The organism is Chryseobacterium carnipullorum (genome assembly GCF_900142785.1).
GTDB lineage: Bacteria > Bacteroidota > Bacteroidia > Flavobacteriales > Weeksellaceae > Chryseobacterium > Chryseobacterium carnipullorum.
The window spans coordinates 288,358-346,028 of the sequence record NZ_FRCD01000003.1; the positions used below are offsets into that span (position 1 = coordinate 288,358).

The following is a 57,671-nucleotide window of genomic DNA, read 5'->3' on the forward strand; positions in this document are numbered from 1 at the left end:
TATGGCCCGCTCTCTAGGGGAAGAATTTCCTTCTACGATTGATAAACTTAACGCTTTTGTTAATTTTTACCGTAAAAACTGGAAAGCGGTATTTGAAAACGGGGGGTGTCCTCTGATGAATGCTGCCACTGAAGCCGATGATACTTTTCCCAGCCTGAAAAAACAGGTCACCCGATCGTTTGAAATTTGGATAAAAAAAATAGCAAATGTGATTGCAGACGGTCAGCAAAACGGAGAAATACATCCAAAGATCAATGCTGATGAGTACGGATCTCTGTTTATTATGATGATTGAAGGCGGAATATTACTGTCCAAAACAACAGAAGAGGAAAAATATTTACATATGGCTTTGGACAGAATCGTATTCATGATCGATAAAGAATTAAAAATACTTCCCTCATAAATTTTTCACTATGGAAACAAAAAAAGTGGCTATCGTAGGATACAGCAGAATTCCTTTCGCAAGAATCAATACAGCCTATGCAGACCTGGATAATCAGGAACTTTTGGAAGCTGCACTGAACGGACTGATCAACAAATACCATCTACAGGGAAAACTTCTTGGTGAAGTAGCCGGTGGCGCGGTAATTAAACATATCTCTGAAAGCAACCTCATCAGGGAATCTGTGATGAATACGGCACTGGATCCTGCTACGCCTGCCTGTGATCTTCAACAAGCCTGTGATACTGGAATTGAAGCTGCAGTCTATATTGGAAATAAAATTGCATTGGGACAAATTGAAAGTGGTATTGCCTGTGGCGTGGAAGCCATGAGCAATATCCCTTTTGAGTCTGCGCCAAGATTAAGAAAAGCCCTGTTAAAAGCCAATAAGGAAAAATCAGTATTGGGAAAACTAAAACAGTTGCTGACTCCACAACTGAAAGACTGGATGCCTATTCCTTATAAAGGACAGGAACCGAAAACGGGTCTGGTCATGGGCGGACATACGGAAATCACGGCAAAATACTATCAGATATCGCGTGAAGAGCAGGATCAACTGGCGCTAAAAAGTCATCAGAATATGGCCAAAGCTTATGACGAAGGTTTTTTTGATGATATGATTATTCCTGCATTCGGTTTGGATAAAGACAATAATCTTCGCCGCGATACCAGTATTGAAAAGCTTTCGCAGCTAAAACCGGCTTTTGATAAAGAGAACGGAACTTTGACCGCTGGAAATTCTACCCCTTTTACCGATGGTGCGTCAGCAGTTTTGATGGGAAGTGAAGAATGGGCCAAAGCCAACGGACTTCCTATTCTGGCGTATGTCACCTTTTCAGAAGTAGCGGGAATTGAATATGTGGAAAATAAACATAACCTGCTTCTCGCCCCCGTTTTCGCCGCAGACAGAATGCTCAGAAAAGCAGGAATGAGCCTTGAAGATTTTGATTATTATGAAATTCATGAAGCATTTGCCGCTCAGGTTCTTGCCACCATCAAAATCTGGGAAAATGATGATCTGGCGAAAAAATTTGGTTTGGAAAAAGCACTGGGAAAAATCAACAGAGATAAGCTGAATGTAAAAGGCGGAAGTCTCGCAGTAGCCCACCCGTTTGCCGCAACAGGCGGTAGAATTATTGGCACGCTGGCGAAACTGCTCCATGAAAAAGGAAGCGGAAAAGGGTTCATTTCTATTTGTGCCGCCCGTGGACAGGGGGTAACGATGATTTTAGAAAAATAAAACAGAAAATATGGACAGATTAGCACAACTACAGCAATTCATCGGAAAGGAATTTGACCAGTCACCATCCCCTTTCATGAAATGGCTCAATCCGATTGTTCTTTCTGTAGAAGAAGGACATCTAGAGTTTCAATATACCGTAAGACCGGAATGGTTGAATCCTATTGGAAATCTTCATGGCGGGGTAACAGCAGCCATCGTTGACGATATCATAGGAGCCACCATGTTCTCACTGAACGAAAATTCTTTCATAACAACCATCAATAATGTGATCGATTATTTTTCAACTGCAAAAGAAAATGATAATATTGTAGCCGAAACGAAAATTATAAAAAGAGGGCGGCAGTTTGTCAATGCGCAATGCGAAATATGGAACGCAGACAAAACAAGACTGATTGCCAGAGGAACCTCTAATCTATTCAAAATTAATAACTAGATATGAAAAGAGTTGTCATTACAGGACTGGGCGCGGTGACGCCTTTGGGGAACAATGTCGAAGATTTTTGGCAAAATAGCATTAACGGTGTCAGCGGAGCAGGTTTAATTACCCATTTTGATTCAGAAAAATTTAAAGTGCACTTCGCCTGTGAAGTGAAAAACTTTGATTCGAAAGTTTATCTGACCCACAACGAAATAAAAAGAAGCGATCTGTTTTCACAATATGCAATGTATGCTTCTACTGAAGCTATTCAGGATTCTGGACTGGAGCTGGAAAAAATGGACCCGTTTGATACCGGCGTAATCTGGGGTACTGGTCAGGGAGGAATGCTCACCTTCGAAACTGAGGTGATGAATTTTTCACATGGTGACGGAACTCCCAAATTCAATCCATTCTTTGTCCCTAAATTTATCGCCAATATGGCTTCAGGAATGATTTCCATGAAGTTTGGGCTTCAGGGAATCAATTATACTACTATTTCAGCGTGTGCAACAGGAAATACAGCATTGATGGATGCCTTCAATTATATCCGCCTTGGAAAAGCAAAAGTCATTATCAGCGGTGGTTCTGAAGCAGCAATCACTCCGGCTTCTGTGGGTGGTTTCTCCATTATGAAAGCAATGTCTACGAGAAATGATGATTTTGCAACTGCAAGCCGTCCTTATGATGCAGACAGAGATGGTTTTGTAATGGGTGAAGGTGCCGGTGCTCTGATCCTTGAAGAGTATGAGCATGCCAAAGCAAGAGGTGCAAAAATTTATGCTGAACTTGGTGGCGCTGCAATGACTGCTGATGCCTATCATATGACAGCACCTCATCCGGACGGAGTGAGTGCCATTAAAGCCATGCAGCTGGCAATGAAAGAAGCAGGAGCCAATATGGAAGATATTGATTATCTAAATCCTCACGCCACCTCTACTCCACTTGGAGATCTGGTAGAATTAAAAGCCATCAGTTCAATATTCAGAGGAAGCAAGAACCTTGATATCAGTGCTACAAAATCTATGACAGGACATTTATTGGGGGCTGCCGGAGCTGCAGAAGCCATCCTTTCGATCAAAGCTATAGAAAAAGGAATTATTCCTCCAACGATCAATCTGCATAATATCGATGAAAACATCCCTAAAGATGTGAATATCATTTTTGGAGAAGCCAAAGAAAAGGAGATCAATTTCGCATTAAGTAATGCCTTTGGATTCGGAGGACATAATGCTACTTTGGTTTTTAAAAAGTTTAAATAATCTTTAATGATTCAATAATTCAATCCCTGTGCTCTCTGGCGCAGGGATCTTTTGTTTTTCCTCTTGCACGTTGTGCGTTAATCCGGCAGCTGGTCACGCTCTTTTTATTCTGTAAAATCTTTCGGAATGATGATTCGAGTTTTTTTGGTTAAAGCAAATAAAAAAGCAGCCAAAAAATGACTGCTTTCATATTGTAGCCTCTCAGTAAGAAGCTTTTTAAGTTCTTTAAAATAGTAATTCTCTATTCTGAATCCTGTATAAAAAAATCATCTGCACCGTCTGCAATCGGAATATATAATCTTTCCCATTCCTGACCATTTACAATTTCCCAGGAATGTCCCTCTCCTTCAACATCCTCCGCTAAAAGAATAATTCCCGGTTCAATTTGAAATGTAGAGCCATCGCTTACCTTAAACAGGATACTTCCTTTTAATGTCACCACATATTGTCTTCGAGGTGCAGCATGCTTCTTTTTCTCCCATTCTTCAGTGACCGTACTAGCCCAAAAAGTGGTTGTGTTCATAGGCTTCAAAGTTGGGATTTTCCCCGTTTCGAAGGTACTTGTCCCATCAGGATGACTGAACAATCTTATGGCAGAAATAAACGCACTCGTACTTTTCAAACTGATACTATCTTTTTATACAATGCTGAATCAAAACTAAGATCTTAACCATTCAGAGGAGGAGAGATACTTCTGATCGGGATAATAAATGAAAAGGCAGTTTCGTCCTTTTATGGTATTAATGATGGGTTGTGTCAATGCTCTCGGGACAGCGGGACATCCCCAGCTTCTTCCGATTCTTTTATGCACTGATGCAAATTCATCGCTTACATAATCGGCTCCGTGCATCACGATCGCTCTTCTGTACGCTGCATCATTAAAACCTTTGTCCATTCCTAACAATTTCAAAGAATATCCGTTGTCTCCCTGGTAAGTGGCATCCGTGATATAAAATCCCAGACTGCTCTGCAGCGAACTTTCCGTATTAGAAAAATTCGCAGCAAATTCTTCGCCTGTATTTTTTCCGTGTGCTACCAGTGAATTGAACAGTACCTTTTTCTCATTCGTATCAATCACCCAAAGTCTTTTGGTGTTTGAAGACATAGAAAAATCGCAAATAGTCAATAAGTGCGAGTCCTGATTCAGCAATCCTGCTTTTTTTAAATTTTCAAATCCTGTTAATGCTTTTGAGAAAACCTCATAATTTAATTCATGCTCAGGATCAAATGGAATTGATTTGTACAATTCTTCTGATGAAGATGCTTTAGCGGCAGTCTTCTCAGATTTCGTGTCAGCTACTTTTTCAATTTTTGCTGTATTTACATTCCCAGTCTTTACTGCCTTACCCGGCGAAAGATAGAATGAAGTCGTGACCATATACACCAGGCCTAATACACTATAAATTCCTCTCATTCAATAATATTAAATTCCAAATTAGTGAGGCAAAATTATAAAAACATAACTGTCAGACAGTTATAACTCTACAAAGTTTAACGCTATTTAAGAAACTTTAACGTCTTGATTACGTGAATTAAAGAGGTTTATTTTTCTGAATCTCCAACAAATTCCAGGCTCACAGAATTCATACAATACCGCAATCCTGTTGGCTTTGGACCGTCATCAAAGACGTGTCCCAGATGAGAATCGCATCTTTTGCAGAGCACTTCCACCCTTTCCATTCCATAGGCAGTATCTCTTTTGTAATAGACTCCTTCTTTATCGGCTTCAAAAAAACTTGGCCATCCGCAACTGCTGGAGAATTTTGAAGTGGACCGAAATAAATGATTGCCACAAACCGCACAATAATAGTCTCCGATTTCATCGAATTCGTTATACTTTCCTGTAAACGCTCTTTCCGTAGCAGCTTCTCTGGATATAGCATATAAGTCGGGCGCCAGAATTTTTTTCCACTCCTCATTGGAAATATCAAGTTTTGTCGTGTCGGTTCTGGAGTAGTATGGATTGTTTTTTGCTTCTTTATCTTCCATAGGATGAATTTTAAATATTTTTGAGATTAAGCTTAAAAAATTAAACCACAAAAGTCATAAAAGCTTTTTGAAACTTTAAAACGCTTAGTTTAAAAAGCTTACTACTTTGAACTTTTTTATAGTAAAATATTAATTTTCAATAGTTTAAGAATTTAAGACTTTTATGAGTTTTGTGGTTGGATATTAAATATCAGACTTCACAACCAAATTTACTAAATTTGAGAATATGAATGATGAAGCAAAAAGAAAACAACTGAGAAAATATAAAGCATTTGCCACCGGATTATTTGTTCTGATGGCTATCATCTTTATAGCCACAACCCTACTTCAGAAGTCTAACCATTCCCACTGGGTAGGCTACGTACGTGCGTTTTCCGAGGCAGCCATGGTTGGAGCTTTGGCAGACTGGTTTGCGGTGACGGCCTTATTCCGGCATCCGCTTGGACTTCCAATTCCCCACACCAACCTGATTGAAAACAGCAAACAAAGGCTGGGAGACAATCTTGGCAGTTTTGTGGTCAGTAATTTTCTTTCTCCGCAGAACATACGTCCCTACATTCAAAAGATTAAAATTTCAAACTTCGTTGGAGAATGGCTCTCCAAGGAAAAGAGTCAGGACATTCTGATCAGAAACCTGTCAGACATTGTTCTGGACATTCTTAATAAACTTGATGATACTTCTGTAAGCCAGTTTATCAGCAAAAAAGTGTCTGAAATGACAGATGACATCAAGCTTAATAAAGTGGTAGGAAACGGCATCAATTATATTTTGGAAAAGAATGATCATCAGAGAATTGTTACCAATCTTTCCAAACAGATCAAAGACTATATCATCGAAAATGATGATATGATCAAAGAGCGGGTCGAAAAAGGCAGTTATTCTTTTATCCCGTCTTTCGTTGACAATAAGATTGCCACTAAAATTGCCAGCGGACTGGCCGACTTTTTTAAAGAAATCGAGGAAGATCCGCAACATGAAATCCGAAATCTTATTACCCAGAAGATTTATGAATTTTCGACCGATCTGAAAGAAGATCCTAAATGGGATGATGAATTTAAAACCATCAAAAACGGCCTTCTTAAAAATGATAAACTGGACGAATATTCAAGTGACATCTGGATTTCTATCAAGAAAACATTGATGAAAGAACTTCAGGATGACCAATCTGCTTTAAAAGGTTATCTCACGAAAAATCTGAATGAATTTTCCCAAAATCTAAAAACAGACGAAAATCTCCAGAATAAGATCGATCACTGGGTAAGAGTGACCGCTTATAAGTACATTCTCAAAAATACCCATCAGTTTGGAAACCTCATCAGCTCTACCGTTGGAAACTGGCAGGGCAAAGAGCTGAGCGAAAAAATGGAACTGGAAGTAGGAAAAGATCTTCAGTTTATCCGGGTGAACGGAACACTCGTAGGAGGACTGGTAGGGTTAATTATCTACACCATTGCCACTTTCTTTCTCTAAAAACTATTCACCACCAACCATGAAAAAACTATTCATCACATTATTTCTTCCCCTGTTTATGCTCTGTTGCTGCCAGAAAGTAGAATTAAAAACAGTAACAGATTCTTCTCAGATTTTTAAAGGTGAAATTGCGGGAATGCCTGTCACCATGCAACTCTGTTATTCAGGAATTGCAGACTGTAGCTTGTATCAGTACTTTGTAGACGGTTGGTATTATTACGATAAATACCAGAAGAAAATACCTCTGACCGGTATTTATGATTACGGAAAATTAACTTTATATCATTTTGGAAATCAACAGAAACAAAACGCTAAACTGTTGAAAGATCGGATTACTTCGCCACAGCAGGTGGAAAAAACTGCTGAAATTGCAGAAAAATTGACACCCAAAGAATATATTATTTTTGAACCGGGGAATCTCAAAGGAAATTCTATTGAAGGAAATTTCTACTTAAATAAAAAAGTGCAATCTGCCCATCTGTTTACCGGCAATGACATGATTTACCGTTTTAATAATTATCTTACCTTACCCAATAACAAGAACATCAATACTTTTGATTTCATCAACAAACATGGAGGAAACCAATTGATTTCTTACGCTTCAGGAGAAAACGGGAATCGCATTTTATTATATTTTGAACATTCTTCCAACTTTAATGCCTGTGGAAGATGCGGTGCCAGTGAAGGCGAGAAAGGCTATAGAATTTTATATTTTACCAAAGACTGGAATTATAAAAATTACGAAGAATTTCTCACTGAAAGTTGTCTTGAAAACATTTACAACACGGTAGAGTCGAAATCTAAAGACCGAAAAACACTACAATTTAGAGTTAGTAAAACAGCCTCTTTCCCCGCTTATATCTTTACAGTTGATATTAAAAATGCAACGATTTTGAAGTCCAAATAATTAAAGTTTTTTCGAAAATAAAAGTTCACCAAGTATTGATATTTAAATATTATTTATATTTGTCTTTTACTATATTGGTAAAAATTTTAAGAATATGAAAAAAACATTAAGATTAAAAGGAGGTATCCCTTTATCAAGAAAGGATTTAAAAAACATTACAGGAGGATTAATTGATTTTGTCAACTATGACCCTAGCAATGAATGTCAAAATGCAACAGAAATTGTACCTATCGGTTGTCCTTGTAATTCAAAGAGTTACTGCTCTAGAAGATTTGGACCCGGAGCTATTGGTAATCAGGGAGGACCTTCTACAATAGAAGGCGCATGTATCGGAGGTGTATGTGCAGGATCAACTGGTGTATAATTTCAAAATGAATTGACACTTAAAAAAACGCTGTAGTTTTAAAAAATTACAGCGTTTTTTTTAATATACCTTTATCGTTATTATTTTGTAAGATGATAAATAAACTGAGAATCTTTATCTAGGCAATCTTCCGGCTCTCGTTAATAATTCCTTATTGATCTCATTGATCAGTTCCGGGCCTTCATAGATAAATCCGGTATAAAGCTGTACCAGGGTTGCTCCTGCATCCAGTTTCTCAATAGCATCTTTAGCGCTATGGATTCCCCCCACTCCGATGATCGGGAAAGCTCTGTTGCTTTTATCAGAAAGGTATCGGATCATTTTTGTACTTCTTTCACGGATTGGTTTTCCACTCAACCCTCCATTTCCTATCTGTTGTAAAACTTCAGGAGAGGTTTTAAGACCTTCCCGGTTCACAGAGGTATTGGAAACAATCACTCCATCTATTTTCGTTTCTGCAATCAGTTCAACAATTTCATCCAACTGAGCGTTGTTAAGATCCGGAGCAATTTTCAGTAATATGGGTTTCTGTACAGATTTTGACTGGTTAATTTTCTTTACTTCTGTAATCAGCTCACGCAGATACTCTACATCTTGCAATTTGGCGTGGCTCCCTACATTCGGACAGCTTACATTCAGTACAAAGTAATCTACATGAGGATGAAGACCTTCAAAACAATCCAGATAATCCTGGGTATAGTTTTCCGGGCTTGTATCGGTATTTTTCCCGATGTTGCCACCGATGATTATTTTTCCTTTATTTCCTTTGAGTTTTTCTATAGCAGCCTGAAGACCATCATTATTGAAACCCATCCTGTTGATGATTCCTCCATCTTCAATTAAACGGAAGAGTCTTTTCTTAGGATTTCCAACTTGTGCTTTTGGAGTTACAGTTCCAATTTCTACAAAGCCGAAACCAAGATCCCCCAACTCGTTGAACAAGACTGCATTTTTATCAAAACCGGCAGCCAACCCTACAGGATTTTTAAATTTCAATCCGAAAACTTCTCTTTCCAGACGTTTATCTACAATGGGCTTAGGGAAAAATAATTGAGTAAGAAATCCAAAATTCTTTAGCACCGAAAAAGTAAAGTGATGAACATCTTCGGGATCAAATTTGAAAAGAATAGGTCTGATGATACTTTTGTACATTGAAAAAAAGTTTTACAAAAATACTCATTTTAAAATAAATGAAATCTTGATGTAAGATAGTTTTAAACACAAATTGCACTAATGTTTTTCACGAATAACACAAACTGCTAATCTGTAAGTGTTTTTCACGCAAAGTTTCATACTATATCTCCTAGCTTCAAGGTGAGCAAAGAGGCATGGCTACGCCACTGAATAAGCGAAAGCTTTATCCACAAGCTTCATCGAATCAATTAAAAATTGATTCTTTCGTTTGCTTTCCTAAAATAAACGCAACATCATAGAAATCTTTGCGTAAAATTATTACAAATAGGAACTCAAGTCAAAATTCAAAATAGCTCCTACTCTTTTAAATTCATCATCTATAGTAGCATTTACCGTAATTCTTTCGTTAGAAATAGGATGATTAAAAATCAATTGATGTGCGTGGAGCGTCATTTTGTTGATGCCAAATGTTTGAAGCCACAACTTATTTTGCTTATTACAGCCGTGTTTTCTGCACCCTAAAATAGGATGCAGAATATGTTTGAAATGTTTTCTCAACTGATGAAATCTTCCCGTTTCAGGAATGGCTTCCACTAAGCAATATCTCGAAGTCTGATGTTTTAAAAAAGGTAAATCTATTTCCGAAGTCTGCAAACGACGATAGTAAGTAACAGCATTTTGTCTGACTTCATTTTCATTAATCAAATCATAATCGATGGTTTCTTCTTCTTTCGTCCAGCCTCGTAGAATAGCTATGTATTTCTTTTCGACTTCTCGTGATGCAAACTGATCACTCATGATTCTCAAGGTTTCTTTATCTAAAGTAAACAGCAAAACACCCGAAGTTTTCCGGTCTAACCGATGTACAGGAAACACTTTTTGCCCAATTTGGTTTCTTAATTCCTGGATAGCATAAGTATCTGCTTCTCCTGCATAAAAAGATTTATGGACCAGTAATCCGCTGGGTTTGTTGATGACAATAAGGTGCTCATCACGATAAAGAATTTCTAACATGGGACAAAAGTAGAAATTTCCGGATGATTTAGCCCTGATTGAACGGCATGTTTGAGCTCATTTTATTGTATTATGCGCGGCGGCTCCGCCGCCGCGCATAATACAATAAAATAGCGAGTAGAGAAAGCAGGTTCCCGGCTCCTGAAATAGTACAATGTTTTGCGGTTATTTGTTTTATTTTTCTATTTTCGCGGAAAAATTACCTTATGAAATTATTATTTTCGGCTTTATTCATGGCATTTTTCTTTATTTCGACCGCTGCACAGGTTTCAGATTCTCTTAAACTTGGGAAGAATAACCGTGAATTTTTCATCAAAGGAGATCAGAAATTCAAGTTCTCGGAATACAAAAAGGTATTCACCAATCCTGAAGCTTTAGGCTATATGAAAAAAGCGAATACCAACGGTACGGTAGCACAAATTTTTGGAGCTATAGGCGGAAGTTTTGTAGGTTTCGGACTGGGTAGAGAGATATTCCGAACGAAAACAACCTATCAAAATGGGGTTGCTTACAAGAAAAAAGATAAAGGTGGCTGGGGATTGGTAGGAATCGGTCTGGGAGCTATAGGAATCGGAATTCCTTTTGCTATAAGTTCAGGAAAAAATATGAAGAAGGCCATCAATACACAAAACCAAGCTGGCGGTACAGACGAAACCAAAACAACTTCGTACCAACTTGACCTTAGCGGAAACAGCATTGGTCTTACTTATAGTTTCTAAAATCCCTGGAATCTATTCAATCAGCGAAAGTATTTAACGTAACATCTATCATTTAAACTTAAATTTTAAGGTGGCTAAAAGGAATCAACAAGTTGAACTTTGAGTAATATTTCTTGGATGAACCCCTATTTTTCTGTTAATACACTCTTTTTTTATTGAATTTCATGAATTTGGAATCCAAATTCATATTTTTGCACATCAGACGTAAAAAAATTATGGCAAAGCAAGAAGATGTTTTCAAGAAAGTGATTTCTCACGCTAAAGAATATGGTTTTATTTTCCCTTCCAGTGAGATCTATGACGGTTTATCCGCTGTTTATGATTATGGACAGAATGGTGCCGAATTAAAAAACAATATCAAACAGTATTGGTGGAAAGCGATGGTACAGCTTAACGAAAATATTGTGGGTATTGATTCCGCGATCCTTATGCACCCTACCACATGGAAGGCATCAGGCCACGTAGACGCTTTCAACGATCCATTAATTGACAATAAAGATTCTAAGAAACGTTTCAGAGCAGACGTTTTAGTGGAAGATTACTGTTTGAAAATTGAAGAGAAAGAAAATAAAGAAATTGAAAAGGCAGCGAAAAGATTCGGTGATTCTTTTGACAAGGCTCAGTTTGTAGCAACGAATCCAAAAATTCTGGAATACCGTGCGAAAAGAGAAGCTATTCTTTCAAGATTGGCAAAATCTCTGGAAAATGAAGATCTTGCTGATGTAAAAGCATTAATTGAAGAATTAGAAATTGCTGATCCTGATACGGGTTCTAAGAACTGGACGGAGGTAAGACAATTCAACCTGATGTTCGGAACTAAACTTGGAGCTTCAGCAGACAGCGCGATGGATCTTTATTTGAGACCGGAAACAGCTCAGGGTATCTTCGTTAATTTCCTGAATGTACAGAAGACATCACGTCACAGACTTCCTTTCGGTATCGCACAGATCGGTAAGGCATTCCGAAATGAAATTGTTGCAAGACAGTTTATTTTCAGAATGCGTGAATTTGAGCAAATGGAAATGCAGTTTTTTGTAGCTCCGGGAACTGAACTTGAATTCTACGAACAGTGGAAAACAAAACGTCTGAACTGGCATCTGGCTTTAGGTTTAGGGAATGACAACTACAGATTCCATGATCATGAGAAATTGGCGCACTACGCGAATGCAGCGGCTGATATTGAATTTAACTTCCCATTCGGTTTCAAAGAGCTGGAAGGAATTCACTCGAGAACGGATTTCGATTTAAAAGCTCATGAAAAGCATTCAGGAAGAAAACTTCAGTTTTTCGATCCTGAAAGAAATGAAAACTATGTTCCGTATGTAGTGGAAACATCTGTAGGTTTAGACAGATTGTTCCTTTCGATCTTCTCACACTGTCTTAAAGATGAAGTCCTGGAAGATGGTTCCGAAAGAACCGTTCTATCTTTACCACCGGCATTGGCACCAGTAAAAGCAGCTATTCTTCCGTTAATGAAAAAAGATGGTCTTGCTGAGTATGCTGAAAACATCTTCAATGATCTGAAATATGACTTCAACTTATTCTATGAGGAAAAAGATGCGATCGGAAAACGTTACAGAAGACAGGATGCCATCGGTACTCCTTACTGTATCACCATCGACCACGATTCTCTAACAGATCATACGGTAACGATAAGAGACAGAGATACGATGCAGCAGGAAAGAGTTCCTGTTTCTGAATTAAGAAGAATCATCGACGAGAAAACGAACTTCAGAAATCTACTTTCTAAACTATAGATTAAAGCCCCAGATCATGGGGCTTTTTTATTGCTGTTTATTAGCCTAAATAGCAAAACTAAACGCTCGATGATTCTGCGGAAAAGACGATTGATTATAATCTTATCATTCTTCGAGACCTATAAAGCTTTTCATATTTAGAAGAACTCAGCATCGTATCGTTTCTTCATCAGTAAAATTTTCAAGTTCTCCGTTTTATTTAGAATATTAATAAAGAAAACGAAACTTTTCGTACGTATTCCTTAATTTACTATTTTTGGCAAAATTAATAATGATGAAAAAAATATATTTTCTGCTCTTCGGATTGTTCCAAACTTTATCTTATTCCCAGACCCAAGACCTTACAGCACTTGCCGCCGGCGACCATGTGGGAATGAATGCCCTGTTTGACGATAAAGACAACCTTTACGGCTATGTCTCTCTTTATTCTTACGGAAAAACAGGCGACAAGACCAAAAAATTCGAATATGTTATCCTGGATAAGAACCTTAACCCTGTTGCCAACAAAGAGTTTGAAGGAGATATTACAGCCGCTTCTTACCGTGGGTATGTTGACTTTAAGGGGCAGATCATCTTAAGACCTTCGATGATGGATTATTCTCTGGTCAAAACAAGAGAAATCTTTACGCCGGTGTCTATGGTGATTGATCCGAAAACCAATACCATCAAAAGAAAAGTATATTACGATTATCTTGAGGACGGAACCTTCAAGGAGATCAACGAGCCTAAAAACTGGAAAGCACAGCGTAAAGAAAACCGCGAAGAAAAAAAGGAAAAGGGGTACAACTATGTTTCGGCTGTAGGAGAAGTAAAGGAAGGGGGCTATTTTGCTGTGGAATATAAAGACTACGGAAAATATGTGAATAATAACAGTCTCATTAAATTTGATGATCAAAAAAAGGAGCTTTGGCGCTATAAATACAATACTGACGGTTCCAAAAAAGTTTTCTCCACCCTTTCTGTTCTGGAAAAAGACGAGAAATACATGTACTGCATCATGAAAAAGGCAGATGACGATAAAAAATCTTTCAGCCTGGTCGTGATTGATATGAAGACCGGAAAAGAAGTCGCCAATAAGCCAATCACAGGGCTATCTGATACAACTATTGACCTCATCGACAGTTTTTCTTCAGGCTATGACAGCAGCATTGACAATGATAAAACATTTGATGATAAAATTGTTCTGCTGGGACGAAATTTTGCCAAGTATGATTTTGTAGGCTATGCTAGAATGATGGTGAACAAATCTGACTTTACAGTAGATACCAAAGAAATTAATTTCAAACCGGATTTCGCCTCCTTTCTGCCAAAGATCAATGCCAATGGTATGGTAGAAAGCGGTTATATGCTTCAGACCAAAGATATGTACTTTATGAATGACGGAAGTGTGGGAATTCTTTCTGAAAAGTATAAACCAGCCGGTCAGTACAATGCTCCAAAAACCACTGACCTTGTGTATGTGTATACAGATAAAGATTTCAAGATCAAAAATATTAAGGTTTTCGAAAAAGAAAAAACAAAATGGGTCAACAGTGATTATCTTTTCTCTCAATACCTCAACGGTGGAAAAGATGTTGTTTTCTTCTACCGCGACTATCAGAAAGATGAAGTGACCAGGCAGAAAAAATGGAATCTTTTCATCAATACAGTTATTGACGGTAAATTCAAACAAGAAATCATTCCTATCTCTGAAAAAGATAATTATGCCGTAACGCCATACGTTGGAAAAGAAGGGTATATTCTTCTCCGTGAGTACAACGAAAAAGAAAAATTCAATAAAATCCGTTTAGAAAAACTGAACTATTAAGAAGAACAAGAAGAATCCTGATGTATCAGGATTCTTTTATTTGGTAGCTGCTCTGATAAAAGTCTGCGATATTTTTGATGTCATCCAGGCTCAGATTCCACATAAAATTCAGGAACTGCTGGTAGCTTTCACTTTGATTTTTAGGCTCTATCCTATCGAGATAGCGGTTCAGGTTGTAATTTTTACGGGCTTCATATATTTTCGTAAAGCATTTACCAAGCCAGCCTTTATAATACTTGTCTTCTTCCCCATCCTGCAGAAACTGCATTGATGCATAAATGCCCAGTCCATAATCTTCGGAATGAAAATAATTGGGAAGAATCTCCATTCTGGCCATTTTCTTTAAGCTTGTAAACGTCTCAGATGGTTTTTCAGACTCCACCGAAGTTTTAAGTTCCGGAAATGTTTTTTTCAGTTTTTCAATTCTCCTGGACATTTCGGGATGTGAGGCAAGGGAATCTTTATCCAGCTTTTCTTTATAAAAATTATAATTATACAGCGAAAAATCTTCCTTTTTCATCCACTTTTCATTAAAAGCCTGTTTGGGAAGGTCAAAAAGCTTTTTATATGTTTCTATCTTCAGTTGGCGGGGCGAGATCGTATCAAAATCCTGCAATCTCTGAAGTGCATTCACGTATTCATTTTTGTTGAAATCACTATTCTTGAAGAGGACATAGCCCAGTGAATCGGCCTGCATTTCCTGCTGCCTTCTTTCCACTCCTTTTTTATAAACGCGGTTTTTAAGGATGTCGAAAGCTTTCTTATTTTGAGCCTGGCTGCGGTTTGCCGTAGTTTCCTTCAGATTCTGTACGGCAATTTTATCCAGCTGATTCTGTTCGATAATGCTTAAAAAGGTTTTAAGGGAATGTTCATCAATTTTATGTCCCAATTCGTGAGTGATCACAGCCGCAATCTGATCTTCACTGTTAAACCAGTTGTATAAGCCCATATTGATCACAAAAGTCCCGTCAGCAAGGCAGTAGGCGTTGGGCGTATTATCTCTTGCCACTAAAATTTTCAGGTCCTGAGGAATCCTGGGATTGTTTTTTCTAAGACGCTGGATCAGGGTTTCTATTTCAGTTTCAAATTCGGATTTAAAAATAAAATCTTTATTTTTTACCTGCTTTTCAAAATCGTTTCCGAATTCCTTATAGATTTTGGACAGTTCTGAGCCTGTCTTTCCGGAATACTGTGATCTTATTTTTTTAATAAAACCTTCGTTGTTTCCGGCAAAATTTTTTAAAAATTCTTTTCTCTGCAAATAATCTGCAGTGTCAATCATTTTATAGGTCTGAGCATTTCCCATCACTATAAAAATGAAAAACACAAATACAATGAGTTTTCTGGTCATATTTTTCATCAATAATCGCAAAAATAGTTTATTTACCCTTCCATTCTTATTTTCTTACCGAAATTATTTTAAATTTGTTTGAGACTGATACTCATCATCATATGAAGGCATTAAAATATGTAATAGGCGGAGCAGCGGTGGGCGTAGCTGCGGTTTATCTTTTGGGATACGATTATTTATTCAGCGGAATTTCCAAAACGTATCTCAAGGGAAAATCAAGCGCATATATCGACGACGGGAAGCTCTTCCCAGGAAACCTCATCGCTACCGAAGAGCCTGAACTGTGGACGGAAGATCCCGACTACAATAAGAAGGAACTGCCTGAACATGTGATTGAAGACTTAAAACAATCCAAAACAGCAGCGTTTGTTGTCATAAAAAATGGGAAAATTCTGCATGAACAGTATTGGGATGGCTATAATCAGCTTTCGCAAACCAATTCTTTTTCCATGGCTAAAGCTGTAACCGTAATGCTGTTGGGGAAAGCTCTGGAAGAAGGAATCATTAACACTATTGATGAAAAACTCTCCGACTTCTATCCTGAATTCAAAGAAAAACAATTCGGGAATGCGGTGACGCTTAAAAATTTAGCCCAAATGGAAGCCGGACTGGACTGGGATGAAGATTACAATAATCCTTTTCTTCCCAATGCAAAAGCCTATTACGGAAGGAATCTTGTAAAAGCTGTATTCTCAAGAAGATTTAAAGAAGAACCCGGTACGCGGTATGAATATCAGAGCGGATCTACACAGCTGCTCGGATTTGCTCTAAAAAAAGCATTAAACCAAACATTAGCAAGCTATCTATCTGAAAAATTCTGGATTCCGATGGGCATGGAACAGAATGCGTCATGGAGCACAGACAACCACGGGATGGAGAAAACCTATTGCTGTATCCACTCCAATGCGAGAGATTACGCGAAACTGGGACAGCTGTTTTTAGATGATGGAAAAGTGGGAGAACAACAGATCCTGAATACCGGGTTTATTGAGCAGATGAGAACGCCTACTGAAAAATCTGAAGAAATCTATGGAATGGGCCTTTGGATCAATCATGACAATCCTATTCAACATTATTATTTCCTGGGATTGCAGGGACAGTATATCATTATGATTCCTGAGCATAATATGGTGATTGTAAGAACAGGGAGCTACAGTAATAATCCTAAAAATGACAGAGGAAGACCGGATCAGGTGAAATTCCTTGTTAATGAATCCGTTCAATTATTCCAGTAATTATATGGCAAAATCCCGTGATTTTTCCAAAACTTTTTTACACTATATCAGGCAAATGGTTCGCAAACTCTGTACGCATGCTGAAAATTGTTTTGTTGAAGCACCCTTAACTACTATAAAAATTCGACATTTAATAAATTTTGAGGGTCTCCATAAAAAGGACATATTTTAACCATTAAAACATGTCTAAAAGTATTTTTATATTCATATTAATCAGATCATTTTTAGTCGTTCTTCCTCCAGATCGATTTGATATAACTGCTGGCGAATCACGTCTTCATTAATGGTAACATCTTTATTCAGTTCTGAAAGATATTGTCTCTGGACTTCCAGCATTTCAACAAAAATGATTTTATTTTTTTCATTCATCCAGCCGTCTTCATTGGCTTTTGTTTTTTCCTCCCAATGTTTCAGCATTCTTTCTATTCCCGCATGACCCTGAAGTTCGTTTTCATGCTTTGCTTTAAGGAATTGGTAAACATGCTGTTTCAGTTCGTTTTTTATTTTCAGCCTTGTCGCCTCTTCTTTCTCTTCATTCATAAAATCCTGAAAGGCATGTCCTTTATTGATGATATAAGGCAGCGTAAGTCCCTGAACCAGTAACGTAAGCAGAATGACCACAAATGTGATGAACAGGATCAGATTTCTGTTTGGAAAAGGCAATCCATTTTGAAGCGTAATAGGAATAGCCAGCGCTGCAGCCAATGATACCACACCACGCATTCCTGTCCAACCCAGAAAAAGGGGCATCAGCAGGCTTCTTCTTCTGGTAGACGCTCTGGGAGCTACACTTGGCCGAAAGATGTAAGTAGCCAGCATCGCAGCATATGAACTTATGATCCTTGCTAATATAAGAACAATGGTGACGAGTATTCCATACTTAATCGCTGTAGCTAATGGAATTCCTTCAGAACGAAGTCCACCCACAATTTCAGGAAGTTCAAGTCCGATCAGTAAGAAGACAATCCCGTTCAGAATAAATACGAAACTTTCCCACACACTGTGCCCTTTTATTCTGCTCGCACTATTGAGAAAAATCAAACGTCTCGTTGACATGAACAGACCTCCGCATACTACAGCAAGTACTCCGGAACTGTGAAACTGTTCTGCAACCCAATACATGATGTAGGGTTCTATCAGGGTAAGCGCGATATCCGATGAGGCATCTGTAGGCAAACGCTTGTGGGCCTGCACAAATATCCACCCCAGCAGCAGACCTATTCCCGCACCTCCGATAACCATCCACAAAAAGCTCAGGGAAGCTTCCTGCCATACAAATTGTCCTGTCCCTACAGCTATGAGTGCGAAACGAAAAATAATAAGGGAGGAGGCATCATTTAATAAACTTTCTCCTTCCAGAATAGCAGAAGTCGTTTTGGGAATCTTTACAAATTTCATGATAGCCCCTGTGCTCACGGCATCCGGCGGAGAGACAATCCCTCCCAGCAAAAAACCTAAAGCTATTGTAAATCCCGGGATAAAATAATTAGCAGCAACAGCCACTGACAGCGCTGTAAAAAAGACAACCAAAAAAGCAAAACTGCCTATAATACGCCACCATCTTCTCATCTCCTTGAAAGAAATGGCCCATGAAGCTTCAAAAAGCAGGGGTGGTAAAAATATAAAGAAAATAAGATCGGGATCAACTTTTACAACGGGAAGTCCCGGCACAAAACTTACAAGTAAACCAAAAACAACCAATAGAATTGGATAAGCAATTTTCAGCTTGGCAGCCCACATATTCAGCAATACGATAGCCGCTATCATTGCCAGAAAAAAAGGTAAAATAGTATGCATTGAAATGTTGTGTTTTTTATCAGTTTCTCATTTAATTTTTCAATCTTAATGAGCAGGTTTTTTACAAATATACAGTCAATTGTCTTTTCTTGTATTAATTTTTCTGATCCTATATAAACTTAACTTGAAATAGTCACAAAATAATTTGCATTCATAAATAGGATTATTTACCGCCTGGTACATCATACAATCCATCTTATTTCATCCTATGACTAAACAATTCTATTCAATAGGAAAACTGCAATACATTCGCTAAAAACATTATTTATATTTAAAATTTATATTAAATACGTCAAGTTTCGTCGCCACTAACCTATACTTTTGTGTTATAACAATCAATCATGGATAAAGTAACAATACAAAGAATAGACAAGCTCCATCCTTCTGTGAGAGATGAAGTAAAACAGATTATTAAAGAATGTGATGAAGCGCTTACCGGCAGAGCAAAAATCAGAATTACTCAGGGATTAAGATCTTTTGAAGAGCAGGAAAAATTGTATGCCATCGGAAGAATCACTTCCGGAAAAAAAGTCACTAATGCTAAGGCTGGGCAAAGTATTCATAATTACGGTCTTGCGGTTGATATCTGCCTGATGATCGATGGAAAGACGGCAAGTTGGGATACGGTAAAAGACTGGGATAATGATAAAGTAGCGGATTGGTATGAATGTGTCAAGATTTTCGCAAGACACGGCTGGGATTGGGGCGGAAACTGGAAGACTTTCAAAGATCTTCCTCACTTTGAAAAAAAGAATGTTCAGACTAAAAACGGTTTGGTGAAAACGAGTTGGCGAACGTTGTCCAAGATGCCCAGGGATAAGCAGAATTATATTCTATTTTAATTCCCTTCTATTTGAAAATAATTATAATACGACGAGTTCTGTCGCTTCCCAGTCCTACCTTTGTTTTATAAGAAAAATGTTAGTTAACTGAGATCTCAATACTAAAACCAGCATCCGTATTCAAGGCGGAACGTTGGTTTTAGTTGTCTCAGGACCACAGCTTTTCTTTTAAAAACCAACAAAACATCACATGAAAAAGACAACCATTCTTTCTTTGGACGGGGGCGGAATAAGAGGTATTATCACCTGCATTATTCTCCGCTACATAGAGGAACAGCTTCAGTATCATGATAATCCGGGCGCTAAACTCGGTGATTATTTTGATATGGTAGCCGGAAGCAGTACAGGAGGACTGATCGCTTCCATTATTCTATGTCCCGATGAACACCGAAAAGCTAAATATTCTATCCAGAAAGGATTAGAATTATATGCTGAGAGGGGCGGCGACATCTTCCAAGTTTCTTTCTGGGAAAAGCTGGTCAATCCGTTTGGCCTGCTGAATGAAAAAATTCCTCAGGAATCACTTGAAAAAAATTTGAATGACTTTTTTGGACACTTAGAACTTAAAGAATTTATAAAACCATGTTTAATTACCAGTTATGATATTGAAAACAGAAAAGCCAAGCTTTTTAATTCCTGGGAGGCGAATCTGAGCACCGACAATTTTTATGTCAAAGATATTTGCAGAGCAACATCCGCAGCACCTACCTATTTTAGTCCGGTACAGATCAAATCGATGTACGGACAGATTTTCAGCCTGATCGATGGGGGTATGTTTGCCAATAACCCAACGCTTTGTGCTTACGCAGAAGCAAGAAAAATTCCATTTGCAGAAGTATTGAAAAATCACCAGAAAGCCAATCATCCCGGCGTGAATGATATGATCATCGTTTCTATCGGAACGGGTATTGAGGCCAGACCTTATTCTTTTAAAAAACTTCAAAAATCAGGAAAAATAGGCTGGGTAAATCCTATTATTGATATTCTGATGTCTGCCAATGCAGAAACCGTAGATTATCAGTTGGGCCAGATGTTTCAAACTTTAGGTCAGCGAAATCAGAAAAATTATTACCGTCTGAATCCATCGCTAAAAAATGCATCTCCCGGTATGGACAATGTCAGAAGATCAAATATTGAAAATCTGATCCAGGCAGGATTGAGTTATATTGATGATCACAGGGAAACGCTGAACCAGATTGTACAGAAACTGATCAGAAATAAAATATAAGCTTTTTACCTTATAAACACACAATATAAGCTTAAAAGATAATATTGAAAAAATAATCAAAAGTTTTTAAAACACGTCAAGTTTTGTCGCCTTCCGTCACTACTTTTGAAGTATAAACAAAGACACAAAAAAACAATCATTAAAATTTTAAAAAGCCTTTGAATTCAACATTTATTAATGCTGGACAGCCAGAAATATGTTTAAAACATAACCCAAATTCTACAACACAAAACATGGAAACACCAGATCACAATCCAGATATCCTTTTCGATGAAGATCTCTATACTATTGAATGGAGCGATATCGAACATGCAGAGATGGACTATGAGAACTATCTCAACGACATTGAAAACTTTTTCAGGGAAGATTTCGAAGATGGTATTCCTGAAGAAAATAGATACTAAATACATTATAACACGACGAGTTCTGACGCTGTCCGGAATTATCTTTGAAATACCAAATCAATACACCCGACATCATCCTATAATTATTCAAAAACACCTTTGAATCCATCATTCACAAAATGCCGGACAGCCAGAACTATGTCTAAAAAGATATAAAAACAACAACATATGAAAATGTAACGGTAGAGCGGAAATAGAGTCTACTACCGCCAAAAAAAGAGACTAAAAACATGAAGGTAATCTATTAAAAAGACCTTTCAAATCTAGACTTATTAATATAAACAAAATCACACAATTTATTATGAAAACAAAAGAAGATTTAAAACTCTTATTCGAAAACGGAGACAAACCTACACAAGAAGATTTCTGGGCTCTGCTGGATTCTTACTGGCACAAAGATGAAAAGCTGAAAAATAGCTCTCTCGATCTAATTGCTTACGATGACTTTATTTATTCTTCCACAGACAACACAGAAATTGTTGGTATTGGAAAAAAAATCATTTTTCATGAAGGCATAAAAATTATTGGCGGGACAGGATTCGCATTTTCACCAACCAGTAGAAATTATATTTCAGGCGTTACTTTTCCAAACTCCTTGGAAAGGATAAAAACGAATGCCTTCATATCACAATATCTAACTGATATTTTAAGAATTCCTGGATCATGTAAAGTTATTGAGTCAGGAGCATTTAGCGGATTAAACGCTCGAGTATCTGAACTAATATTAGACAATGGTATAGAAACTATAGAGACCGGAGCATTTCAACTTTCTGGAAGCAAAAACTTAACTGAACTATACATTCCTAAATCTGTTAAATCCGTAGGACAAAACGCATTTAATATTCCATCTCTTAAAAAAGTATCTGCACTTAGCGGGTTAGATTTAAGTAGTGCAGGAATTCCGGAAACAGCAACAATAATGCGCTATTTCGATTTATAACAACAATTCAACATGAAAACAAAAGAAGAACTAAGGCTTTTATTCGAAAACGGAGACAGGCCTGCACAGGAAGATTTCTGGACATGGCTGGACTCTTACTGGCATAAAGATGAGAAAATAGACATGACGAAAATCGCCGGTCTGGAAAACGGATTTCCGCGGGTCAATGACTTTTATGCAGAGATAATTGAAGGAGGAAATGCCTCTCTGGCTCATCTACAGGTCAGAAGGATATTTATAAAGCCAGGCACATTGCACATTCCCGATAGGTTTGGAGTTGCATTAGGCATATCCGAATTGACTCTTACCAGCAGTCTACTCACTGTCGGAGTGGATGCTTTCAGCAGCAATGCTTTAAAAACATTAACTATTCCGGAAAATGTATCCATCATCAGTGAACGTGCCTTTGCATTTAATCAGCTTAGCTCAGTAGTAATTCCTGACAGCGTCAAAGAAATTAAGGATTCTGCCTTTACTTCTAACAGAATTAGCGCATTATATATTCCGCCAGGTGTTTTAAAGATTGGCCCAAATGCCTTTAATTATAACCCTGATTTATCCAGCATAAGACTGGACAGAAATACTCAATATTATCCTGATTCATTTGATCCCAAAACAAGGGTTGTTGGCGGAACTCTAGTCAGCGACATGTAATTAAATTTAAAATACGACAAGATGAAAACAAAACAAGAACTAAAACAATATTTCGAAAACGGAGATATCCCAGTACAGGAAGAATTCTGGGAATGGCAGAACTCTTACTGGCACAAAGACGAAAAAATTCCATCAGAAAAATTAGAATATGATTTTTCAAAGAAGGCAGATCTTGTAAGCGGTAAAGTTCCCGCATCACAATTACCCAGTTATGTAGATGATGTACTGGAATTTCCATCATTATCCAATCTGCCACAGCAGGGTGAATCGGGAAAAATTTATATTACCGCAGACACCAATAAACTGTACAGATGGACCGGTACGAGATACATTGATATTACTCAGGGAGATGTAGGAAGCCTTCAGACTGTAACAGACAGGGGAAATGAAACCACCAAAAACATCAAAGTACAGGGAATAAGTTATGGCGGCTCTTCTCAGTTGGACAATATCATCATAGGTGAAGAGACGGATGACTTAAGCAGCCAGGCCAATTATACGATCTCGATTGGTAATAAATCAAAAACTTTGGGTAATGACAATGTAGCAATTGGACACAGGTCAGGCAATACAGATTTCAGTACTTTAGGAAATACCATCATTGGTAACTTCAGTATGGAAGACGGGTTTGGTTCGAATGAAAATACCGTGGTAGGGTACTCCAGTTTCAACAATGGTAAAGGTTCACAGGGCAATACCATACTTGGAGCCTATGCCGGAAACTCAGGAGGAGGTGATAACAGCCAGAATATTATTTTGGGTTATAGAGGAGGAACTGCTCTTGGTACCGGTTCTGCAAATAATGTCATTATCGGCGGGGATTCTAATTTTAATAATTTCCCCATTAAAAACAAACTCTATATCCAAAATTTTAATGGTGGCAGAAGTGCATCAATATCCAATGCCTTGATCTCCGGGGACTTTATAGACAAATACGTCAATATCAATGGTAAGTTTTCAGTAACTCCTGGTAAAATACCTTCCGCAGACAGCAGCTATACCAAAAATATTGTAGCTAATCCAGACGGAACTTTCGGATGGGAAGATAAAACTGACTCAATACCACTTTCCGGTACTGTTGACGGCAGACCTTTAACAGGCTCTATTCAATATAAAGGCAGCGATACAACAGGTTATAATTCCTTCGGGTTCTATAGCAAACTTCCCAATAATGAGAAATCTGGATTTGATATTCAGGATGATGGTACCCTAACCCCACTTATGTACTGGATGGGAGGTGACAATGTAGTATCCACATTAAGTGTTTATCATAGTGATGTCACGATAGGATCCAGTAATCCGGCTTTCTCAGGCTTACGGGGAACAAGTTACTATGGCGACTATTATGTGGATGAAAGTTATATCCAAAAGCAATATGCAGATAAGCAACATTCTTATACTACAAAAGAGGAAAAAACAGGCGGAACCTGGATCAATGGTAAACCTGTTTACAAAAAAACCGTGGTTTTCACTCAGATTCCAAGAACAGGTCTGGTTGAGTTCAAAACGGAGTTTCCGGATCTTGACACCATTATTTCCAACGAGATGTTTACAGAATGGTATGCAATAGATGCAGCATTCGCAGGTAACCAATGGCGAACAAAAGCTTACATCACTATAGAAAGAAAGCTGGCAATCATTGAACTTATGGGTGACCCTGACTATGATTACTCCGCCATTAACTCATTTACCCTAACTCTTGAATACACCAAAAAATAATTAATATAAAATGGAACTAAATAACACACCACCAGCAAAGTCCGCGTTTACCGTGGGGAAATCCTTAATAGGAGAAGGCATCATTAATTACAAAGAAACAAATAACATGAACACAACAAACAATGCGTCACAGACGCTTTTCAGATTCGTTAGTTTAAGAAACCCTCAATTAACAGAAACTAAAGATAAAAACCTGGGATTTATCCACAGACCCAAAGGGGCAACCGGTATTTTTGACACTGCAGTTGCCGGAAGGCCCGCCAAAACATCCAAGTTTGGAGAAATGAAGAGAGCAGCCAGCGGATTTAATAATGCAGGATTTGAAACCGAAAAGAAAATTGAAGAAGGAGTATATAAAGACCTTCTGGCTATTGGGCGAAAACTTTCTAAAAGAGAAACACTGGACAGTAATGACTGGACTTACGTTACAGATTATTACAAAAGTCTTATTGACACCAACAAAAATCTTAATCCTGAGGGAGTTAAAACGTTTACTCTTCTTTGGAATAACTTTATTTATCAGATCATTACTCAGGGAGACTTCTACATTAAAGAAGCGATCAGCCATATTCTGATGGCCATTCAGCTTGGTTTTGCCAACAATCAGGATCTTACTGACCCTGAAATCATCAAGGTAAATGGAGAAAAACCATTAGAGAAAGCATTGAATAGTCAGATTATATTACCAAAAACTCTATTTTCAGAGGACAGTTCAGAAACGGTTTCAGCTGGTTCAGCAAGAGCAACGGCAGGTGAAACAAGACCTGTTCTGAGCGCAAAAACCATTCAAAGATTAGAAGCCGAAGCAAGAGCCTCCCTGGTTGTAAACAAAGCAATTCACAGAAGAGACGCTTTGACTAAACTGAACACCGAACTGGAAAAAATTCAGAAAAAATATCATAAGTCCCGTCATCAATCATACCAGGAAGCTTATTCAAGGTATGTGGATGAAAATAGAGAACGTATGGAAATCTATGATAGAAAACTGGCTGAAGTGGAAAGCAAAATCACTCCGGAAACTCCAGAAGAAGAGAAAAAACGTCTATATGAAAGCTTAAAGGAATATGAAGTTCCCTCTTTTGAATTTTCTTTCAGAAATGAAATCGATCTGGAAGATCTAAAAGCAAAACTGTCTCCTGAATCCTTTGACCTTTTTGTTGATCTTTTTGGAGAATTCAATGCGGGAGAAATATCTAAAATGGCAGATACCGAAAGTCTTCAGATTCTTTCAGCAGATACCATGAAAATCGGAAATCAGACCATTATCATTGATGATGAAATACAAAGCTATTCCGATGCCTTGATCGTAGTACAAAACAACATTTCTTCATCCATGGAGACCGCATTACTGAACAGCCCTCTTCAGCAGCAGCAGTATGTGAACGTGGGAGGAGCTTCTATTCCGGTGAATCAAAGTACAGCCCGAAACCCAATGGCCTACAGTCTCTATGCGCACAATTCTTTCAGAATGTCGGGTACAGGAGGATTCGTTAATTTTTCTTTTGAGGTTGAAGATGTTTCATGGAGTGTTGCCAATGCCAAGGTCATTGCCACTACAGACCTTGCCGGATCTTTTGAAGAAAACTACAGCAATATTCAGGTTGTAGATAATAAAATCACTTTACCGACATGTTTAGTGAACAAACTCCGAAACACTTTTACCTTCAGAATTGAAATCATTTTTGATAACGGAAGCTTTGCCTATGGAGATATTAGCGAGCAATACATCAAGCAGGACCTAAGTCTTACAGGAATGCTTACCCTAAAACGTGCCGCCATTGAAAATCCGGGTGAACCTGAACCGGTAACGATCCAGAAACGTAAAAATTTCGGAATCAAAAGACTTGGAGTGGCAGATTATCTGAAAGTTGTACAAAGTGTTCATGCCTATGTTCCTGGAGAAGTTTCCAATATTGAGAATGTTATGGCCAGCGAACTGAGACATAAATCTTCTGTTTCAAGAGATTATTCTGAAATTACGGATACAACTTCCAAATCTCAGGAAACCGAGAAAATTTCCGATACTTCAAAAACGTCCAGAACGGATATGCAGACCGAAGTAGCCAAAGAAGTGGAAAAGCAGCAAAGTATTTCTGCCTATACAAGATTCAGCTATGGGAATGACAATGCTATGAAATTTGAAATTGGTGCAGACTATGCCAATAATACAGCACAGCATGACAGTACAAGACAAGCGGTGATGAAGTCTCAGGAAATTACGGAAAGAGCCATGGAAAGAGTTCTTACCAAAATTTCAGAAGAAAGAGTACAGAAAATCATCAAGGAATATACGGAAACCAATGTGCATGAGTTTGACAACAGAGGAAAGGTCACGAATACTGATAATCCTAATGCTGCACAACCTAAGCATATCACAGGAGTTTACCGATGGATCGATAAGAAAATGAAGAATCAGATCTATAACTATGGTAAACGTACGATGTTTGAATTTATGGTTCCTGAACCTTCAAGATTACACCGTCTTGCTCTTACCGTTGCCAAAGCCCAGGTACTTACCGCTCCTGTAGACCCAAGAAAAGCTCCTGAACCATGGTATATGCCGGATCCTAAATCTGCAAATATTGAACAGATACAGCATTGGGCACAGATTTACGGAGTACAGCTGGATGCTTTCCCGGCACCTACTAAACAGGTGATCCATACTGCGGCAAGTGTTCCTCAAACCAATGACGATTTTGGAGTAGATTATACTCAGTTTACAATTCCTGATAACTATGCCGGGAAAAATGCAAGCTTCCATTGTGAGGCAGGCCGAAACAGAGGCGGTGGATTACAGGGATCCCGTTATGCGGAAGTATACTGTTCCAATTTTAATGGGGATTTCGTTGGTCATAATGATCGTGGGGATATTATTTTTGACAGAGCCTCTTCCGGGTTCAATATAACCGGTAATGTAAGTTTTCAGGTGAAAGGACACAATATCAGACATTATACCGTTAAAGCAACAATAAACTGCGAACTGAGTGATGAATTCATCAGCAAATGGAAAACAGAGAGCTTCAATGCGATCATTAAAGCGTATGAAGATGCTTATACAAAATTCCAGGAAGAGCAGACAAGATTAGATGCAGAGCAGAAAGAAAAAGAGGCACAGCTTAAAGAAAGACAGGATAAATTCTACCGTTTTATGGAGCATGATGTCTTAAAGCACAACTGTATTGCATACCTGCTACAGGATTATCTTAATACAAATACATTAGGACTGGAAACAACAAACGGAGCTGCGGAAAAAACAACGATGGATAACTTCCAGGTATATCTGAGTGACAATCTGGATAGGTATACCGCCCTTGCCAAGTTTATGGAACAGGCCTTCGAATGGGAAATTATGGATTATACGTTCTATCCTTACTACTGGGCCAACCGTAAGAGCTGGCAGGAATTTTACCTGAGTGAGAGCATGGATCCATTGTTCAGAAGCTTCTTACAGGCAGGTATGGCAAGAATTATCGTTACCGTAAAACCAGGCTTTGAAAATGCTGTACAGTTCTTCATGGAAACAGGAATTATCTGGAATGGGGGCGCTGTTCCTGTTATCGGAGATCCAATGTACATGAGTATCGTGGATGAAATGAGACAGCCTACAGGAGTAGCACAGGGCAAATATTGGATTACCAAAGTACCTACTACGCTTACTATTCTTCAGGATAAATCTACAGGATTACCCGTTGAGGAACCTCTTCCAATCTTCCCGGAAACTGATCCGAACAATTGTGAGAATCCTTCGGAACTGGAGACTAAGACGAGTTTTGAGCAGAGAGACGTACAATTAAGCCATAGTACCGATCCTACAACATTGCCTACAACAATTGTTGGATAATAGCTAACATTAATCAGCGGTGTGAAACATCACCGCTGTTTTTCAAAATTTAATCTTAAAAAACTCAAAATGAAAAATATAGATATTAGAAATCTGGCAAGCATTGGAGTGGCTGATGTGGATGTTTATAAGACTAATGTAAGAAAGTTCAGTGCTACAACTCCCAAACTATTAATGTTTTTCAGGTCATCGGATCAAGCAAATGGTCTTCCTAAAAAGGAGTCCTCAGGCAATATAAAAGGTGATATGAAATATGATCAATCTTTTGGTTTTGACGTATTTAACGAACGTCTATATGCAAATAATACGGATGTATATAAAAATAAATATTACGAAAAAAAAATAATTGGAGGAAAAACAGTGGACGATACATCCAAAGAAAGAATATTAGGTAAATTAGAAACTTTTTATGATAAAGATCCAAGTCTATCATCTGAACTAAAGGCTCCGGGCAAACTTTTAACAGATCCATCAACATCTTACTTTATTGATTATGCATATACATTATCTAAAAGAAACAAAAAAATGATTGATCTAAGTTACTATGCTCCAAATGTTCTCATTAAACCTGGAAAAGAAGTAATACTTTCAGCAAAATTTTTCGACACTGATAGTACGGCAAAGCTTGGAGTTATTGTTTCGTTCAAACTGTCAAATAAAAAAGGCATTGAATCTTTCACTAACACCCTTACATTTAAAAATAGTGAAGATATTTTAGATTTCAAAATTAAAACAAAATCAGCTGAAACCATTGATGATAAAACTACGTTAACTGCTTTTATAGATGATGGATCGGGAAAAGATTTAGAAATAGGAAAGATAAATTTGCTGCCCAATAAATTATTAAAAGCAAAAATATTCTTTATTGATGTTTTTTATAACACATCCACTCCAACTACCCCTTTTAATGGTGCAACCATGATAAATGATTTAAATCTAAAAGCGTTTAATCAATCTTCTGTTGAGCTAATTTCTGGAGGAGCAAATAAAACATTTTTCATTAAACCTACAGATCAGGAGCTGGTTGATGGTACATACGATGGTCACCCAATTTCAAATGTTTTAACAAATATGGGACCTGGTAAGCCATATGAATTAAGTGATTTAGATAAAGCTTTAAAAATAATAATGTCTAAATTTTATGAAAACATGGTTAATGAAATTCTGATTAGTACAGAGACCGAATTAAAAAAACTAGATGTAAATGACGGTAAAGCTACCAGAAAATTTCTTGAGCCATCATCATCAATAAAAAAAGAACTTGACGACTTGGATACGGCAAAGCCATTCAATTCAGGAGGCAGTGTGATGAAGAGATATGACCTCATTGTAGATAGGCTATACAGCTATTTACACGGTGAATTTAAGATAAATTATCTTTTTGCTTTTATATGCCACAATATTGAAACAAAAATCAACACAAAATTAACTGCAACTGCATCAATTACATCTCGTGATGAAGCAATGGCTTTTCTTGATGGGAAGGAAATAATAATTCCTAATAATGCCATTGGAAAAATCATGACTTTGGCTCACGAAATTGGTCACTCTTTCGGTGTGAGACATACCTTTGATATACTAGGTAGTAGCCCCCAAATTGGAGATTTAAAACTTCCTAAGGAACACACCCTTGAAAACATTATGGATTATCCTAAAAATGGTGACCCTGACAGAAGGTGTTTCATCAAATATCAGTGGGATAAAATGAGAGAAAAGGTTTCATCTAATGTAAATACAATTGCAGAACTTAGTTTCAAGCAAAAAACAGAAAGAAATCAATCAGGCCTTGTGGATTTCACAAATGAACTAGGTTTCATCTGGGATTATAGTAGACATTTAATGGACTTTCTTACTAGAGCATTGGAAAAAAAATATGATGGGGATTATTCGGAAATTAAAAATTCAAGTGATAAAATTTTAACTATTTTTGCTAGTGAAATTACAAAAATATTAAATAAACTATGAAAAATCTCTTTAAAATTATACTACTCGCATTTGTTCCTCTACATATTGCAGCACAAGACATAATTAGATATGACTTAAAAAAACAAATCAATCATGTTTTGCAGGATTCACTATACGAAGCTTTCGAAGAAGCTTTGAGTAATTACTCTGTCAATTCAAAAGAATATATTCAATCTGATATTTTCCCATTAAAATTTGCAACTCAATATAAAGGAGATGGTAAAACAAATAGCTATAAAATAACAATTGAAGAGTCTCCTAATCAATATAATGTAAAATTCAAATTTGATCAATATGGAGCTAATAATGCAAATTGTATAAGTTTTTTAGAAATAGCTCCTAATAAATTATTAATACAATCTCAGAAAGACAATAAGGGAACTAAATATATTAATACTTATTTAAATTCTTTTACAGTAAGTAATAGCTGTGATAATAATGATTCTAAAATATGGCTTTCAAAAAGTTTTTTCTGTAAAACCCATGTTATTTCAAACGAATATATTGATATCAATACAGATTTCAAAATACTAAATATTTTTTACTATAATACTTTAGCAATTACTTCTAGTGACAAGAAAAATAAGTTTGAAATTATTATTTATGAAAAAGTAAACAGACAACAGAATCTTTTAATGAGAAAAGTGATTATAAAAGGGGACAAAGAAAAAGCAATTGACTATTTAAAGAAATATAATATTAATTACAGTAACATTGATGATATAAATTTTAAAGAAATGGATTTCCAAAAAATCTAGTTCAAAAAAGACAAACAATTTTCCATTCTATCAATACCCGCAAAAAGCAATAATCTACGAGGCTGTCTCAACATTGAGGCAGTCTCGTATTATTTTCCACATAATAATCGTTAAAAAATAAAAACAAGACAAATTTTGTAGCATTAAGTCTATATTATTGTTTTTGTCTAGTCCTGAAATAGCGATACAAAAAAAGAATCGTTATGGAAGAACAATTAAAATCGCTTTACATAAAGCGTACAAAGGATCAAGAACTACTCTATTAGCATGGTCTCACTATATTACACCCATTATTAAATGTTTAATACATTAATCAAATTATCATGGCATTAAAAATAAAAGAAAGTGAGTTAACATGTAACCGTTTAGATGGCGGAGGAGTTCCTATCTATTATCACAATGGCAGCCCTTTTACAGGTGTTGTTTTACGATACTATGACACCGGCGAACTTTTTTGTGAGGAAGAATATAAAGAAGGATACCAGGAAGGTTGGTTTAGATCTTATCATAAAAACGGTAAAAAATATACAGAATATAAAGCCCATAATAACGCAGAATATGACGGAACTTATAAAAAATGGGATGAAAATGGTAATTTAATGGCATCCTTCTAATAAGAATATATTAGATAAAAATTAAAACACGACACGTTTTGTCGCATTAAGCCTATATATTTGTCTTATAAAATTTTACCATGAAACGCAGCTTTGCTGCCGCATAAATTATAGACGAATGAAAAAAGATTTTTATCTGACAAGATATGCCTTAATTATCAAAAGATTAGAAAGTTCTCCGGCTACCTATTCCCAGCTGGAGGACTATCTTTTGAACTCTTTCGAATTTCAGGATGCAGGGATCAAGAGCTACTCGATCCGTACTTTGCAGAGGGATATTCGGGAGATTTCTGATCTTTTTAATCTTTCCATTCACAACAAAAAGAAGGGAGACAACCGTTATTATATTGAAAGCCGTCCCATCATGGAAGTAGATGAATACAATCAGAAATTACTGGAATCTTTTCAGGTAAGCAATGCCCTGAACCTTCATCCGGATTTTTCAGATTTTATCTTTTTTGAAAGCAGAAAACCCACCGGAATAGAGCATTTCTATGATCTGTTCTTCGCCATCCGTAATAAAAGGGTCGTAAGCTTTGAACATTACAACTACAAAAACAAAATAATGACTTCCCGAAAGGTACATCCCCTTGCCTTAAAGGAATCCAAGGACAGATGGTACCTCATCGCCATTGACACCAAAGATAAGGTCCTGAAATCCTTTGGTTTGGATAGAGTGAATTACCTGGACGTGAGCGACAGCAAATTCCGTGAAAAGTATAATTACAATTTCAGGGAACATTTCAAAAATGCTTTTGGTGTCATGAATCTGGCGGAGCAGAAACCGCAGAATATTGTCATGAAATGCAGCAGACATCAGGGCGAATACATCCGAAGTTTTCCCTTGCATCAGTCTCAGAAAGAAACGAAAGAAACTCCAGAAGAGATTTATTTTGAGTTCTTCCTCCACCCTACTTATGATTTTATGCAGGAGATTCTTTCTTACGGAAAGGAAGTTACTGTCCTGGAACCTAAATGTTTAGTTGATGACATCCGAACTCATTTACAGGAGTCATTAAACCGGTATCTGGAAAGCTGATCTTACATGTAAAAGCTCACTTTTTTTGATTATATTTACATAAATATACTCTTTTGAAAGCTTTATTTTTATCCCTGTTCTGTCTCATTTCTTGTTTTTGTTTTTCCCAGCAGAAGGAAGAATTCAGGCTTGTAAAAAACTATTACAACCAGCATCGGAGCATGTTGGGTACAGAATTTAAAAAGAAATTCGACCTGGAATCAGACTCTTTCAGAAAGGCCAGCATAAAGGTTGATTTTACTCTTTTTATGAAAAAAATGGACAGCATTGAAAACGTATCCATGATAGCAGCTTTGCTAAAAGTGAGAAACACGGAAGACCTCCAATCGCTGAAAAGCCCAAAAAGTCTGTCAGAAATTACTACTGAAAAGCCTTTCGTTTTTGAAAAATCCGCGGATTATCCAGGTGGGTTCAATACACTGAGACAGGAAGTTGCCAATCTTTTTTATACAGACGGTGTCTACACTGAAGCAAAAACGGTAAAAACGGATGTCGCTTTTATTGTTGAGAAAGATGGCAGTATCAGCAATGTGCATGCCCAGGGAAATAATTTTACCTTCAACAGACAGGCTGAAATCGCGCTGTATTCTATTTCAGAAAAATTTTCACCGGCCATCATTAAAGGAGAAACGGTAAGACACCAGCTGACACTTCCTTTAACCTTAACTATCGAAGACTAAATGTTTACCGACGAATATTACATGAAAATGGCCCTGCAGGAAGCAGAAGCTGCAAGGGAAAAAGATGAGGTTCCTATCGGATGTGTGATCGTTTCCAACAACCGCATCATTGCAAGAGCCCACAACCTTACCGAAACCCTGAATGACGTTACTGCCCACGCAGAAATGCAGGCCATCACCTCCGCTGCCAATTTTCTTGGAGGCAAATATTTGATGAATTGTACATTGTACGTAACCTTAGAACCATGTGTGATGTGTTCAGGAGCACTTTCGTGGTCACAAATCTCTAAAGTAGTGATTGGCGCCAGAGATGAGCAGAGGGGGTTTATCAATAAGCATCTTTCTCTGCACCCAAAAACAGAAATAGTAACCGGAGTAATGGAACATGAGTGTTCATCTATTGTTAAAGAGTTTTTCAAAAGCAAAAGATAACCTACTGCTCTTCCTCTATTACTGGATGAAAAGAGGCTTTAGGGCATTCATCTTTCTCCAGTTTAATGCTTTGGTCTCTATCCTATATTTTCCAAAACTAAAAGATTAAGAATGCTGTCTTTTTACTGATATACCACATCAGAATCAATCTTTCTACTGCTGTAATCTCCAAGAATGAGAGTATTATTTGTCCATGAAATATAATGAAAATCCAATGGAAAGAAAAGCATAAAAATCAAAAAGAAAATGCCTGCACCCAGCAGAAAGCTTCACTAAAAATTTAAATCATTTGATATTTTTAAAAACGGAATACATCATGACATCAAAGTATTCACCATTTTTTTTAAGGTGTTGTTTTAACAGTGCTTCTTCCTTCATTCCTATTTTTTCCATAATTCTTCCTGAAGCAGGATTGTGAAGAAAATAAGTAGCATAAATCTTGTTGACTTCCAGTTCCCTAAATCCAAATTCAATCAGAGCGAGAGCAGCCTCAGTGATATATCCTTTGTTCCAGAAAGACCTTCCCATCCAATAACCCAGTTCGGCTTTGTCATCTTCCCTGTCATGGAGTCCTATAGCTCCTATCATTTGCCCTTCCTTATCGCGGATTGCAAAAGTGTAGCCTGTATTGTTTTCAAAGGATTCCCGGGACATTTTAATCCAAATTTCAGAATGCTCTCTGGTATAGGGATAAGGAATATTGGAGGTAAGATCGGAGAAAATTTTATTCTGAAGATATAAGGTGACTAATGGAATATCTTCCTCTCTAAGTTCCGAAAGGATGAGTCTTTCAGTTTCGATTTTCGGAAATTCTTTTAATTTTCTCATGATCCATGGTTATAAAAAATCTTTCAACTCAATTCTGAGCTATGATCTTGTCTATTTATAAATCTTTACCTAAAAAGTAGAGTCCTTTCAATGTATGCAATCTGTCCATCACATGGATTTTTTCGGTCAGGGGTTTATAAACGTGTGAAACACCACCTGTGGCAATCACAAAACAGTCATCATTCACCTCATCGTTGATACGGTCTATAAAACCTTCCACCATTCCAAGAAATCCGTATACCATACCACTCTGCATACAGGTCACAGTATCCAGTCCTAATACAGATTTAGGTTTTTTAAGCTCAATATCAGGAAGCTGAGCCGTTTGGTTAATCAAAGAATTTAAAGAAGTAACGATTCCCGGGGCAATAATCACGCCGAGTGTTTCTCCAGTCTCCGTTACACAGCTTGCTGTAAGGGCTGTTCCAAAGTCGATGATGATTTTTTTCCGGTCAGGATACAAATGATGGGCAGCTACAAGATTAGCATAAATATCTGTTCCCATCTGTTTAGATTTGGCCTGCACTCCTGAGGGAGTAGACCGGTCTACAATCACAGGCAGAATACCATGGATTTTTTTAATCGCCGAACTCATCACTTTGGTCAGCTGAGGTACTACTGATCCGATAATGATTTTACTGATCTCTGTCGGTTCTATTTTATAGGTTTGGTAGAGCATCAGCATCTGCACATACAGCTCATCTACTGTTCTGTACGGCTTTGTATTGATGACCCATGAAATATCACAGTTATCTCCATTGAAAAGTCCGAATCTGATATTGCTGTTCCCTACGTTAATTACAATTGAATTCATTTAATTTTTTAAGCTTGTATGGGTTAAAAAACAGTTGTAAAAATAAGGCTTTATCCTTAAAAATAAGCAATATCGATATTATTTAGCTCAATTCCTTAATCTGTATTTACCATTGTTCCTATAAAACCCAGTAAAGAACTGACAATAAGCATCTATCTTATATAAATTCCAGTTATCGCTACAAAAAGTTAAAGATTTTTTTTTATTAATCATATTGCGGATTTGTAAAATAATTTTATCATTGCAAAGTCAATCAAAAGCCACAAAAGAATGAAAAAAATAATTACCCTGATATTACTATCTCAATTTGCATTAATGTTCGCGCAGAAACCGGCAAAAATATATCTTGAGCAAAAGAAAGATACAGTAGGATATTATGTAGATAATACTGAAATTTATCCCATTTCCATCTCATTTCCTCAGCAACCTGAAGTTGAAAACATGAGAATTCCGGAACCATTCAAACTCATTCAGGTAATCCCAGCAAAATCCATAAAGTACAGAATTACTTATTTTGTAGTTAATGATAAGACAAAAGGCTGGAAAATAAAAAAAATGCCCAACTATTATACAATGATCGGAGATGCCACCGTTAAAACCTATGATTCCGATTATCAATATGCACTTCCTTTTCAAAAAGGCAAATCTTTCAATGTCTATCAGGGATACAACGGAACATTTTCTCACCAGAATGAAAACTCTTTGGATTTCGTAATGCCTGAAGGCACGGAGATTACAGCGGCAAGGGAAGGAAAAGTGATTGATGCAGTTCAAACCAACAACAAAGGATGTCCTACAATCAGTTGCGCAAATCTGGCCAATTATATTTCTATTTTACATTCAGACGGAACTATTGCTCAATATTATCATTTAAAGCAAAATGGAGTCAAAGTAAAAATTGGAGATACTGTACAAAAAGGTAATCCGATAGGAATAAGTGGCAATACCGGCTGGACCAATGGACCTCACCTGCACTTTGTATGTTACTTGCCTGATTTTACAAGCCCCAAACAACACAAGAGCATTAAAACGCTCTTCAAAACAGGAGACGGAAGCAAATCTGAATACCTGACTGAAAAGAAAACTTATGCAAAAGAATACCAGGATTAACTCTTCTTATTTTCAATGACTAAAGTATTTCTCTACACCTACCAAGGAAAAATAGGATCGAAGATTTAGAGAATTGGAAACAATTAATTACCTTTAAAACTGAAAATATTTTAAACTGATTTTCTATGAAAAAATTGATCTTAGCATTTTTCTTTTGTATTGGTCTGAGTGCTTTTGCGCAAAGTGGTGCCCAAGTAAAAGACCTATTTCAAAAAATAAAAGAACAGGCCAAGATTGACAAGAATGACCGGGCAGTCTATGAAGTGCTTGACGAGTTTTACAATAAAAACCTGCAGGCAGAAAATGACGAAATGACTCCCGAAACGGTTCAGCGAATTGAGAAAATGGCGTCAGATCCCAATACAAAAAACCTGCATATCCTGATGCTTTTTCTGATGTATCAACAGCACATCAGCAGAACCTCAATGGCTGGAAAAGCACCTGATACCGAATTCCAGATCGAAACCATGAACATATTGGAAAATGAAACCAGAGATGTTTATGGAAAAGTACCCGCCATCATCTATATCTACAAGGCCGAATCCCTGGACGGAGCCGGAAAGAAAAATGAGGCCAAAGTGGTATTGGATCAGGGATTAAAAGAATATCCGGATTCAGTTCCTTTAAAAGTATACCGCTACCTCAACACAAAAGATGAGGATTTAAAAAATGATCTTGTCAAGAATCACCCTAACCATTGGATGGTACAGCAGTTTGGAATAAAATAAGGACTGGGAGATTCCAGATACCCGATGTCAGACACCAGATTTCAGACATAAAATCTTAACAGAAAAGTAAATAAAAATCCCACAAAAAAAAAAAGCTTTGTGGGATTATCTTTTTATCTTATTGGATCTATTGTTTCACTTCCACAATATTATCATCCACATTCACATCTGCCAATCTCTGGCTGAAATCTATCCCTAAAACAGAAAGCTGAGCTTTTGTATAAGGAATGGTCAACGTATATTCTTTTTGTGTCCATGGCCAGTAAGGCATGGTCTTAAAATCTCCGTAGATATCTTTCTCCTTCCAGGTATGGGTCATGTTTAAAGGAATCTGGTAGGTAACCACTTTTTTATCTGTAGTTAATACACTGAAATCTATAGGCATAGGAACCTGCCCTTTATTCACCAGGGTAATCGTAGTGGATTTTGTATCATACTTCACATCCTTGATCCCGTAATCAATAGTTTTGGTGGTATTGATCCAATAATTATGGAACCACTTCAGATCCATTCCTGATACTTTTTGGGCAATGTGAAGGAAATCTCTGTCAGTAGGATGCTTCATATGCCACTGATCGTAATACTGCTTTAAGGTTTCGGCAAGTTTCTGCTCACCCATAATATAACCAAGCTCTACCAGGTACAATTCTCCTTTTACGTAAGATGCATAAGTATAAGCCGTTCCATTGTCATGGTGGTCACCAAACCATACCGCGGGTTCTTCAATCCCTTTTTTAACGAAATTCCTGTAGGCATTGACCGTATTGGCAAATGGGTTGGGAAGTTCTTCAGGAAACAGCTGATACATCACATAACCTTCCGCATAGCTTGTAAATCCTTCATCCATCCAAGGTCTTACCGATTCATTGGTTGCCAGCATTTGTTGGTACCAGGAGTGTGCACCTTCGTGAGCCATCAATCCCATCAGGCCTTTCATATCTTGAGCTTCTCCCAGGATCATGGTACACATTCCGTATTCCATACCACCATCTCCTCCCTGGATAAATGCGTAGGTAGGATATACATACTTCCCGAAGTGTGCATTCATTAGCTGGAAATATTTGGTGACATAAGGCTGGGCTTCTTCCCAAACTTTAGTTTTGTCATTCTGCTGATAAACCAGAAACACTTTTGGCCCTTCCGGAACATCAAAACTTTTAATGATATAATCCCGGTCTGCACTCCAGGCAAAGTCTAAGATATTATTAGCTTTCCACTTCCAGACTGCTTTTTTGCTTTTATCAGCTTTTATTTTTGCAGCGGCATCATACCCTTTTACTTCTGAAGGATTTTCAAGAATCCCTCCTGCTCCGATGACATAATCTTTGTTGATCTTGATCGTAACATCAAAATCTGAAAACGGCGCATGGAATTCTCTTCCGATATAATCAAAAGTAGCCCAGCCATCATAATCGTACTCGGCAATTTTCGGATACCACTGGGTCATTGTCATATAAACGCCTTCTCTGTTATTTCTCCCGCTTCTTCTGATCTGCTCAGGGATGACAGCATCCCAATCCATTGTAAAGGTAGTTGTAGAATTGGGCTGAATAGGCTCTGCCAGATAGACCTTCATAATGGTTTCCTGGATTTCAAATTTCAGATCTTTTCCGTTTTGCTTGATCCAGTGGATATTTTGCGCGCCTTCCTGATCTTTTGGAATGGAGGCCAACCTTGAAACTCCGTCTTTCTGCAGTCTGGAATCTCCGTTTTTCCCCTGTCCGGCCACTCTCTGGTCCATCATTGAATTAGGCTTAAAAGCATTCCAGTACAGGTGAAAATACACCACGTTGAGCTCATCAGGTGAGTTATTGGTATACTCTAAACTCTGGTTTCCCTGATAGGTAAATTTTTCAGCATTAACATCAATATCCATCTTATACTTCGCAGCCTGCTGATAATAAGCTCCCTGCTGAGCCTGAAATTGTGAAATGATAAACGCAAAAAGGATTGCAGCCGATTTTCTCATTTAAAATTTATTTTTTTTAAAGGTAGGTAATTTATGTAAAACCCTCAAATATGGAGGTATTTTAAGGTTTTTTGATCTGTTATGAAGTTAGATGGGGTTTTATTCAGATGGTTAAGTTTGCTTGCTTAGATTTTGTTTTTTTAAACACTAATGGCACAAATTATTACACCATTTTAAACACTAATAATGCATGAAGATATTTTTCTGGAAGCCATGTCAAGGTTTAGAACCTTGACATGGCTTATTAGTGATATTTGTTAAAAACATTTGGCATTTGTGTTTCAAATTACAGGGGTGTTAGCATCTTCTTTATTAAGGTGATCTGCCCTAAATGATAGTAAGCATGTTCAATCATTCCATCGATATTTCTTTTGTAGGTTCCGTATTTTTCATCTACAAAAACCTCATCAAGTTTACTGTCATCAAGTTGTTCAACTAATGATGTAAACTTTTCTGAGTCTGTCCAAAGCCTATTTAAAAGCACTTCCCATTGCTCCGCAGATTCAATAGGTGGAAGATCAAAACTGAACTGATCTTTTATTTCAAGATCACCTCCTTCCAGTACATTCGCAACTCCGGCTATATAATAATGAATATGAAAGGTGAGCATGGCAATGGTATTTAAAGAATCTACATTCGTCACAGCCTGTTCCCAGGTGACATCTGAAAGCTGATCTTTAAAATTCGTATTGGCGATCCAAAAACCATCCAGCAGAACTTCTCTGAATCTTTTTGCTAATTGTAAAGCTGAGCTCATTGTTTGATTTTTTTTAATTATTAAAGATAATTATTTTTTAAAGCTTTCTCGAACTGTACAGATAATCAGATTTTTAACCACAAATTACGCTAATAAAAGCACAAATTTAAACACAAATCAATTCGTGGTATTCGTGAAAAACACTTGTGTCATTCGTGTTTCAAAGAACAAAAAACCTCAAATGCAATAACATCTGAGGTTCAATATGATTTAAAATCAAATTATTTTTTAGCTGGAATTTCTTTTTTTCCGCTTTGTAAAATCTTTTCAAGGATTCTTAAAGTGATCAGATATGTAGGTTTTACACCAGTAAGGCCTAAACCTCCTGAAGAAAGGGTACTTCCCGTTTCCAATGGATTATCTGAAGCATAATAAGCATAACATACGAACAGATCCGGTGCAATATGATGTCTGATCTTAGACGCTACCTGAATGGCTTTCTGATAATGCGCTCCTTCCATTTCAAGACCGATGGCTTTCCATGAGGTATTCATAAAGTATGATAAGATATCCCTGTTCTGAAGCGATGTTCCCAATACCGTGATCATCGGGCCTTCAAATGCTTTCAGTTCATCATCTTTAAAATCATCCAGTTTCAAAGCATTTTCAAAAGGATAGTTATCTGCCGTTCCTTCAAAAATATGAGAAGTAGGGATCATAATATCTCCTTTTCCTCCGGCAAGAATTCCGGCTTTCCCCATGATAGAAACAGATTTCACTTTCATCATGTACACCTCTCCTTTACTCTCAAAAGGTCTCAGCAATTCGTCCATAACCTCAAAAGCCTGTTCTCCGAAAGCATAGTCGAAAACCATGATCACATCGTCTCCGCCATATTTGATTCCGCTGAAAGGTGTATTTTTCAGGTCTGTTTTGCTTAAATCAATAATCTGAACATCGATATTACTTCCGCTCTTATCATTAATATAGATCAGTCCTTCTTCCAATGCATATTTTGACACTTTGTCCCGAAGTTCTTTTTTATCAGAAATCTCTCCGTAAAGTTTGTAGTCTACTTCTTTGTTGTCTTTTTTCTTTAAGGCATCATTTCCGTACAACATATTTTTCACAGAATGCATGTTGGCAGAAATGATGTGAAGCGGACGCATGTGAAGATTGTTTTCAAATAAAACCTCTTTCACTTTGTTGGCCCATTTTTCACCGAAGTAGTGGTGTCCTACTCTTTCCTTTAATATAGCACTGAAATGGATTTCTCTTTCTCTCGTCTGTTTGGCATCTTCCAGACTTACTTTTCCTAAGTTGTAGATGATTTTAAACAGACGGTCAGGATTCTGATCATCACCGAAAGAATTATAAGCATTCAAAGTCTCTTCAAAAGTTCTTCCTATTAAAGAAGATAAGTGTATAAGAGCCACTTCTTTTTCTTTTCTGCTGAATTTCTTCTCCCCTTTTACCACTTCTTCAATAATTTTGAAAGCACGTGTAGGTTTCCAGTTTTCATCCTGAATGAAAGCCAGATTTCTCACTTTATCTGCTTCTATAAATAAGAAGGTAAGGTGGGTAAGAATATCATAAATTTCAGAGCGTCCCAAAAGAACTTCAATATTCATTTGGTGCTCATCTATCCGGTAACAGTTTCTTCTTCTCTTTTTAGGGACAATAGGTTCGAAACTTCCTTTATCAAAACCCTCATCTGATGTAAGATGAATAAAAGCACATTCTTCAATTCCTTCCGGAAGTCTGTCTAAAACATACATCAAACCATCTAATTCAAATTTGTTGGGAATATTCATGGTACCATAAATCTCTGGATTGATCGTCTTTAACAAACTTCTGATACTTTCTCCAGAAACACCGGCAGGTTTAAAAAAACCTCTGTAAAAGAGGTGTCTCATAGAAATATACAATCTTTCAATTGCTTCCGTTGTTTCTCTAGCTCTAGAATTTGTCATAAAATAAATTTCACACAAATATACAAAATCTTTGCGCATTCTATTTTAAGTATCTTTTAACAAGCAGTTTAAATTCGTATATTAAAAAAATATAAAATGTGCATCATAAAACGTATTATGATGCTACGACAGGGCTAAATATTACAATTCACTCTTACAGAACCCCTATATAAAAAGTTAAACTATTGTTTGATTTGATAAAGTTTCACAACACCCCCTAAAAAAAATAGGGGTAAAGTATTTTCAATTCATTTTTTTTGTAAATTTGCCCTGTAAAAATCAACCTTACTATGTCAACTTTAAGATTCAAAGCGTTAGAAACTTTACCATTTAAGGACTTCAGAAAAGATAATTCTGTTGAAGTTCCTGGAAAACTGTCAGAATTATTCTGCCAGAATGTTTTCTCAGAAGAGACCATGAGAGAATATTTGACAAAGGAAGCATTCCAGTCTATTATGGATGCTATCAAAAAAGGAACAAAGATCCAGAGACACATTGCAGACCAAGTAGCCGTAGCTATGAAAGACTGGGCAATGAGCAAAGGAGCTACTCACTACACTCACTGGTTTCAACCTTTAACAGGTACTACCGCAGAAAAACATGACTCTTTCTTTACTCCTATTGAAGGAGGAAGAGCGATCGAAAGATTCAGCGGAAACTTATTGATCCAGCAGGAGCCTGATGCTTCTTCTTTCCCGAACGGAGGAATCAGAAATACTTTCGAAGCAAGAGGTTATACGGCATGGGATCCTACTTCTCCTGCATTCATCATGGGAACTACTTTATGTATTCCTTCTATCTTCATTTCTTATACAGGGGAAACTTTAGATTATAAGGCACCTCTTTTAAGAGCTTTGAATGCTGTAGATGAAGCTGCAACCAATGTAATGCAGTATTTTGATAAAAATGTAACAAAAGTAACTCCTACTTTAGGCTGGGAGCAAGAATATTTCTTAGTTGATTCCGCATTATACCAATCCCGTCCGGACCTTGTTTTAACAGGAAAGACTTTATTAGGACACTCTCCTGCTAAAGGACAACAGCTGGATGACCACTATTTCGGTTCTATCCCTACAAGGGTAATGAACTTCATGAAAGAACTGGAGATCGAATGTATGAAACTGGGAATCCCTGTCACAACAAGACATAACGAGGTAGCACCGAACCAATTTGAGCTTGCCCCGATGTTTGAAGAAGTAAACGTTGCTGTAGACCACAACTCTTTGTTGATGGATATCATGGCAAGAATTGCTCACAAACACCATTTCCATATTTTATTCCACGAAAAACCATTCGCAGGAGTCAACGGAAGCGGAAAGCACAACAACTGGTCTTTAGCGACTGACACAGGTGAAAACTTATTAAGCCCGGGAAAAAACCCTAAGAAAAACTTACAGTTCCTAACGTTCTTCGTTAATACCATTAAAGCAGTTTACGAATATGCTGATCTTTTAAGAGCAAGCATCGCATCTGCAAGTAACGACCACAGATTGGGTGCCAACGAAGCTCCACCGGCAATTATCTCCGTATTCATCGGAAGCCAGTTGTTCAGAGTATTGGAAGAACTGGAAAAAGTAACAGAAGGGAAACTTTCTCCAGACGAAAAAACAGATTTAAAACTTAACGTCGTTGGAAAGATTCCTGAAATCCTGTTAGATAATACAGATAGAAACAGAACTTCTCCATTTGCATTTACAGGAAATAAATTCGAGATCAGAGCGGTAGGATCTTCTGCCAACTGTGCAGAGTCTATGACTGTAATGAACACGATCGCTGCAAAACAATTAATCGATTTCAAAAAAGAAGTTGATGCGCTTATCGAAACAGGACTGAAGAAAGACGAGGCCATCTTCAATGTATTGAGAGAGTACATCAAGCAGTGCAAGAGCATTATGTTTGAGGGAGACGGATATTCTGATGACTGGGCGAAAGAAGCTAAAAAGAGAGGTTTGAACAACTTAAAAACGACTCCGGAAGCACTTAAGCAGGAAATGGATAAAAAATTCGTTGCTCTTTATGAAGAAATCGGAGTGTTTACCCACAGAGAGGTTGAGGCCAGAAACGAAATCAAATTAGAAAAATATTCTACGGTTATTGATATTGAAGCAAGAGTTTTAAGTGACATCGCAAGAAACCATATTATTCCTTCTGCTTTAAATTATCAGAACAGATTGATCGAGAACGTAAAAGGTCTTAAAGAAATATTCCCTGACAAAGAATTCAAAACATTGGCGAAAGAGCAAATGAGCTTAATCACTAATATCTCTGAGAATGTTTCCAAGATCAAACTTGGCGTTGAGGATCTTATTAAAGCAAGAGAAGCAGCAAAAGCTGTATCCAATAGTCAGAAGCAGGCAGAAACTTACTGCAGCAAAGTAATCCCTTTATTTGATGTGATCAGAGAAGCTTCTGATGATCTTGAAATGATGGTAGATGATGAGCTTTGGCCAATGACTAAATATAGAGAAATGTTATTTACAAAATAACATCTGTAAAGTTCCATATTAGTTAAGCTCCCCGGTTTTTTCCGGGGAGTTTTTTTTGATTTATTAACAGCCTTGAAATTAGAGTTTTGAATATTGAAACACGGTAAATAAAGGAAATTTGATTTATTATGTTAAAGAATCATAATAAAAAAAACCGCAGACTCACCAAAAATAGGCGATTGCGGTTTGTTTTTCTTTAACATACTTAAATAATATGTTAAATTGTGTTAAATAAAGAACCTGACAATAATCATATCAGGGGTCTTTTAATCGGAATCTCTACTTTTGTAATGCTTTTGAAAATAAATATTCCTTTTAACACGGATAATCAAATATATATGAAGAAAAGAGTTTTGTTTTATTTAGTTGCTTTAGTGTCTACAGTTTCAGTTCAATCATGCGCTACAAATTATGTAGTTTCACAACCAGCAACTTATGCTAAAGAATACAAAACAGATGCCAAACTAGCTTCTCTTGATAACAAGAAAATGGAGCAGGATAAGCAAAGACTTATCGATTCTTTTCTAGCTGAAAAGGCGGCATCTATAGCCAATGCAAAAAAATCTATTAAGAATTCTGAGATTGCAAAAGCAGTCAAATACAATAAAACGATCGATAATATCCTAACAGAAGCTGAAACATACCTTGGGACTCCATACAGATACGGAGGAATGACCAGAAGAGGTATTGATTGTTCAGCTTTCGTTCTTTCTGTATTCGGAGCAGCAGCAGGACTTAGCTTACCAAGAGTAGCCGCTTCTCAGGCTCAGGAAGGTGAAAGTATTGAAAAAGGAGATCTTCAAAAAGGAGACTTAATCTTCTTTTCACACGGAAGAAGAATCTCTCACGTAGGTATTGTAGAAAGTGTAACTGAAGAAGGTGAAATCAAATTCATCCACGCAGCCACTTCTAAAGGGGTAATGATCTCTTCGCTGAATGATTCTTACTGGGGACCAAAATTCAGGTTTGCCAAAAGAGTGATCAACGAGAACGGAGACGCTTATAACAATTTAGCATCTTCTACTCCATCCACAGCGACAAGTTTTTAATTTTAAATAATTGATTTAAATAATGAAGCCATCAGAAATCTGATGGTTTTTTATTTTTTGGGTGGTGAGCTTTTGATGAAGAGTGTTTTTACTACCCCGTCTTTTTGCTTTGCAAAAATCCACCCCTTCAGAGAATGGGAATGATGGGTACCTAAAATCAATTATAGGCAATATTAACAACGAACGTAGTAGCTAGGACCTGTTTGACTAGTAGCAGTAATAAGTTCCAAAGCCTTCCTTAGAGTGTTGGAATATAAAGTATTGTTAAAACCCACCTCTATTGAATTATTTATGTGTAGATTTTCAGAATAACAGATGTTCTCGTGGTGTCCACCCTCTAACTTCTAACCTCTAATTCCGGTCAATTTCAATATCCAGCTTATACAGAAGTCCATGCACTTCAGAAAGTGAAAATTTAGCCTTTTTAAGGCGATTGACGGAAGGATCTATGGAATAATTGAAGGAAGTTCTCAGATCTGCTTTTTCAAGGTTTGTACGATCGAAAATGGCTCCGGAAAGGTCACAGTTTTTAAATACTGATTGAGAGAGATCAGATTCCGCAAAATCGGTTTCAATTAATTTTGAATTCTTAAAGACCGTTTTCTTAATTGAAGTAGTATAGAAGACCGCATTATTGAGTGCGCATCCGTCAAAAGTAAATGAAAGACCAAAGCCGTTACATTCATTAAACTGAAGTCCGAACATTTTGCATTCTTTGAAATAAACCGAGCGAAAAGCTGTCTTAACGAGTTTTGTCATACTTAGATTACAGGTGATGAACTCGCAGTCTGTAAAACTGAAACCGGAAAGATCTGCATATTCAAAGCTGCAATTTCTGAAGGTACAGTTTTCGTACTCTCCTCTTTCAAAAGGCTGGTCAGTACAATTGATGTTTTGAAAATCCTGATCTGAAATGTATGTCTGTTTCATATTTACCTCTATTCTTTAAATACTGCTTGTTCTACTCTTCTGATGGCAATGAAGCTTTTATATTGGTCGTATGAGAAGCGGCAAAAAGACCTCATCTTCCAACGCTTAAACCAAGCTGTTCTTATCTGAATAATTGAGTTTAAAGAAAATGAAAGTCATCATCGAAAAGGCAAGAAGTGAACTTCCTCCGTAGCTGAAATAAGGAAGCGGGATACCTACAGTTGGAAAAAGCCCCATTACCATTCCCAGATTGATGGTAAAGTGAAGCATCAGGATAGAAGCAAAGCAATACCCAAATACACGGTTAAAGGTGGACTTCTGCTGTTCTGCCAGGTAATAAATACGTCCGATATACACCATATAGCATAAAACGAGAATTGCGCTTCCTACAAAGCCCCATTCTTCCCCTACTGTACAGAAAATATAATCAGTTTCCTGCTCAGGAACAAATTTCCCCTGTGTTACCGATCCTTCCCGGTATCCTTTGCCCAGAACGCCACCCGATCCGATAGCGGTTTTGGAATATAATAAGTTGTACCCGGAGGTATCTCTGAATGCTTTTTCTCCTTTATAAAGAACCTCAATTCTTTCTCTCTGGTGTTTTGGAAGTTTTTCCAGAATATAAGGTGAGCCGAAAGCCAAACCGCACAATAAAATAATGGATCCTGCAATTCCTGAAATAGAAATGACATCCCATGACATTCTGTGATAGTTCATGGCGATCAATACCCCTGCAATGATAACAACGGCTAGTGCTACATAAATAGGAGGAATAGCCAGAGCGATCAAAAAGACACCGGCAAATACAAATCCTACCCCAAACAAAAGTCCGCTCAATCCTTCTCTATATAATGCAATAAAAAATGCGATAAATACTAGCATGGAACCTACATCCGGAATCGCCAGAACAACAGCAGCCGGAATTCCGATAATGGCCAGAACAGTCCAGAGTGATTTTTTAATCTTAAGATTAAAATCCGGTCCGGAGACATAATTGGCCAGCATTAAAGCAGTTCCGATCTTGGCAAACTCAACCGGCTGCATGGTGAAACTTCCGAATTTATACCAGTTTTTCTGACCCAGAATTTCTTTTCCAAAAGGAAAAAGTCCGATCAAAAGTAAAACACCACCGATATAAATAATCCCCGCCATGTTTTCAAAGAACTTACTTCTTCCAACGAATATTATAAGTCCGACAAATAAAGAAATACAGAAAAAAACCAATTGTTTTTCTCCTAATTTCTGGTCAACACTGTAAATATTAGCAATTGCAAAAATACAAAGCGCGAAATACAGCCCAAGACCAAGTTTATCTATCCCTTCTGCCCACTTCATTGCTTTACTTTTTTAGCGTTGTTCTTTGTTTCTTCGTCTATTTTCTTCTGCAGTTTTATTTTCTGCTCTTTAATAAATCTCAGACTATCCTGCTTTCTTTTTAGCTTAACAGAATCTTCCTTAGGGTCCTTGTATAAACCTTTACGTTTCAGATCTGCTACCCACTGTCTTTTGTATTCGGGCATAAAGCTGGCACTGGTCATCTTTTTGTAAAGATTTTCTCGCTTCAGATCTCCTGTGATGTACTTTTCAGCAATCACAGTACAGGCAGGTCCTGCCCATGTTGCTCCAAATCCTGCATGTTCCATTACAGCAGCGACCACAATCCTTGGTTTATCTGCAGGAGCAATTAAAACAAAGATTGAGTTATCTTTTCCTTGTGGAACCTGTGCAGTCCCTGTTTTGGCAAGTTGGGTAAAGTCATTGGATTTCAAACTTCTTGCTGTACCCCTTAACACCACCGCTTCCATCCCTTTCAATACAGGCTCGAAGTGTTTAGGATCTACAAGGGTTTTATGTTTTGTTTTAAATCTTTTATCCGGATTTGGCTTTCCGTCAATCGATTTAACGATATGAGGCGTATAAAACCAGCCTTTGTTGGCAATAGCCGCAACGTAGTTTGCCAACTGAAGAGGCGTGACCAATACATCTCCCTGTCCCATTCCGTTGAAGATAGAACCGTTCATTGTATAGGCAGAACTCCAGTCTTTTTTGCCGCTCCTTTTTTCATAAAATTTACCGGAAGGAATTCTTCCAGGCGAGCCTACAGCAATATCGTTGTTCAGATATTCGCCTACCCCAAAGCTGCTCATGATTTTTTTCCATTCGTCAACTCCTCTTGAAGGGTCTCCCGGATACTTATTCATAATGGCTATATAAGCGTGAGAAAAGTAGCAATTACTCGAAACCTGGATAGAAGGAATAAGAGGGTCTGCTCCTCCATGCCCTTTAATTCTTAAACCTCTGTAGAAAAATCCGCCACCACAAGGGAAAACTGTATTTTCATCCATAACCCCCATCTGCATTCCTGCAAGAGCGGTCAGCAACTTGAAAGTAGATCCCGGAGGATAAGCCGCCTGAACAGACCTGTCAAAAGTAGGTTTGTTTTCGTATAAGGTATCTTTAGAAAGCGCGTAAAGATTTTTAGATTTATAAGGTCCGGTAAATAAATTAGGATCAATATCCGGTCCTGTGGCCATGGTGAGAATTTCACCATTATTAGGATCAATGGCAACGATAGCTCCATGTTTACCGACGAGCATTTCTTCTGCCATCCTTTGAAGATCGTAATCAATTGTTAAAGTAATATCTTTTCCGGTAACCACATCTTTATCTAAAGTTCCGTTTTTATAAGATCCTATATTGCGAAGTCTGATATCCTTTTGGATATACTTGATGCCTTTAATCCCGCGAAGTTCTTTTTCATATGATTTTTCAACTCCTGTTTTACCGATAAAATCTCCCGGAAGATAGTAGGCTGAATCTTTTTTTATTTCTCTTTCATTCACTTCACTGGTATACCCCAAAAGGTTTCCGGAAGTGCCTACCTCATACTGACGCTGAGGTCTTGATACGATACTGAATGCGGGATATTTGAAAATAATCTCCTGCACCCTGGCAATATCTTCTCTGCTGAGGTCCTTTAAAAAGGTCATAGGGGTCAGCTTTGAATAGTATTTTTCTTTCTTAATAATATCGATTCTTTTGATAAAATCAGTTTTGCTGATCTGCATAAGAGTACAGAAACCCAAAGTATCAAAATCGGGTTTCATTAAGGCCTGCGTAAAGGAAATCTCATAAGCCGGCTGGTTTCCCACCAGGATCTTTCCATTTCTGTCGAAGACCACCCCTCTCTGCGGGATGACGTATTCCGTTTTGATGGAGGTATTAGCCGCATTTAAGGCATAACGGTCTGTAAATAACTGTAAATAAGCAAGCCTCGCCACAAAAATAATGGCGATGACAACTAATATGGAAAAGATTTTTAAATAACGTGTGTTCAAACTTTTTGTTTGATTTTAAATATTAATGCGTAAACAACGATAAATATAAAGGAAATTATACTTGTTATCACTACATTAAGTAATATTTCGAAAAAACGGCTAAATTTAAAAAATTCAATGTACTGCACTAAAAGCTGGTGCAGAAAGATACTTGAAAAAAGAAACAGTAAAAACTGTGCCCACTGAAGGGACTGAAAAGAGAAAAAGTCTGTGGAAGTATCTGTGGAAGTTCTGAAAATCAATGTTCTGAAATAAGCAATAAGGGTAGTCGCAAATGCATTGATTCCCCATGAAAAGAGGAACGCATCTACAGAAAGTCCGATTAAAAAGCTTAAAGCTAAAAACTGATATTTATTTCTGAAGAAAGGATAAAACATGACAAAAACCGGATAAAGAACCGGTGTGTACTTTCCGAAAAGAATGATCTTGTTGAGTACAAAAATCTGTAATGCAACCAGGAAGATCATGATCAATATATCGGTAAATAGAGTCCTGCTAATCATTTTCTTTTTTTATTACGGTCTGCAATGTATCCTGAATTCTCTGTACTTCTGCTTTTTTAAGGTTTTTCACTACAAATACCTTGCTCAGCGCACCCATTTTTTCGCTCAGTTCCACTGAGATATCCCAGAAACCAGTCTTGTTATCTACAGAATATCCTGCAATAGTGCCTATCATTACTCCCTTCGGAAAAATAGCGGATTTGCCATCTGTAACAACGGTATCTCCAACTTTCAAAGCCACATATTTAGGAATGTCTGCAAGGTGCATTACTCTTGAATTATCACCATTCCAGGTTAAAGTTCCAAAGTACCCTGAGTTTTTCAACGAAGCGTTGATTCTGATTTTATTAACACTCAAAACAGACTGAACCAAAGCATAGCTGTCTGTAGAGTTGATTACAATTCCGGCAATTCCTTTGGGAGCCATTACGCCCATCTGAGGAAAAACCCCATCTCTGCGGCCACGGTTGATTGTAAAGTAATTATTTCTTCTGTTGATACTGTTAAATACGATTTCACCATCTACAAAAGTATAGATCTGCCCGCCACCTAAAGTATCATGAACTTTTTTGAATACAGGATTTTTCGCCCCTTCTTTTCCATAGAGCTGAATCATCAGCGACTTATTCTGAGCCACAAGATCTTCGTTGATCTGTTTCAGTTTCAGATATGAAACTCCTTCATCAATATACCCCGAAATCCATGAATTCAGCGCAGCCGACTGGCCAGCTACCCATGATTTCTGCATGGCGTTTTTAGAGAATATCAGAACCAGAGCAACAATCTGCAGGAATATAAAGAAGACAAAGAGGGCGTTCTTCGAAAATAGTCTCAGCAAAAATCCCATTCAGATATATAGTCGTAAAAGGTTAAAATTATTTAATTAAGAAATTGAATTTATCCATATTCTTAAGGGCAATACCGGTTCCGCGAACAACAGCTCTCAACGGATCTTCTGCTACAAACACAGGAAGACCGGTCTTTTTGTGCAATCTGTCTGCAAGACCTCTCAATAAAGCACCTCCTCCCGCAAGATAGATACCCGTTTTATAAATATCAGCAGCCAATTCCGGTGGTGTAAGAGAAAGTGTTTCCATAACTGCATCTTCAATTCTGATGATAGATTTGTCTAATGCACGAGCAATTTCCTTATACCCTACCATGATTTCTTTTGGCTTCCCTGTAATAAGATCTCTACCCTGTACCGGAATATCTTCAATATCAACATCAAGATCTTCCACTGCAGAACCTACTTCAATTTTGATTCTCTCAGCCGTTCTCTCTCCGATGTAAAGGTTGTGGTGAGTTCTGAGATAGTAAGCGATATCATTGGTAAACACGTCTCCTGCAATTTTCACCGATTTGTCACAAACAATACCTCCTAAGGCAACCACAGCAATCTCCGTAGTACCACCACCTATATCGATGATCATATTTCCTTCAGGCTTCTGTACGTCGATTCCAACTCCTATTGCGGCAGCCATTGGCTCATAGATCAATCTTACTTCTTTCGCATTCACTTTCTGAGCAGAATCTCTAACGGCTCTTTTCTCAACTTCAGTAATACCAGAAGGAATACAGATTACAATTCTCAGTGCCGGCTGTATGAATCTACCTTTGATTCCGGGAATCTTTTTGATAAATTCTTTAATCATGTGTTCAGAAGCATGGAAATCAGCGATCACCCCATCTTTCAGTGGACGGATCGTTTTGATATCCTCATGAGTTTTACCCTGCATATGCTTAGCCTGCTCACCGACCGCAATAGGTCTACCCGTAGAACGTTCAATTGCAACAATTGAAGGCTGATCTATAACAATTTTATTATTATGGATGATTAGGGTGTTGGCAGTACCAAGGTCTATCGCAATTTCTTGCGTAAACATATCGAATAAACTCATATTTTCCTTCTGATTTTAAGTTTACAAAGATATGAATTTAACACCACTAAAGAAATTTAACCTGCATATAATTTGGTTAAAATTTTATTAAAATTCACAATTCTTTATTAAGTTTTGATTTAATCATTTACAGAGCCTTATTTAAACTAAAATTAATGGGACCAAACAAGAAAACAGGGGAATGAAAGGCAATTAAATCAAAAACAGCAACAGGAACACAACGAAAAACCAATAAAGAACTGATTATAAGCGATTTTCAAACAACAATACTCCATTTGAAACCATCTATCATTTCTTCACATCTGACTTCCCTCTATTTTTTAACAATAGTTTTTCACGATAATTATCATATACATTATCAGAGGATGATTAATTAAAAAAACCGTAAATTTGCACTGCTTATGTTACAGTATTCCAACATCCATCAAACATCGAATTTTGCTGTGCTTTCCATCAGCTATGAAAAAGCAGATGCAGAAACGAGGGGTAAATTTGCATTTTTTGATGAGAATATCAAAAACTTTGTCACCAGAATTCACAATGTGGATTTAGGGGATGCATTTGTGGTTTCCACTTGTAACAGGACCGAGATCTATACCACTTCACCGAATTATCTTCTGATCGCAGAAGAATACTGCAAAACGATTGGAGTACATCTTACAGATTTTCTTCAGTTTGCCAATATTCTGACCAAGGAAGAGGCGCTTATCCATCTGTTCAGAGTAGCAGCAGGACTGGAGAGCCAGATCATCGGGGATTTTGAGATCATCGGACAGATCAAAAAAGCGTACAGCCGGTTTAAAAAAGAGAGGCAGAATTCCAATCCTTATCTGGAAAGAGCCATTAATGCTGCTATTCAGATTTCGAAAAGAATTAAGAATGAAACCGGAATTTCCACTGGTGCTGCATCGGTATCTTATGCAGCTGTTCATTATATTTTAAACAACCAGAAAAAAATTACGGAAAAGAACATTCTTCTTTTGGGCGTAGGTGAAATTGGACAGAATACGGTTGAAAACCTGGTAAAACATGTGTATCAGCCTAAAATTAAAATTGCCAACAGAACTCAGGAGAAAGCTGAAAAAATTTCCGAAAAATATCATATTCCTCACGTTGACTATTCTGATTTTGACAAAGAATTAAAAGAAACCGATATCCTCATTGTTGCGACGGGAGCAAAACATCCTATCATCAATAAGTCTCACTTCCCGAACGGAAAGGAAACCCTTGTGATTGATCTATCGATTCCGCACAACGTTGAAAAAAACGTTACGGAAAATGAAAATGTAACCCTGATTGATGTAGATGAGCTTTCCAAACAGATCCAGGAGACGATTCAGCAGCGTGAAAAAGAAATTCCGAAAGCTGAAAAAATCATCAAAGAACTGATGAAAGAGTTTCTGGAATGGGAAAAAAAGAGAAAGCTGGCCCCAAACATTCACCATTTCAAAGCTGTTCTGAAGAATATGGAACGTAATGAAATGCATAACTTTTACAGAAAAAATAAATACATCAACATCACGGACATGGAGCTTTCTGACAAAATGATCCAGAAAATCACCAACCGTTTTGCAAAATTTATCATCGACAACCCTTTAAAAGCCGAAGAAATTAGTAAATTAATGCACGAAATATTAGTTGAACAACCAAACAACGAATTCAATGAAAAGCATTAGGATCGGAACAAGAAATTCCGCACTGGCACTTTGGCAGGCAAGAGAGGTTGCAAGGAACCTTCAAAACCGCAATTATTTAACGGAAATCATTCCTATCGTCTCTTCGGGCGATAAGAACTTAAATCAACCGCTTTATTCTTTAGGAATCACCGGGGTTTTCACAAGAGACCTTGATGTCGCCCTGTTGAATGATGAGATTGATATTGCTGTACATTCTTTAAAAGATGTTCCAACTCAGCTTCCGCAAAATATTGAGATCATCACGTATCTGGAAAGAGATTTCCCACAGGATGTTCTGATCAGAAAAGAATCTGCACGAAATAAAGAATTCCATGAGCTGAAACTGGCCACCAGCAGTTTGAGAAGAAGAGCATTCTGGTTAAAGAATTATCCTCACGCTGAGTTTTCAGACATACGAGGAAACATCCAGACGCGTCTTCAAAAACTGGAGGACGGAGATTTTGATGCAACGATTTTATCTCTGGCAGGTATTAAGAGAATGAAAATGGACATTGACTATGAAATGCTTCCATTAATGATCCCAGCTGCTTCTCAGGGAGTGATTGCTGTTGCAGGACATTCAGAAAAAACCGAGATCAATGAGATCTTAGCACAAATCAACCATAAGAAAACCCAGATCTGTGTAGAGATCGAAAGAAATTTCCTGAGCACCCTGGAAGGCGGATGTACTGCCCCAATCGGAGCTTTTGCTGAAATCATCGAAAATCAGGTCCGTTTCAAAGCTGCTCTTTGCTCTTTAGATGGTAAAAACTGTATCGCTACCGACGAAAGTTTTGAATATAATGAAACTGAGAATTTCGGAGAAAAGTTCGCTAAGATTGTCCTTGAAAACGGAGGTAAGGAACTAATGACTGAAATTAAAAATTCTTATTAAAAACTTTTGAGTCTATTTGTACTTTAATATTCTTATGTACAAACAATGAAAAAGTCCCTGTTTTTACTCCTACTTATATTCTGCGTGTTTATCACAAACGCACAGAATAAATTTGCGCTTCAGTTATCTGATTCTGCTTTGGGATTAATCGATCACACAATCAGATACGATCCCACTTATTTTATACTCAAATATCCTGATGGCGACGTTCCTGCAGATAAAGGAGTCTGCACCGACGTTGTTATAAGAGCGTATAGAAAATTAGGAATTGATCTGCAAAAGGAAGTACACGAGGATATGGCGAAAAACTTCTCAAAATATCCAAAAATCTGGGGATTGAAAAAACCGGACACAAATATCGATCATCGCAGGGTTCCGAACCTTGCCGTATTTTTTTCTACATTTGGAAAAACAAAATCCATTGAAACCAATCCTTCACTTTATATTCCAGGAGATATTGTTACCTGGCTTTTACCCGGAAATTTGACGCATATCGGAATTGTTGTGAATAAAAAATCTACTGATGGAAAGAGGTTTTTGATTGTCCATAATATAGGTGGCGGACAGGTGATGGAAGATGTCCTTTTTAAATACACGATTACAGGACATTATCAATACCAGAAATAGGCTCCTTTTATGAAAAATCTTATGTATGCTTTCTTTACATTGATAGTCTGTTGTACGAAAGCTCAGACCAATGAATTTACAATCATCAATAAACCTATTGACTATTCTCCGGAAAGAGTTCGCTTAAGTCTGGAATATCTTAAAAGTCACTATAATATCGTTCAGAGTTCAGCAACCATTTCGCCTAAGATGATCGTACTGCATTACACCGCTGGCGGAACTGTTGAAACCAATTATAAATATTTCAATAAGACTCATCTGGAGTCTGCGAGAAATGTTTTAAAGAAGCAAAGCACACTTAATGTTTCTTCGCAGTTTATTGTCGACAGGGATGGAACGATCTACCAGCTGATGGATCCCAACAGGTTTGCAAGACATACTATAGGACTCAATTATTGTGCTATCGGCATTGAAAACATTGGCAGCAAAAGCCAGCCGCTCACAGAAAAACAAATTTTAGCAAACGCACAATTAATTAGACACTTAACTAAAAAATACAGTATAGAATATCTTATAGGACACTCAGAATATGGTATATTTAGGGGTTCCAATCTCTGGAAGGAAACAGACCCTGATTATTTTACAGCAAAAGAAGATCCAGGCAAAGATTTCATGAAAAAAGTGAGACTGTTAATTACTGATTTACATTTAAAAGATCAACCCTAATGAAAATTCTATTTACCAAGACCATAGATACCCCATTATTATCCAAAGAATTAGGATCGGATATTTCGGCGGATTGTATTGAGGTAATTAGAACTGAACCTATAAAAACAGCTGCATTCGATTTGAAAAATCACTCCCTGATATTTACAAGTGTCAACGGTGTGAGATCATTTTTTAAAAATCAATTTAAGCCTAACGAAGATTTTACGGCAAAAAATTACAACAAGATCTACTGTGTTGGTGAAAAAACAAAACGTGAACTAAGGAAATACGGCTTTGGAACATTCAAAGTACTGAAAAATGCTGAAACGCTTTCGAGATTTATTACCGGAAAGTGCCAGCACGAGCAATTTCTTCATTTTTGCGGTAATCTGGCCATCGATGTTTTGGACCAGGAACTTCCCTTGCAGAATATCCGCTACAAAAAGATTACGATCTACAAGACAGAAGAAATTCAGCCTTTAATATCTGAAAAATATCATGCCGCAGTTTTTTTTAGTCCAAGTGGAGTTCGTAGTTTTGCAAAACTCAATTCTTTAGAAGGCATGAAGATTTTTTCAATCGGAGAAACGACCTCCGGTGAACTGAGAAAATATACAAAAGAAAAAATATTTACCTCGGAAGAAAATAATCTGGCCTCTATTTTTGGGCTGATAAAAAAGGAACTTTGAGCAGCTACAAGTTTGGCTGATAAAAATAATGAGTGCCGGGAACGGCCGTATTAGTTTAAATAAATTATGATTAAAAACGACTTATATTTAAAAGCACTCCGTGGAGAAACTGTAGAAAGACCACCAGTATGGATGATGAGACAGGCCGGAAGATATCTGCCCGAATTTATTGCTCTTCGTGATCAATATGATTTCTTTACGAGATGTCAGACTCCAGAATTGGCTTCGGAAATCACCGTGCAGCCGATCCGTAGATTCCCTTTGGATGCAGCGATCCTGTTTTCTGATATTTTGGTAGTTCCCCAGGCCATGGGAATTGATTTTAAAATGAAAGAAAATGTTGGCCCGTGGTTAGATAATCCAATCAGAACAATGGAACAGGTTCAGAATGTGGTGGTACCTGACGTGGATGATACTTTAGGATACGTTTTTGATGCTATTGAGCTTACATTAATTAAATTAGATAACGAAATTCCACTGATCGGTTTTGCAGGTTCACCATGGACGATTCTATGCTATTGCGTGGAAGGAAAAGGAAGCAAAGCTTTTGATATTGCAAAATCCTTCTGTTTCCAGCAGCCGGAAGCCGCTCATTTATTGCTTCAGAAAATCACAGATACTACAATTGCCTATTTAAAAAGAAAAGTTGAAAAAGGTGTTTCTGCCGTTCAGGTATTTGATTCATGGGGAGGGATGCTTTCTCCTGCTGATTATCAGGAATTCTCGTGGCAGTATATCAACCAGATCGTTGAAGCCTTAAGCCCTCTTACCCATGTGGTGGTATTCG

At 37.4% G+C, this 57,671-nt stretch carries 52 protein-coding genes (2 of these 52 only partly in view); 34 read left to right on the forward strand and 18 right to left on the reverse strand.

The annotated features are described in order from the left end of the window. The 4 genes in view from BUC06_RS05170 to fabF are tightly spaced (at most 10 nt apart) and all read left to right on the forward strand, a layout consistent with a single transcriptional unit that may run on beyond the window. Positions 1-403, forward strand: partial view of a TetR/AcrR family transcriptional regulator gene (locus BUC06_RS05170; RefSeq protein ID WP_073330620.1) — the 3' portion only. The gene continues 203 nt to the left of window position 1, outside the view; the window shows 403 of its 606 coding nt (coding positions 204-606); its start codon lies off the left edge, out of view; it ends in the stop codon at positions 401-403. 10 nt (positions 404-413) lie between these two features. Further along, entirely contained in the window at positions 414-1,682 is a 1,269-nt protein-coding gene (locus BUC06_RS05175; protein ID WP_073330623.1) for an acetyl-CoA C-acetyltransferase, read from the forward strand. 10 nt (positions 1,683-1,692) lie between these two features. Then, the gene (locus tag BUC06_RS05180; protein WP_072924627.1) at positions 1,693-2,118 is read left to right on the forward strand and encodes a PaaI family thioesterase; all 426 of its coding nucleotides are present in this window, start codon (positions 1,693-1,695) and stop codon (positions 2,116-2,118) included. A 2-nt stretch (positions 2,119-2,120) separates the two neighbouring features. After that, the gene (gene fabF, locus BUC06_RS05185) at positions 2,121-3,362 is read left to right on the forward strand and encodes a beta-ketoacyl-ACP synthase II (protein ID WP_073330626.1); all 1,242 of its coding nucleotides are present in this window, start codon (positions 2,121-2,123) and stop codon (positions 3,360-3,362) included. 241 nt (positions 3,363-3,603) lie between these two features. On the opposite strand, the gene BUC06_RS05190 is transcribed toward fabF, so the two are convergent. The 3 genes from BUC06_RS05190 to msrB all read right to left on the reverse strand — a co-directional run bounded on the left by BUC06_RS05190 (position 3,604) and on the right by msrB (position 5,351). After that, on the reverse strand, positions 3,604-3,984 hold the full coding sequence (locus tag BUC06_RS05190; RefSeq protein WP_073330629.1) for a cupin domain-containing protein: 381 nt from the start codon (positions 3,982-3,984) through the stop codon (positions 3,604-3,606). A 36-nt stretch (positions 3,985-4,020) separates the two neighbouring features. Beyond that, positions 4,021-4,776 carry a murein L,D-transpeptidase catalytic domain family protein gene (locus BUC06_RS05195; RefSeq protein WP_073330632.1) on the reverse strand — a complete coding sequence of 252 codons (756 nt, stop codon included), beginning with the start codon at positions 4,774-4,776 and terminating at the stop codon, positions 4,021-4,023. Positions 4,777-4,904: 128 nt separating this feature from the next. Next, positions 4,905-5,351, reverse strand: coding sequence for a peptide-methionine (R)-S-oxide reductase MsrB (gene msrB, locus BUC06_RS05200; protein WP_139263304.1), 447 nt, complete (start codon positions 5,349-5,351; stop codon positions 4,905-4,907). A 226-nt stretch (positions 5,352-5,577) separates the two neighbouring features. Here msrB and BUC06_RS05205 point away from each other — a divergent pair, with 226 nt between their 5' ends. The 3 genes from BUC06_RS05205 to BUC06_RS05215 all read left to right on the forward strand — a co-directional run bounded on the left by BUC06_RS05205 (position 5,578) and on the right by BUC06_RS05215 (position 8,093). Beyond that, the gene (locus tag BUC06_RS05205) at positions 5,578-6,822 is read left to right on the forward strand and encodes a DUF445 domain-containing protein (protein ID WP_073330639.1); all 1,245 of its coding nucleotides are present in this window, start codon (positions 5,578-5,580) and stop codon (positions 6,820-6,822) included. Between the two features lie 19 nt (positions 6,823-6,841). Then, on the forward strand, positions 6,842-7,729 hold the full coding sequence (locus BUC06_RS05210; RefSeq protein WP_073330642.1) for a hypothetical protein: 888 nt from the start codon (positions 6,842-6,844) through the stop codon (positions 7,727-7,729). Positions 7,730-7,823: 94 nt separating this feature from the next. Beyond that, a complete protein-coding gene (locus tag BUC06_RS05215; RefSeq protein WP_073330645.1) occupies positions 7,824-8,093 on the forward strand; it encodes a hypothetical protein in 270 nt (89 codons plus the stop codon). Between the two features lie 114 nt (positions 8,094-8,207). Here the strand turns inward: BUC06_RS05215 and BUC06_RS05220 are convergent, their stop codons facing one another. Together BUC06_RS05220 and BUC06_RS05225 are read right to left on the reverse strand one after the other, a co-directional pair. Continuing rightward, positions 8,208-9,245, reverse strand: a complete 1,038-nt coding sequence (locus BUC06_RS05220; RefSeq protein WP_073330648.1) for a quinone-dependent dihydroorotate dehydrogenase — start codon at positions 9,243-9,245, stop codon at positions 8,208-8,210. Between the two features lie 300 nt (positions 9,246-9,545). Then, the gene (locus BUC06_RS05225; RefSeq protein ID WP_073330652.1) at positions 9,546-10,241 is read right to left on the reverse strand and encodes a pseudouridine synthase; all 696 of its coding nucleotides are present in this window, start codon (positions 10,239-10,241) and stop codon (positions 9,546-9,548) included. Positions 10,242-10,447: 206 nt separating this feature from the next. Here BUC06_RS05225 and BUC06_RS05230 point away from each other — a divergent pair, with 206 nt between their 5' ends. The 3 genes from BUC06_RS05230 (at position 10,448) to BUC06_RS05240 (ending at position 14,524) form a co-directional block, all read left to right on the forward strand. Continuing rightward, entirely contained in the window at positions 10,448-10,960 is a 513-nt protein-coding gene (locus tag BUC06_RS05230) for a hypothetical protein (RefSeq protein ID WP_073330655.1), read from the forward strand. Between the two features lie 215 nt (positions 10,961-11,175). Then, positions 11,176-12,717: a glycine--tRNA ligase gene (locus tag BUC06_RS05235; protein ID WP_073330823.1), complete on the forward strand. Its 1,542-nt coding sequence runs from the start codon at positions 11,176-11,178 to the stop codon at positions 12,715-12,717. A gap of 274 nt (positions 12,718-12,991) precedes the next feature. Beyond that, positions 12,992-14,524 (forward strand): hypothetical protein, encoded by a 1,533-nt coding sequence (locus tag BUC06_RS05240; protein ID WP_073330826.1) that lies wholly within the window; start codon positions 12,992-12,994, stop codon positions 14,522-14,524. 25 nt (positions 14,525-14,549) lie between these two features. On the opposite strand, the gene BUC06_RS05245 is transcribed toward BUC06_RS05240, so the two are convergent. Then, positions 14,550-15,875 (reverse strand): M48 family metallopeptidase, encoded by a 1,326-nt coding sequence (locus tag BUC06_RS05245; protein WP_228423627.1) that lies wholly within the window; start codon positions 15,873-15,875, stop codon positions 14,550-14,552. A gap of 101 nt (positions 15,876-15,976) precedes the next feature. On the opposite strand from BUC06_RS05245, the gene BUC06_RS05250 reads away from it, so the two are divergent. Then, entirely contained in the window at positions 15,977-17,110 is a 1,134-nt protein-coding gene (locus BUC06_RS05250) for a serine hydrolase domain-containing protein (protein WP_073330661.1), read from the forward strand. 213 nt (positions 17,111-17,323) lie between these two features. On the opposite strand, the gene BUC06_RS05255 is transcribed toward BUC06_RS05250, so the two are convergent. Next, entirely contained in the window at positions 17,324-18,907 is a 1,584-nt protein-coding gene (locus tag BUC06_RS05255; protein ID WP_073330664.1) for a Na+/H+ antiporter, read from the reverse strand. A 341-nt stretch (positions 18,908-19,248) separates the two neighbouring features. On the opposite strand from BUC06_RS05255, the gene BUC06_RS05260 reads away from it, so the two are divergent. The 13 genes from BUC06_RS05260 to BUC06_RS05315 all read left to right on the forward strand — a co-directional run bounded on the left by BUC06_RS05260 (position 19,249) and on the right by BUC06_RS05315 (position 34,023). Further along, positions 19,249-19,749, forward strand: coding sequence for a M15 family metallopeptidase (locus BUC06_RS05260; protein WP_073330667.1), 501 nt, complete (start codon positions 19,249-19,251; stop codon positions 19,747-19,749). A 190-nt stretch (positions 19,750-19,939) separates the two neighbouring features. Next, a complete protein-coding gene (locus tag BUC06_RS05265; RefSeq protein ID WP_073330670.1) occupies positions 19,940-20,977 on the forward strand; it encodes a patatin-like phospholipase family protein in 1,038 nt (345 codons plus the stop codon). 233 nt (positions 20,978-21,210) lie between these two features. Further along, on the forward strand, positions 21,211-21,381 hold the full coding sequence (locus tag BUC06_RS23735) for a hypothetical protein (RefSeq protein WP_164466330.1): 171 nt from the start codon (positions 21,211-21,213) through the stop codon (positions 21,379-21,381). A gap of 301 nt (positions 21,382-21,682) precedes the next feature. Continuing rightward, positions 21,683-22,321, forward strand: a complete 639-nt coding sequence (locus tag BUC06_RS05270) for a leucine-rich repeat domain-containing protein (RefSeq protein ID WP_073330673.1) — start codon at positions 21,683-21,685, stop codon at positions 22,319-22,321. 12 nt (positions 22,322-22,333) lie between these two features. Next, complete coding sequence (locus BUC06_RS05275; protein ID WP_073330676.1) at positions 22,334-22,975, forward strand: leucine-rich repeat domain-containing protein; 642 nt, start codon at positions 22,334-22,336, stop codon at positions 22,973-22,975. Between the two features lie 21 nt (positions 22,976-22,996). Continuing rightward, on the forward strand, positions 22,997-24,694 hold the full coding sequence (locus BUC06_RS05280; protein WP_073330679.1) for a hypothetical protein: 1,698 nt from the start codon (positions 22,997-22,999) through the stop codon (positions 24,692-24,694). 10 nt (positions 24,695-24,704) lie between these two features. Next, entirely contained in the window at positions 24,705-28,535 is a 3,831-nt protein-coding gene (locus BUC06_RS05285; RefSeq protein ID WP_073330683.1) for a hypothetical protein, read from the forward strand. A 69-nt stretch (positions 28,536-28,604) separates the two neighbouring features. After that, entirely contained in the window at positions 28,605-30,500 is a 1,896-nt protein-coding gene (locus BUC06_RS05290; RefSeq protein ID WP_073330686.1) for a zinc metalloprotease, read from the forward strand. Beyond that, positions 30,497-31,258 (forward strand): hypothetical protein, encoded by a 762-nt coding sequence (locus BUC06_RS05295; protein ID WP_073330689.1) that lies wholly within the window; start codon positions 30,497-30,499, stop codon positions 31,256-31,258. Before BUC06_RS05290 ends, BUC06_RS05295 begins: the two co-directional genes overlap by 4 nt. Positions 31,259-31,581: 323 nt before the next feature. Beyond that, positions 31,582-31,872 (forward strand): toxin-antitoxin system YwqK family antitoxin, encoded by a 291-nt coding sequence (locus tag BUC06_RS05300; protein WP_073330692.1) that lies wholly within the window; start codon positions 31,582-31,584, stop codon positions 31,870-31,872. Positions 31,873-31,990: 118 nt separating this feature from the next. Continuing rightward, positions 31,991-32,911 (forward strand): helix-turn-helix transcriptional regulator, encoded by a 921-nt coding sequence (locus BUC06_RS05305; protein ID WP_073330695.1) that lies wholly within the window; start codon positions 31,991-31,993, stop codon positions 32,909-32,911. A gap of 53 nt (positions 32,912-32,964) precedes the next feature. Further along, complete coding sequence (locus tag BUC06_RS05310; protein WP_228423629.1) at positions 32,965-33,591, forward strand: energy transducer TonB; 627 nt, start codon at positions 32,965-32,967, stop codon at positions 33,589-33,591. Further along, on the forward strand, positions 33,592-34,023 hold the full coding sequence (locus BUC06_RS05315; protein ID WP_073330701.1) for a nucleoside deaminase: 432 nt from the start codon (positions 33,592-33,594) through the stop codon (positions 34,021-34,023). Between the two features lie 285 nt (positions 34,024-34,308). Here the strand turns inward: BUC06_RS05315 and BUC06_RS05320 are convergent, their stop codons facing one another. Together BUC06_RS05320 and BUC06_RS05325 are read right to left on the reverse strand one after the other, a co-directional pair. After that, positions 34,309-34,851 carry a GNAT family N-acetyltransferase gene (locus BUC06_RS05320; RefSeq protein ID WP_073330704.1) on the reverse strand — a complete coding sequence of 181 codons (543 nt, stop codon included), beginning with the start codon at positions 34,849-34,851 and terminating at the stop codon, positions 34,309-34,311. A gap of 55 nt (positions 34,852-34,906) precedes the next feature. After that, the gene (locus BUC06_RS05325) at positions 34,907-35,665 is read right to left on the reverse strand and encodes a type III pantothenate kinase (RefSeq protein WP_073330707.1); all 759 of its coding nucleotides are present in this window, start codon (positions 35,663-35,665) and stop codon (positions 34,907-34,909) included. Between the two features lie 270 nt (positions 35,666-35,935). On the opposite strand from BUC06_RS05325, the gene BUC06_RS05330 reads away from it, so the two are divergent. Continuing rightward, a complete protein-coding gene (locus BUC06_RS05330) occupies positions 35,936-36,775 on the forward strand; it encodes a M23 family metallopeptidase (RefSeq protein WP_073330710.1) in 840 nt (279 codons plus the stop codon). A 125-nt stretch (positions 36,776-36,900) separates the two neighbouring features. Next, positions 36,901-37,503, forward strand: coding sequence for a hypothetical protein (locus BUC06_RS05335; RefSeq protein ID WP_073330713.1), 603 nt, complete (start codon positions 36,901-36,903; stop codon positions 37,501-37,503). 127 nt (positions 37,504-37,630) lie between these two features. On the opposite strand, the gene BUC06_RS05340 is transcribed toward BUC06_RS05335, so the two are convergent. From BUC06_RS05340 to BUC06_RS05350, 3 genes are all read right to left on the reverse strand, one after another. Further along, on the reverse strand, positions 37,631-39,472 hold the full coding sequence (locus BUC06_RS05340) for a M1 family metallopeptidase (protein WP_073330716.1): 1,842 nt from the start codon (positions 39,470-39,472) through the stop codon (positions 37,631-37,633). 286 nt (positions 39,473-39,758) lie between these two features. Next, positions 39,759-40,229 carry a DUF1572 domain-containing protein gene (locus tag BUC06_RS05345; protein WP_073330719.1) on the reverse strand — a complete coding sequence of 157 codons (471 nt, stop codon included), beginning with the start codon at positions 40,227-40,229 and terminating at the stop codon, positions 39,759-39,761. Positions 40,230-40,450: 221 nt separating this feature from the next. After that, entirely contained in the window at positions 40,451-42,142 is a 1,692-nt protein-coding gene (locus BUC06_RS05350) for a DUF6909 family protein (RefSeq protein ID WP_073330722.1), read from the reverse strand. A gap of 290 nt (positions 42,143-42,432) precedes the next feature. Between BUC06_RS05350 and BUC06_RS05355 the strand changes: the two genes are divergently transcribed. Both BUC06_RS05355 and BUC06_RS05360 read left to right on the forward strand, forming a co-directional pair. Next, positions 42,433-44,628 carry a glutamine synthetase III family protein gene (locus tag BUC06_RS05355; protein ID WP_073330725.1) on the forward strand — a complete coding sequence of 732 codons (2,196 nt, stop codon included), beginning with the start codon at positions 42,433-42,435 and terminating at the stop codon, positions 44,626-44,628. 338 nt (positions 44,629-44,966) lie between these two features. After that, positions 44,967-45,677, forward strand: a complete 711-nt coding sequence (locus BUC06_RS05360; protein WP_073330829.1) for a C40 family peptidase — start codon at positions 44,967-44,969, stop codon at positions 45,675-45,677. Between the two features lie 351 nt (positions 45,678-46,028). On the opposite strand, the gene BUC06_RS05365 is transcribed toward BUC06_RS05360, so the two are convergent. From BUC06_RS05365 to BUC06_RS05390, 6 genes are all read right to left on the reverse strand, one after another. Then, the gene (locus BUC06_RS05365) at positions 46,029-46,607 is read right to left on the reverse strand and encodes a pentapeptide repeat-containing protein (protein WP_073330729.1); all 579 of its coding nucleotides are present in this window, start codon (positions 46,605-46,607) and stop codon (positions 46,029-46,031) included. A 105-nt stretch (positions 46,608-46,712) separates the two neighbouring features. After that, a complete protein-coding gene (gene rodA / locus BUC06_RS05370) occupies positions 46,713-47,942 on the reverse strand; it encodes a rod shape-determining protein RodA (protein ID WP_073330732.1) in 1,230 nt (409 codons plus the stop codon). Then, a complete protein-coding gene (locus BUC06_RS05375) occupies positions 47,939-49,945 on the reverse strand; it encodes a penicillin-binding transpeptidase domain-containing protein (RefSeq protein ID WP_073330735.1) in 2,007 nt (668 codons plus the stop codon). Before BUC06_RS05375 ends, rodA begins: the two co-directional genes overlap by 4 nt. Next, on the reverse strand, positions 49,942-50,448 hold the full coding sequence (locus BUC06_RS05380) for a hypothetical protein (RefSeq protein WP_047450943.1): 507 nt from the start codon (positions 50,446-50,448) through the stop codon (positions 49,942-49,944). Before BUC06_RS05380 ends, BUC06_RS05375 begins: the two co-directional genes overlap by 4 nt. Beyond that, positions 50,441-51,295, reverse strand: a complete 855-nt coding sequence (mreC, locus tag BUC06_RS05385) for a rod shape-determining protein MreC (protein WP_073330738.1) — start codon at positions 51,293-51,295, stop codon at positions 50,441-50,443. Before mreC ends, BUC06_RS05380 begins: the two co-directional genes overlap by 8 nt. 28 nt (positions 51,296-51,323) lie before the next feature. Continuing rightward, the gene (locus BUC06_RS05390) at positions 51,324-52,349 is read right to left on the reverse strand and encodes a rod shape-determining protein (RefSeq protein ID WP_034700899.1); all 1,026 of its coding nucleotides are present in this window, start codon (positions 52,347-52,349) and stop codon (positions 51,324-51,326) included. A gap of 401 nt (positions 52,350-52,750) precedes the next feature. On the opposite strand from BUC06_RS05390, the gene hemA reads away from it, so the two are divergent. The 6 genes from hemA to hemE all read left to right on the forward strand — a co-directional run. Beyond that, positions 52,751-54,025 (forward strand): glutamyl-tRNA reductase, encoded by a 1,275-nt coding sequence (gene hemA, locus BUC06_RS05395; RefSeq protein WP_073330741.1) that lies wholly within the window; start codon positions 52,751-52,753, stop codon positions 54,023-54,025. Beyond that, a complete protein-coding gene (gene hemC / locus BUC06_RS05400) occupies positions 54,012-54,920 on the forward strand; it encodes a hydroxymethylbilane synthase (RefSeq protein WP_073330744.1) in 909 nt (302 codons plus the stop codon). Before hemA ends, hemC begins: the two co-directional genes overlap by 14 nt. 45 nt (positions 54,921-54,965) lie before the next feature. Further along, positions 54,966-55,547, forward strand: a complete 582-nt coding sequence (locus BUC06_RS05405; protein WP_073330747.1) for a DUF1287 domain-containing protein — start codon at positions 54,966-54,968, stop codon at positions 55,545-55,547. 9 nt (positions 55,548-55,556) lie between these two features. Beyond that, on the forward strand, positions 55,557-56,213 hold the full coding sequence (locus BUC06_RS05410) for a peptidoglycan recognition protein family protein (protein ID WP_073330750.1): 657 nt from the start codon (positions 55,557-55,559) through the stop codon (positions 56,211-56,213). Continuing rightward, a complete protein-coding gene (locus BUC06_RS05415; RefSeq protein WP_073330753.1) occupies positions 56,213-56,884 on the forward strand; it encodes a uroporphyrinogen-III synthase in 672 nt (223 codons plus the stop codon). Before BUC06_RS05410 ends, BUC06_RS05415 begins: the two co-directional genes overlap by 1 nt. Positions 56,885-56,950: 66 nt before the next feature. Continuing rightward, a protein-coding gene (gene hemE / locus BUC06_RS05420; RefSeq protein WP_073330757.1) for a uroporphyrinogen decarboxylase crosses the window boundary here: on the forward strand, positions 56,951-57,671 show its 5' portion. It continues 311 nt past the right edge of the window; the window shows 721 of its 1,032 coding nt (coding positions 1-721); it begins with the start codon at positions 56,951-56,953; its stop codon lies beyond the right edge, outside the window.

Bases quoted from the DNA above. Each gene is read 5' to 3' on its own strand.
- BUC06_RS05175 (WP_073330623.1), top strand. From the start codon at position 414: ATGGAAACAAAAAAAGTGGCTATCGTAGGATACAGCAGAATTCCTTTC.
- BUC06_RS05180 (WP_072924627.1), top strand. From the start codon at position 1,693: ATGGACAGATTAGCACAACTACAGCAATTCATCGGAAAGGAATTTGAC.
- fabF (WP_073330626.1), top strand. From the start codon at position 2,121: ATGAAAAGAGTTGTCATTACAGGACTGGGCGCGGTGACGCCTTTGGGG.
- BUC06_RS05195 (WP_073330632.1), bottom strand. From the start codon at position 4,776: ATGAGAGGAATTTATAGTGTATTAGGCCTGGTGTATATGGTCACGACT.
- msrB (WP_139263304.1), bottom strand. From the start codon at position 5,351: ATGGAAGATAAAGAAGCAAAAAACAATCCATACTACTCCAGAACCGAC.
- BUC06_RS05205 (WP_073330639.1), top strand. From the start codon at position 5,578: ATGAATGATGAAGCAAAAAGAAAACAACTGAGAAAATATAAAGCATTT.
- BUC06_RS05210 (WP_073330642.1), top strand. From the start codon at position 6,842: ATGAAAAAACTATTCATCACATTATTTCTTCCCCTGTTTATGCTCTGT.
- BUC06_RS05215 (WP_073330645.1), top strand. From the start codon at position 7,824: ATGAAAAAAACATTAAGATTAAAAGGAGGTATCCCTTTATCAAGAAAG.
- BUC06_RS05220 (WP_073330648.1), bottom strand. From the start codon at position 9,245: ATGTACAAAAGTATCATCAGACCTATTCTTTTCAAATTTGATCCCGAA.
- BUC06_RS05225 (WP_073330652.1), bottom strand. From the start codon at position 10,241: ATGTTAGAAATTCTTTATCGTGATGAGCACCTTATTGTCATCAACAAA.
- BUC06_RS05230 (WP_073330655.1), top strand. From the start codon at position 10,448: ATGAAATTATTATTTTCGGCTTTATTCATGGCATTTTTCTTTATTTCG.
- BUC06_RS05235 (WP_073330823.1), top strand. From the start codon at position 11,176: ATGGCAAAGCAAGAAGATGTTTTCAAGAAAGTGATTTCTCACGCTAAA.
- BUC06_RS05240 (WP_073330826.1), top strand. From the start codon at position 12,992: ATGAAAAAAATATATTTTCTGCTCTTCGGATTGTTCCAAACTTTATCT.
- BUC06_RS05245 (WP_228423627.1), bottom strand. From the start codon at position 15,875: ATGACCAGAAAACTCATTGTATTTGTGTTTTTCATTTTTATAGTGATG.
- BUC06_RS05250 (WP_073330661.1), top strand. From the start codon at position 15,977: ATGAAGGCATTAAAATATGTAATAGGCGGAGCAGCGGTGGGCGTAGCT.
- BUC06_RS05255 (WP_073330664.1), bottom strand. From the start codon at position 18,907: ATGCATACTATTTTACCTTTTTTTCTGGCAATGATAGCGGCTATCGTA.
- BUC06_RS05260 (WP_073330667.1), top strand. From the start codon at position 19,249: ATGGATAAAGTAACAATACAAAGAATAGACAAGCTCCATCCTTCTGTG.
- BUC06_RS05265 (WP_073330670.1), top strand. From the start codon at position 19,940: ATGAAAAAGACAACCATTCTTTCTTTGGACGGGGGCGGAATAAGAGGT.
- BUC06_RS23735 (WP_164466330.1), top strand. From the start codon at position 21,211: ATGGAAACACCAGATCACAATCCAGATATCCTTTTCGATGAAGATCTC.
- BUC06_RS05270 (WP_073330673.1), top strand. From the start codon at position 21,683: ATGAAAACAAAAGAAGATTTAAAACTCTTATTCGAAAACGGAGACAAA.
- BUC06_RS05275 (WP_073330676.1), top strand. From the start codon at position 22,334: ATGAAAACAAAAGAAGAACTAAGGCTTTTATTCGAAAACGGAGACAGG.
- BUC06_RS05280 (WP_073330679.1), top strand. From the start codon at position 22,997: ATGAAAACAAAACAAGAACTAAAACAATATTTCGAAAACGGAGATATC.
- BUC06_RS05285 (WP_073330683.1), top strand. From the start codon at position 24,705: ATGGAACTAAATAACACACCACCAGCAAAGTCCGCGTTTACCGTGGGG.
- BUC06_RS05290 (WP_073330686.1), top strand. From the start codon at position 28,605: ATGAAAAATATAGATATTAGAAATCTGGCAAGCATTGGAGTGGCTGAT.
- BUC06_RS05295 (WP_073330689.1), top strand. From the start codon at position 30,497: ATGAAAAATCTCTTTAAAATTATACTACTCGCATTTGTTCCTCTACAT.
- BUC06_RS05300 (WP_073330692.1), top strand. From the start codon at position 31,582: ATGGCATTAAAAATAAAAGAAAGTGAGTTAACATGTAACCGTTTAGAT.
- BUC06_RS05305 (WP_073330695.1), top strand. From the start codon at position 31,991: ATGAAAAAAGATTTTTATCTGACAAGATATGCCTTAATTATCAAAAGA.
- BUC06_RS05315 (WP_073330701.1), top strand. From the start codon at position 33,592: ATGTTTACCGACGAATATTACATGAAAATGGCCCTGCAGGAAGCAGAA.
- BUC06_RS05320 (WP_073330704.1), bottom strand. From the start codon at position 34,851: ATGAGAAAATTAAAAGAATTTCCGAAAATCGAAACTGAAAGACTCATC.
- BUC06_RS05325 (WP_073330707.1), bottom strand. From the start codon at position 35,665: ATGAATTCAATTGTAATTAACGTAGGGAACAGCAATATCAGATTCGGA.
- BUC06_RS05330 (WP_073330710.1), top strand. From the start codon at position 35,936: ATGAAAAAAATAATTACCCTGATATTACTATCTCAATTTGCATTAATG.
- BUC06_RS05335 (WP_073330713.1), top strand. From the start codon at position 36,901: ATGAAAAAATTGATCTTAGCATTTTTCTTTTGTATTGGTCTGAGTGCT.
- BUC06_RS05340 (WP_073330716.1), bottom strand. From the start codon at position 39,472: ATGAGAAAATCGGCTGCAATCCTTTTTGCGTTTATCATTTCACAATTT.
- BUC06_RS05345 (WP_073330719.1), bottom strand. From the start codon at position 40,229: ATGAGCTCAGCTTTACAATTAGCAAAAAGATTCAGAGAAGTTCTGCTG.
- BUC06_RS05350 (WP_073330722.1), bottom strand. From the start codon at position 42,142: ATGACAAATTCTAGAGCTAGAGAAACAACGGAAGCAATTGAAAGATTG.
- BUC06_RS05355 (WP_073330725.1), top strand. From the start codon at position 42,433: ATGTCAACTTTAAGATTCAAAGCGTTAGAAACTTTACCATTTAAGGAC.
- BUC06_RS05360 (WP_073330829.1), top strand. From the start codon at position 44,967: ATGAAGAAAAGAGTTTTGTTTTATTTAGTTGCTTTAGTGTCTACAGTT.
- BUC06_RS05365 (WP_073330729.1), bottom strand. From the start codon at position 46,607: ATGAAACAGACATACATTTCAGATCAGGATTTTCAAAACATCAATTGT.
- rodA (WP_073330732.1), bottom strand. From the start codon at position 47,942: ATGAAGTGGGCAGAAGGGATAGATAAACTTGGTCTTGGGCTGTATTTC.
- BUC06_RS05380 (WP_047450943.1), bottom strand. From the start codon at position 50,448: ATGATTAGCAGGACTCTATTTACCGATATATTGATCATGATCTTCCTG.
- mreC (WP_073330738.1), bottom strand. From the start codon at position 51,295: ATGGGATTTTTGCTGAGACTATTTTCGAAGAACGCCCTCTTTGTCTTC.
- BUC06_RS05390 (WP_034700899.1), bottom strand. From the start codon at position 52,349: ATGAGTTTATTCGATATGTTTACGCAAGAAATTGCGATAGACCTTGGT.
- hemA (WP_073330741.1), top strand. From the start codon at position 52,751: ATGTTACAGTATTCCAACATCCATCAAACATCGAATTTTGCTGTGCTT.
- hemC (WP_073330744.1), top strand. From the start codon at position 54,012: ATGAAAAGCATTAGGATCGGAACAAGAAATTCCGCACTGGCACTTTGG.
- BUC06_RS05405 (WP_073330747.1), top strand. From the start codon at position 54,966: ATGAAAAAGTCCCTGTTTTTACTCCTACTTATATTCTGCGTGTTTATC.
- BUC06_RS05410 (WP_073330750.1), top strand. From the start codon at position 55,557: ATGAAAAATCTTATGTATGCTTTCTTTACATTGATAGTCTGTTGTACG.
- BUC06_RS05415 (WP_073330753.1), top strand. From the start codon at position 56,213: ATGAAAATTCTATTTACCAAGACCATAGATACCCCATTATTATCCAAA.